Here is a 57671-nt window from a genome sequence, read left to right on the forward strand (position 1 = left end):
CGCGTCCAGGTGGGCGAAGGTGGTGGCCGGGGCCGGGTCGGTCAGGTCGTCCGCGGGGACGTAGATCGCCTGCATCGAGGTGATCGAGTGACCGCGGGTCGAGGTGATGCGCTCCTGGAGGAGGCCCATCTCGTCGGCCAGGTTCGGCTGGTAGCCCACCGCGGAGGGCATGCGGCCGAGCAGGGTCGACACCTCGGAACCGGCCTGGGTGAACCGGAAGATGTTGTCGATGAAGAGGAGCACGTCCTGCTTCTCGACGTCACGGAAGTACTCCGCCATGGTCAGCGCGGACAGCGCGACGCGCAGACGGGTGCCCGGCGGCTCGTCCATCTGGCCGAAGACCAGCGCGGTCTTGTCCAGAACGCCCGAGTCGACCATCTCGTCGATGAGGTCGTTGCCCTCACGGGTGCGCTCGCCGACGCCAGCGAACACCGACACACCACCGAAGTTCTCGGCGACGCGGTAGATCATCTCCTGGATCAGAACGGTCTTGCCGACACCGGCGCCACCGAACAGACCGATCTTGCCACCCTGGACGTACGGGGTGAGCAGGTCGATGACCTTGATGCCGGTCTCGAACATCTCGGTCTTGGACTCGAGGTCCTTGAAGTCGGGGGCCTTGCGGTGGATCGGCCACCGGACCTCGACCTGGGAGTCGAACTCCGCCTGGTCGACGTTCAGCACGTCACCGAGGGCGTTGAAGACCTTGCCCTTGGTGATCTGGCCGACCGGCACGGAGATCGCGGCACCGGTGTCGGTGACCTGCGAACCGCGGACCAGACCGTCGGTCGGCTGCATCGAGATGCCGCGGACCAGGCCGTCGCCGAGGTGCTGGGCGACCTCGAGGGTCAGGGTCTTCTTGCCCGAGCCGTCGGGGTTGTCCACCTCGACGTGCAGGGCGTTGTACATGTCCGGGATCGCGTCGACGGGGAACTCCACGTCGACGACCGGGCCGATGACCCGCGCGACGCGGCCCGTCGCCGTGGTCGGCTCAACAGTGGTGGTCATACTCATTCGCTCCCGCGGCTGGCGTCAGCGAGCGCGTTGGCCCCACCGACGATCTCGCTGATTTCCTGGGTGATCTCGGCCTGACGGGCCGAGTTGGCAAGCCGCGTGAGCGACTTGATGAGCTCGCCGGCGTTGTCCGTCGCGCTCTTCATCGCGCGGCGGCGGGCGGCGTGCTCGGAAGCGGCCGACTGCAGCAGCGCGTTGTAGATCCTGCTCTCGACGTACCGCGGCAGCAGCGCGTCGAGGACGCCCTCCGCCGACGGCTCGAAGTCGTACAGCGGGAAGATCTCCGACTTGGCCGGCGTCTGGTCGCTGAGCTGGACCTCGTCCAGCTTCAGCGGCAGCAGCCGCGCCTCCACCGCGTCCTGCGTCAGCATGGACACGAACTCGGTCGAGACCACGTGGAGTTCGTCCACGCCGCCGTCCTCGGCCGTGAAGGCCTCGATCAGCTCGGCCGCCACCGTCTTCGCGTCACCGTAGGTCGGCTTGTCCGAGAAGCCCGTCCACGAGTTCCCCACCGCCAGGTTGCGGAAGGTGTAGTACGACAGACCCTTCCGACCGACGATGTAGGTCACGACGTCCTTGCCCTCGCCGCGCAGGCGCTCGGTGAGCGTCAGCGAGGCCTTGATGGCGTTGGACGAGTAACCGCCGGCCAGGCCGCGGTCCGCCGTGATCAGCAGGACGGCCGCGCGCTCGGCGTTCGGGTTCTCGGTGGTGAGCGGGTGCTTGGCGTTGGACCGGGTGGCCACCGCCGTCACCGCCCGGGTGAGCTCGTCGGCGTACGGAGCGGAGGCCGCCACCGCGCGCTGCGCCTTACCGATGCGCGCCGCGGAGATCATCTCCATCGCCTTGGTGATCTTCTTCGTCGCGGTGACAGAGCGGATCCGGCGCTTGTAGACCCGAAGCTGTGCTCCCATGGGTCGTTACGTCCTTTCCCTCGCTACCGGACTCAGGCCTGCTCGGAGAGCAGCTTGCCGTCGGCGGTCTGGTAACCCTGCTTGAAGGCCGCGATCGCCTCGGTCAGGGCGTCGACGGTGCCGTCGGCCAGCAGACCGGTCTCGACGATGCCGGCCAGCAGGTCCTTGTGCTGCAGGCGCACGAAGTCCAGGAACTCGCGCTCGAAGCGGCGGATCTCGGCGACCGGGACGTCGTCCAGCTTGCCGGTGGTGCCGGCCCAGATGGAGACGACCTGCTCCTCGACCGGGAACGGCTGGTACTGACCCTGCTTCAGCAGCTCGACCATGCGCGCACCGCGCTCCAGCTGGGCCTTGGAGGCCGCGTCCAGGTCGGAACCGAAGCCGGCGAAGGCCTCCAGCTCACGGTACTGGGCGAGGTCCAGGCGCAGACGGCCGGCGACCGAGCGCATGGCCTTGATCTGGGCGGAGCCACCGACGCGGGAGACCGAGATACCGACGTTCACGGCCGGGCGGATGCCGGCGTTGAACAGGTCGGACTCCAGGAAGCACTGGCCGTCGGTGATGGAGATGACGTTGGTCGGGATGTACGCCGAGACGTCGTTGGCCTTGGTCTCGATGATCGGCAGACCGGTCATCGAGCCGCCGCCGAGGGCGTCGTTCAGCTTGGCGCAGCGCTCCAGCAGACGGGAGTGCAGGTAGAAGACGTCACCCGGGTAGGCCTCGCGGCCCGGCGGGCGGCGCAGCAGCAGGGAGACGGAGCGGTAGGCCTCGGCCTGCTTCGACAGGTCGTCGAAGATGATCAGGACGTGCTTGCCGTCGTACATCCACTCCTGGCCGATGGCCGAACCGGTGTACGGGGCGAGGTACTTGAAGCCGGCCGGGTCGGAGGCGGGAGCGGCCACGATGGTGGTGTACTCCAGCGCGCCGGCCTCCTCCAGGGCGCCGCGGACGGACGCGATGGTGGAGCCCTTCTGGCCCACGGCGACGTAGATGCAGCGGACCTGCTTCTCCGGGTCGCCCGAGCGCCAGTTGTCGCGCTGGTTGATGATCGTGTCGACGGCCACCGCGGTCTTGCCGGTCTGGCGGTCGCCGATGATCAGCTGGCGCTGGCCGCGGCCGATCGGGGTCATCGCGTCGATGGCCTTGATGCCGGTCTGCAGCGGCTGCTTGACCGACTTGCGGGCCATGACGCCGGGGGCCTGCAGCTCAAGGGCGCGGCGGCCGGTGGCGGCGATGTCGCCCAGGCCGTCGATCGGGTTGCCCAGCGGGTCCACGACGCGGCCGAGGTAGCCGTCGCCGACCGGAACCGAGAGGACCTCGCCCGTGCGGCGCACGGTCTGACCCTCTTCGATGCCGCCGAACTCACCGAGGACGACGACACCGATCTCGCGGGTGTCGAGGTTCAGCGCGAGGCCGAGCGTGCCGTCCTCGAACTTCAGCAGCTCGTTCGCCATGACCGAGGGCAGGCCCTCGACATGCGCGATGCCGTCCGCCGCGTCAGTGACCGTACCGACCTCTTCCACAGAAGCGGCGTCCGGCTGGTACGACTGGACAAAGTCGGCCAGCGCGTCCCGGATCTCCTCCGGACGGATCGTAAGCTCCGCCATCAGGCTTCCCTGCTCTCCTAGTTTGCGATCCTCGGCCCGCCATTGAGGGCCGCAAGTACTCGACTCTCGGCCGGGTCGTATGAACCGGCCGTACGTTTTGCCGACTCCTTGGGGAGCCGGTTTCCCGACCGAGGGTCGGATGTGCTGCTGGTTGCTCAGCCTTCGAGCGACTGGCGAGCGCCTTCGAGGCGGCTCGACACGGTGCCGTCGATGATCTCGTCGCCGATCTGCACCCGGACACCACCGACGACCTCGGGGTCGACGTCGATGTTCAGGTGGACCTGGCGGCCGTACATCCGGCCCAGAGCACCGGACAGGCGCTCCTTCTGGGCGTCCGACAGCGGCACCGCGCTGGTGACCAGGGCCACCATGCGGCCGCGGCGCGCGGCGGCGAGCTTCGAGTAGGACTCGAGGCCCTGCTCCAGGCTACGGCCACGCGGCGCGTTCACGAGGGCGGTGACCAGCCGGACGGTGCCGGCGTTGGTGCGGCCGCCGAGCAGCTTCTTGACCAGCTCGGACTTCGCGGCGGCGCCGGCCTTCGGCTCGGTCAGCGCGGCGCGCAGCTCGTGCGAACCGCTCACCACCCGGCCGAAGCGGAACAGCTCGTCCTCGACGTCGTCCAGGACGCCGGCCTTGTCCGCGGCGATGATCTCGGCGTACGCGGCGAGCTCCTCGGCCGCGTCCACCAGGTCGCGCGAGCCCGACCAGCGGGAGCGGACCAGGCCGGAGACCAGGTCCACGGTCTCGCCGGAGACCTGACCGGTCAGCAGCGAGGTGATCAGCTGGGCCTTGTCCTGGCCCGACCGGGACGGGTCGGTCAGGACTCGGCGCAGCGACACCTCACGGTCCAGTACGGCCGTGACGGCGGTGAGCTCCTCGGCGAGCTTGGCCGCGTCCACCGAGGTGGAATCGGTCAGGCTGTCCAGGTTCTGCCGACCGGCGGCAAGAGCCTCGCGGCTGGCGCCGATCACTTGGCCGCACCCTGAGCAACGGCCGCCTTGGCCTCCAGCTCGTCCAGGAAGCGGTCGATCACGCCGCTCTGGCGGGCGGAGTCCTCGAGGGACTCGCCCACGATGCGGGAAGCCAGCTGGGTGGCCAGCGAACCCACGTCCTGGCGCAGGGCGGCAGTCGCCTGCTTCTTGTCGGCTTCGATCTGCGCGTGACCGGCGGCGACGATGGCCTCGCGCTGACGCTGGCCCTCCTCGCGCATCTCGGCGAGCTGGGCGGCACCCTGCTCGCGAGCCTGCTCGACGATCCGGGCAGCCTCGTGGCGCGCCTCGGCAAGCTCGGCGCGGTACTGCTCAAGCAGGGCCTGGGCCTCGGCCTGAGCGGCCTCGGCGCGCTCCATGCCGCCTTCGATGGCGTCCCGGCGCTCCGACAGCACCTTCTCGATGCTGGGGAGGAGCTTCTTGCCGAGCAGACCGAAGACGATGAAGAAGCAGAGCAGGCCGATAACGATCTCGGGCGTGTTGGGGAGAAGAGGGTTCATCTTCTCCTCAGCCGCGAGCTGAGCCACGATGCTCATTTCTGGACCTTCCTCGAAAGGGTCTGCGGCAGGATTACTTGTTGCCGAAGACGAACGGCATGACGATGCCGATGAGGGCGAGCGCCTCGGTCAGCGCGAAGCCGATGAACATGTTGGAACGGATGAGACCGGCAGCCTCGGGCTGGCGGGCCATGGCCTGGACACCGTTACCGAAGATCAGACCGACGCCGATGCCGGGGCCGATGGCGGCGAGGCCGTAGCCGATGGAGGCGACGGAACCGTAGACAGTGCCCTCAGCGAGGATGCTCATTGACGTTGTCCTTTGCAGGGTGGTGAACCGGTGGTGATTGGCCACCGGGCGATCCGGGAGGTTGGTTCTTGGGCGGGGCCGAGGGCCCCGTGGCTCAGTGCGCCTCTTCCAGGGCACCGGCGATGTAGCTGCTGGCCAGCATCACGAAGATGTAGGCCTGCAGGAACTGGACCAGCAGCTCGAAGGCGGTCAGGGCGACGGCGACGACGAACGAGGCCGAGCCGTACAGCGCGCCCAGGGTCGGGCTGAGCAGGTACCAGGAGGCGATGGAGAACATCACGATCAGCAGGTGGCCGGCGAACATGTTCGCGAAGGCTCGGACCGCGAGCGTGAACGGGCGCACGAAGATGTTCGAGAAGAACTCGATCGGCACCAGGATGAACATGACCCAGCCGGGGATGCCCGAGGGCCAGCAGAGGTTCTTGAAACCGCCGACGAAGCCGTGCTTCTTGAAGGTCAGCGTCATGTAGGTGATCCACACGACGGCCGCGAGGCCGGCCGGGAACGCGATCGTCGCCGTCACGGGGTACTGCGCGAACGGGATGATCGACATGATGTTCATCAACCAGATGAAGAAGAACATCGAGACCAGCATCGGGACGTACTTCTCGCCCTTCTTGCCGATCGTCTCCAGCACGATGGAGCGCTTGACGAAGTCGTAGCCGATCTCACCGACCAGCTGCAGCTTGCCCGGGACCAGGCGCGGCTTCGCGAAGGCGGCCCAGAAGAACACGACGACCAGGAGCGCGACGACGATCGACAGCAGCATCGGCTTGTTGAAGTCGATGCCGCCGATCGAGAAGATCGGCTTGAACTGGAACTCGTTCAGGCCCGGGGCCGGGAAGCCGCAGCCAGCGTCCCCGAAGTGGCAACTGCCTGAGGCGAGCGAGGACGTGAGTTCAGCACTCACCGCGGACTCCTTCGTCGTGACGCATGGTTACGGCAACCTCGGTGTGTCGGCGTGGCCTGCGACCACGGAGCGGCACTGGAACTTGATGGGTTTCTCGCCGACCCCGCGCGACGGCTTGCTGCGCGACCGCGGGATCATCGAAGACTGCGCGGATCCGGGGGGCGATCCGTCCACTGTCCGGACAGACCTGGCCTCTTCCCGTACTCCGTTGTTGCGACGGACGATAGCAGCCCGTCAGTGCGGCATAAACACCGCCCCCCTCGTTGGGGGGACAGTCGGACCTCGTCACTGTTGACGACCCTTGTCGGAGGGCTTGTCGCCCTTGTTTTCCGAGGCGTCGGGGTCGACGTAGAACGTCTTGGCCTTGAGTGCGCCGCGCACCTGGAAGCCCGTCCAGATCAGGGCGCAGCCGAGCAGGGTGAAGGCGAAGGCCTGCCGGTTGAACAGCTCGGTGTTCTTGAAGACCGCCAGGACGATGCCCACCAGCAGGATCTGGGTGGTGTACACCAGCAGCGCCGCAGCCATCATGATCTGCGGGTTGGACCTGGTCAGCCGGTCGAGCGCGATCTGGCCGAAGCTGAAGAAGGCCATCACGAGCAGGGCGCCGAAGAGTGCGCCGAGCAGGCCCTTCCCGCCGGCGACGGCGAAGGAGATCGCCATGGCGATGATCCCGGCGACCGCAGTGGGAATCGCGGCGCCTCGGAGGATCCGGGCGTCGGTGGACGGCATGTCGGCAGCTCCGGCGGCATGTCGATGTGGCGGGGGACGGGCACAGATGAAGGCGGGGTGTCACCGACCGAGTGACCGCCGCCGGGCCGCCCGCGAGTGCGGCGGGCCCGTCGAGGGAGACCGAGCAGGGACGGAGTCATCCACCTGTCAGGTCTTTCGGCGTGTTCTCGGTACTCGTGAACGGTATCACAAACTATTTGATGAGAGCTTTACCATGAATGTGTGGCTCCTGTCACACCGACGGCCCAGCGATTCCGCCGTACGGGTGAGCCCATTTGACTTACCGTCAACTCCCAGGTCAACGGCGGCCGGTGGCCTTGTGGTGGTCGGAGGGCACGGACGCACCCCGGCTGACTTCACCCAGAAGTTGCTTGTCCTTCGCCGACAGTTCGGCCATCGGGGCGGTGGACGCCCGCCGCCGGTACCGGGGAGGGACGAAGGACTGCACGGACCGGGGGGCCCGCGGACGGAACCGCGGGGTCAGCAACACCACCAGGCCGACCAGGCAGAGCCCGGCGAGGGTCAGCACCACCGTGCGGCCGGTGTTGGTCACCGAGAAGGCGACCGTGCCGAAGGCGATCAGCGCGGCCCAGAAGTACATGATCAGTACGGCGCGGCTGTGCGAGTGCCCGACCTGGAGCAGCCGGTGGTGCAGGTGACGCTTGTCGGCGGCGAACGGGGACTGGCCGGCCCAGGTGCGGCGCACCACCGCGAGCAGCAGGTCGGCCAGCGGCAGCGCGATGACCGTCAGCGGCAGCAGCAGCGGGATGTAGATCGGCACCAGGGTGTGCACGGTGGCGGTCTGCGAACCGGTCTCGCTGTTGATCAGGTCCGGGTCGACCCGGCCGGTGATCGAGATCGCGGCGACGGCCAGCATCAGGCCCAGCATCATCGAGCCGGAGTCGCCCATGAAGATCCGCGCGGGGTGCATGTTGTGCGCCAGGAAGCCCAGGCACATGCCGATCAGCAGCACGCTGAACAGCACTGCGGGGGCCGCGTCGGTGATCGCGTAGCCGTACCAGAGCCGGTAGCTGTACAGGAAGAACGCCATCGCGGCGATGCAGACCATGCCGCCCGCCAGGCCGTCCAGACCGTCGATGAAGTTCACCGCGTTGACCATGACGACGACCAGGGTGACCGAGATGACCATGCCCTGGGTCGGGCTCACCGCGACCGAGCCGACGCCGGGCACCGGGAGGCTGATCACCGTGACGCCCTGCCAGACCATCACGCCGGCGGCGATCATCTGGCCGCCCAGCTTCACCAGGGCGTCCACGCCCCACTTGTCGTCCAGCACGCCCAGCAGGAACATGATCCCGGCGCCGGACAGCAGCGCGCGGATGTCACTGCCGCCGTTGAACACCTTGCTCAGGTTGTCCAGCTGCGAGGCGACCAGGATGCCCGCGCACAGTCCGCCGAACATCGCGATGCCGCCGAGCCGCGGAGTGGGCTCGCGGTGCACGTCGCGGGCGCGGACCGGGGGCATCGCGCCCGCCGCGATGGCGAACTTCCGCACCGGGCCGGTCAGCAGGTAGGTGACGGCGGCGGTGCAGAACAGCACCAGCAGATACTCACGCACCACTGGCCTCCTGCATCACTGTCGAACGGGGAGGTACCGAAGGTACTCCCCTGCCTTCCCGGGGTTCGAGGTGCGTCGCCACGGCACACACCTTATTGAGTCGGACGCCCGGGGTGTGCATCGCGGTTCGCTCTCCCGGGTAAGAGATCCCGATACCCGTGGCCGTTTCCCCTCTCAGCCGCGCCGGGCGAACGCCGCCGCCAGCTCCCGGACCCGCTCCCCGACCGGCCCCGGCGCCTCCCCGGACAGCAGCCGGGCGATCAGCGCGGCGATCTCGGTCAGCTCCGGCACGCCCATCCCCTGGGTGGTCACGGTGCCGGTGCCCAGCCGGATTCCGGACGCCTCGGCGACCGGTGCCGGGTCGTACGGCAGTGCGCACTTGCCGAGCAGCAGCCCGGCCGCGGCGCAGCGCCGTTCGGCCTCCGCGCCGGTCACGCCGAGCGGGCTCACGTCGACGGTCACCAGGTGGGTGTCGGTGCCGCCCGTCAGAGGGCGCATATCGGCCTCTGCGAGCCCCCTGGCGAGCGTCCGCGCCCCGGACACCGTCCGCTCCGCGTACGCCCGGTACGCGGGCGTCCCGGCCTCCGCGAGGGCCACCGCCTTCCCGGCCACCTCGTTCATCGCCGCGCCGCCCTGGGTGAACGGGAACACCGCGCGGTCGATCCGCTCGGCCAGCTCCGCGGTGGACAGCAGCAGGCCCCCGCGCGGACCGCGCAGAAGTTTGTGGGTGGCCGCCACGGTGACGTCCGCGTACGGCACCGGTGAGGGCGCCACCCCGGCCGCCACCAGACCGGTGGTCTGCGCGACGGAGGCGATCAGGTAGGCGTCCACCTCGTCGGCGATCTCCCGGAAGGCCTCCCAGTCCGGGTGCCGGGGGTGGGAGATCGACCCCGCGACGATGGCCTTGGGGCGGTGCAGCCGGGCCAGCTCGCGCACCTGGTCGAGGTCGATCAGGCCGTCGGCCTCGCGCACGCCGTAGCCGGTGAAGTCGAACCAGCGGCCGGAGAAGTTCGCCCGCGAGCCGCAGCTGAGGTGGCCGCCGTGCTCCAGCGACATCGCCAGCACCCCGTCACCGGGCCGCAGTAGCGCCGCGTAGGCCGCCAGCATCGCCGAAGTCGCCGACCTGGGCTGGACGTTGGCGTGCGGCGCGGAGAACAGTTGGCGCGCCCGGTCGATCGCCAGCAGCTCCGCGGCGTCGGCCAGCGCGCAGCCGGTGTGGTGCCGGCGGCCGGGGTACCCCTCGGCGTACTTGTCGATCAGCGGCCCGGTCAGCGCCGCCAGGACGGCCGGGCTGGTCAGGTTCTCACCCGCCAGCAGCTGGATCGTCTCGGCGCGCCGCTCGGCCTCGGCGGCCAGCAGGTCGGCGATCTGCGGGTCCGCCCGGTGCAGCGCCTCGGACGCCCACGGGCGTCCCGTCGTCGTGGTCGGGGCGGTCGAGCCGGTCGCGGCATCGGTGACGGTCATGGCGGGGCTCCCGGGCGCTGCAGGGACGGTCCACCCAGCGTAGGACCGTCTCGGCCGCCCGGCTCGGCAGCGCAGAGCCGTTCGGCCCCCGGGGCCGGTGCCCGTACGCCCGTCAGTGCGGTGCTCGGACTCCGGTCGGACGCCGGTCGGTGCGGTGCTCGGACTCCGGTCGAACGCCGGTCAGTGCGGTGCTCGGACTCCGGTGAGCGCGGTGACCACCGGGTCGACCGCGTGGAATATCTCCTCGCCACAGTTGCGGAACATGCCGATCGGGGCCCCGTACGGGTCGTCCACCTCGTCGGACTCCGGGGTCGCGGCCAGCAGCCAGCCGCGCAGCGCGGCGGCCGCCCGGACCAGGGCGCGGGCGCGCTCGGTGACGTCGGCGCCGCGGCGCGGGTCGGGCAGGGTGCCCGGGTCGATCGTCCGCACCAGCCGGGTGAACTCCTTCATCGTGAAGGTGCGCAGCCCCGCCTCGTGGCCCATCGAGATCACCTGGGCGCGGTGGTCCAGGGTCGCGGTGAGCACCAGGTCGGCCTCGACCACGTGCTCGTCCAGCAGCTCCCGGCCGGTGAAGCCGCCGCTGTCGGCGCCGTACTCGTTGAGCACGGTCGCGGCGTGGTCCTCCATCGGCGCGCCCACGTGGCCCCAGGTGCCGGCGCTCTCGACCAGGATCCGCCCGGCCACCCGGGGGCTGAGCCGGGTGTCCAGCTCACGCCGGGTGAGCCGCTCGGCGATCGGCGAGCGGCAGATGTTCCCGGTGCAGACGAACAGGATCCGGAAGTGGTCCAGCGGCCTGGGGCCCACGCTCAGGTACGGCGCTATGCCGAGCCCGTCGTGGAGCGAGGCGGTGGGCGTCAACTTCCGGCCTCCAGGTCGGGGACGACCTCCCTCAGCTGCTCGATGCTGATCGCGCCCGCCCGCAGCAGGACCGGCACCTTGCCGGTGACGTCGACGATCGACGAGGCGGTGGCGTGGTCTGCCTTCCCGCCGTCCAGGTAGACCGAGACGGCGTCGCCGAGCTGGGCCTGCGCCTCGTCGCAGGTCGCCGGGGACGGCCCGCCGGTCTTGTTGGCGCTGGAGACGGCGAGCGGGCCGGTGGCGTTCAGCAGCTCGATGGCGACCGGGTGCAGCGGCATCCGGACCGCGACGGTGCCGCGGGTCTCGCCGAGGTCCCAGCGCAGCGAGGGCTGGTGCCGTGCGACCAGGGTGAGGCCGCCGGGCCAGAAGGCGTCGACCAGCTCCCAGGCCTGCTCGGAGAAGTCGGTGACCAGGCCGTGCAGGGTGGTCGGCGAGCCGACCAGGACGGGCGAGGGCATGTTGCGGCCGCGGCCCTTGGCGGCCAGCAGCTCGCCGACGGCCTCCGGGGAGAAGGCGTCCGCGCCGACGCCGTAGAGGGTGTCGGTGGGCAGCACGACGAGTTCGCCGCGGCGGATGGCCGAGGCGGCCTCGCGCAGGCCGGTGGCGCGGTCCCCGGCGTCGGCACAGTCGTATCGGCGGCTCATCGGTGCGGTCCCCTTCCGGAATGGCTCATGACGTTCACGGCGGTGCTCACGGCACGGCCGTGCGCGCAGCCGTGCTGTGCTCGACCGTTCGCGACCCGACCCTTCGGGCGGTCGTGCTGTGCTCGACCGTTCACAACCCGACCCTTCGGGCGGTCGTGCTGTGCTCGACCGTTCACAACCCGACCCTTCGGGCGGTCGTGAAGCGCGGCCGGTTGTTCAGGTCGCGGTGGTCGGCGGTGTCCGTCCAGCCGCGTTCCTCGTTGAAGATCCACGGCACCTGGCCGCCCTGCTGGTCGGCGTGCTCGATCACCACCGCGCCGCCCGGGCGCAGCAGCCGGGCGGCGACCCGCTCGATGCCGCGGATGGTGTCCAGGCCGTCCTCGCCGGAGAACAGGGACATCTGCGGGTCGTGGTCGCGGGCCTCGGGCGCGACGTACTCCCACTCGGTGAGCGGGATGTACGGCGGGTTGGAGATGACCAGGTCGAAGCGGCCGTCCCAGGAGCGGTCGTCCTCGAAGGCCTTGGTGGCGTCCCCGGCGTGCAGGGTGACCCTGGCCCGGTCCGGGCTGGCCTCGATGTTGCGCCGGGTGTACTCCAGCGCCCCCTCGTCGAGTTCGAAGGCGTGCACGGTGGAGCGCGGCAGTTCCTGGGCCAGGGCGAGCGCGATGGCGCCGGAGCCGGAGCACAGGTCGACCACCAGCGGCTCGGCGACGTCCATGTCGCGCACCGCGTCTATCGCCCACTCGACCACCGACTCGGTCTCCGGCCGGGGCACGAACACCCCGGGGCCGACCTCCAGTTCGAGGTAGCGGAAGAACGCCCGCCCGGTGATGTGCTGCAGCGGCTCGCGCGCCTCGCGGCGCGAGACCGCCTCCCAGTAGCGGGCGTCGAAGTCGGCGTCCTTCACCGTGTGCAGCTGGCTGCGCTTGACGTGGTGGACGTAGGCGGCGAGTTCCTCCGCGTCGAAGCGCGGCGACGGCACGCCGGCCGCGGCCAACCGCTGGGTGGCCTGGGCCACCTCGGCGAGCAGCAGGTTCATCCGTACGACCTCTTGTTTCTGCGCTCCGGCTTCAGGCTTGCGTCGGGCTGGGGCGCGCCGGTCTCAGTTCTCTTGGGCCGCGGCGAGCTTGGCCGCCGCGTCCTTGTCGACGCAGGACTGGATCACCGCGTTCAGCTCGCCGTCCAGGACCTGGTCCAGGTTGTACGCCTTGAACCCCGTGCGGTGGTCCGAGATGCGGTTCTCCGGGTAGTTGTACGTCCGGATGCGCTCCGAGCGGTCCACCGTGCGGACCTGGCTGCGGCGCGCGTCGGAGGCCTCGCGCTCGGCCTCCTCCTGCGCGGCGGCCAGCAGGCGCGAACGCAGGATGCGCATCGCCTGCTCCTTGTTCTGCAGCTGGCTCTTCTCGTTCTGGCAGGACGCCACGATACCGGTCGGCAGGTGGGTGATCCGGACCGCGGAGTCGGTGGTGTTGACCGACTGGCCGCCGGGGCCGGAGGAGCGGTAGACGTCGATCCGCAGGTCGTTGGCGAGGATCTCGACCTCGACCTCCTCCGCCTCCGGGGTGACCAGCACGCCGGCCGCGGAGGTGTGGATGCGGCCCTGGGACTCGGTGGCGGGGACGCGCTGCACGCGGTGCACGCCGCCCTCGTACTTCAGCCGGGCCCAGACGCCCTGGCCGGGCTCGGCGTTGCCCTTGGTCTTCACGGCCACCGAGACGTCCTTGTAGCCGCCGAGGTCGGACTCGTTGGAGTCGATGATCTCGGTCTTCCAGCCGACCCGCTCCGCGTAGCGCAGGTACATCCGGAGCAGGTCGCCGGCGAACAGCGCGGACTCCTCGCCGCCCTCGCCCGCCTTGATCTCCAGGATGACGTCCTTGTCGTCGCTCGGGTCGCGCGGGACCAGCAGCAGCCGCAGTTCCTCGGTCAGCTCGTCGCGGCGGGCCTCGGAGTCCTTCACCTCGGAGATGAACTCCGGGTCCTCGGCGGCGAGTTCGCGCGCGGCCTCGATGTCCTCGCCGGCCTGTCGCCACTGCCGGTAGACCCGGGTGATGGGGGTCAGTTCGGCGTACCGCTTGGCCAGCTTGCGGGCGTTGTTCTGGTCGGCGTGGACGGACGGGTCGGCCAGCCTCTTCTCGAGGTCGGCGTGCTCGACGAGGAGCTCTTCGACTGCCTCGAACATGGGGTGGCCTTCTTCCCGGGGAATCGGAACGTGTGGGGGGTTCGGAACGGTGGAGCCGTGGACCGCGCGCTGGGACGCGAACGGCGCCGGTCCCCGGCGCCCCCGACAACGAGTCCGGGGGCACCGGGAACCGGCGCCGAGGGAGCGCTAGGCCTTCGCGCTGTGCTGCTTGCCGAAGCGGGCCTCGAAGCGGGCCACGCGGCCACCGGTGTCGAGGATCTTCTGCTTGCCGGTGTAGAACGGGTGGCACTGCGAGCAGACCTCGGCGCGGATCTCGCCGCTGGTCTCGGTCGAGCGGGTGGTGAACTCGGCGCCGCAGGTGCAGGTCACGCGGGTGACCACGTACTCCGGGTGAACGTTGGACTTCAAGGGGTTCTCCTAGTTTTCGGGAGGGCACCGGGTCGGCGGCTGGGAGTGCCGCACGTGAACCGGGACCGACGGACCAGTCTGCCAGGACCGGCCGCATCTTCCCAAACCGGGTCCCGTTCCGGGATATTCCGGGCGCCGCCCGGCGGGTGGTTCAGCGGCCGGCCGAGGCCTTGGCGGTGGACTTCGGAGCGGGCTTCGGGACAGGGTGCGCCGCGGGGGCGGTGGCGGCGCCGGACTCCGCGGGGGCCGTCTGGGCGGGGTTCTCCGGCTGGGCGGACAGGACCACCTGCGGGACCGGCTGGTCGGCCCTGAGCGCCGCCCAGACGTTTCCGGCCTGCGGCTGCTGCTCGACCACCCGGTTGGCGTCGGTGGGGGGCGTCGTCACCGGCAGGGTGACCATGGTCAACTGGTCCGGCCCGATCCCCTTGAGTTCCCGCACCAGCCCCACCAGGGAGTTCACCGAGCCGAGCGCGGAGTCGGTGGTGACGCTCTTCGTCATGGTGTCGCCGATCGACCACAGCTTGACCGGGTCGGAGAACAGTCCCGTCCCGCCGGCCTGCTGGAGCAGCGACTTGACCATCTGCTTCTGCAGCTCGATCCGGCCGAGGTCGCTGCCGTCGCCGACGCCGTGCCGGGTGCGCACGAAGGCCAGCGCCTGCTGGCCGTCGAGGTGGTGCTCACCGGCGGGCAGGTCGAGCCCGCTGTCCTTGTCGTGGATGGCCACCGCGGTGGTCACGGTGGCCCCGCCTATCGCGTCCACGACCCGGGCGAAGCCGGCGAAGTCCACCTGGAGGTAGTGGTCCATCCGCAGCCCGGTGAGCTGCTCGGTGGCCTTGACCGCGCAGGCCGCGCCACCGCTCTCGAAGGCGCTGTTGTACATGGCGCGCTTGACGGCCGGAACGGCCTTGCCGGCGCTGTCCGTGCACTGCGGGCGGTCGACCAGGGTGTCGCGCGGGATCGAGACGATCGAGGCCCGGGAGTGGTCCTGGCTGATGTGCACCACCATCGCGGTGTCGGAGCGGGCGGAGTCGCCGGTGGCCCCGCCGGCCAGGTCGCCGTTCTCGCCGACCCGCGAGTCGGAGCCCAGCACCAGGATGTTGAAGGAGCCGTCGGTGGCGGCCGGGGGCCGGGCGTCGCCGAGGCGGGAGTCGATGTCGACGCTCTTGATGTTGCCGTTGAGCTTCAGGTACGCCCACCCGGCCGCTCCGCCGCCGAGGACGACGAGCGCGACGAACGCGCAGGCGGCCACCCACAGGACCTTGCGGCGGCGACTGGGGACCCTCTTGTGCTCGGCCATACGGTCCAGAGTAAATCGGACAAGAAGATCGAATAGCCCCAAGTCGTCCCAACTCTGGAACAAAGCGCCCGGAACGCACGGAACCCCGGACCGCTCGCGCGATCCGGGGTTCCGTGCTCGACCAGCCGTCCGACTACGGTCAGTCGCCGGAGCCGGGGGTGGTCTTGGCGATCTGCATCAGGAACTCGGCGTTGCTCTTGGTCTGCTTCATCTTGTCCAGGAGCAGCTCGATCGCCTGCTGCGAGTCGAGCGCGTGCAGCACCCGGCGCAGCTTCCAGACGATGGCCAACTCCTCGCTGCCGAGCAGGATCTCCTCCTTGCGGGTGCTGGAGGCGTCCACGTCGACGGCCGGGAAGATGCGCTTGTCCGAGAGCTTCCGGTCGAGCTTGAGCTCCATGTTGCCGGTGCCCTTGAACTCCTCGAAGATCACCTCGTCCATGCGCGAGCCGGTCTCGACCAGCGCGGTGGCCAGGATGGTCAGCGAGCCGCCGTTCTCGATGTTGCGCGCGGCACCGAAGAACTTCTTCGGCGGGTACAGCGCGGTCGAGTCGACACCACCGGACAGGATGCGGCCGGAGGCCGGGGCCGCCAGGTTGTAGGCGCGGCCCAGGCGGGTGATCGAGTCCAGCAGGATGACCACGTCGTGGCCCAGCTCCACCAGGCGCTTGGCGCGCTCGATGGCCAGCTCGGCGACGGTGGTGTGGTCCTCGGCCGGGCGGTCGAAGGTCGAGGAGATGACCTCGCCCTTCACCGACCGCTGCATGTCGGTGACCTCTTCCGGACGCTCGTCGACCAGGACGACCATCAGGTGGCACTCGGGGTTGTTGTGGGTGATCGCGTTGGCGACCGCCTGCAGCACCATGGTCTTGCCGGTCTTCGGCGGCGCCACGATCAGACCGCGCTGGCCCTTGCCGATCGGCGACACCAGGTCGATGATCCGGGTGGTCAGCACGCCCGGGTCGGTCTCCAGGCGCAGCCGCTCCTGCGGGTAGAGCGGGGTGAGCTTGTTGAACTCGGGGCGGCCGCGGCCGGTCTCCGGGTCCATGCCGTTGACGGAGTCCAGCCGCACCATGGCGTTGAACTTCTCGCGGCGCTCGCCCTCGCGCGGCTGGCGCACCGCACCGGTGATGGCGTCGCCCTTGCGCAGGCCGTTCTTGCGGACCTGGGCGAGCGAGACGTAGACGTCGTTCTGGCCCGGCAGGTAGCCGGAGGTACGCACGAACGCGTAGTTGTCGAGGATGTCGAGGATGCCCGCGACCGGGATCAGGACGTCGTCCTCGCCGATCTGCGGCTCGACGGCGCCGGTCTCGAAGCCCTCGCGGCCGCGACGGCCCCGGCGGTCCCGGTAGCGGCCGCGACGGCCCCGACGGCCCTCGCCGAACTCGTCGTCGTCGTAGCCGCCCTGCTGGGCCTGCGGCTGCTGGACCTGCTGGCCGCCCTCGCGGCGCTGCTGGCCGTCGCCCTGGCCCTGCTGCTGGCCCTGCTGGCCGCCCTGGCGGTCGGCGCGCTCGCGGCGGTTGCGGCGGTCGCGGCGGGACTCGCGCCCCTCGCCGTCCTGTCCGGCCTGGGCCTCGGCGCCGTCCTGGCGCTCGGTGCGCTCGGTGCGCTCGCCCGACTCGCGGCGGTCACGGCGCTCGCGGCGGTCACGACGGGTCTCACGACCCTCCTCGCGGCCCTCGAAGCCGCGGGTCTCGGCCGGACGCTCGGCCTGCTTGGGCTCGGCCACCGCGACGGTGGCGGCCTCGGCGCCGGCCTCGGCGGCCGGGGCGGTGGGGGCGCCGGCGGCCGAGGTGGCACGGCGGCGGGTGCGCTCGGCGCGGGCCGGCGCGGCGGCGGTCTCGGCGGCGGCCTGGACCGGGATCTCGATCTGGGCCTGCGCCTCGGCGGCCGGGGCCGCGGCAGCGGCGGCGGCCTTGCTGCGGCGGGCCGGCTTCTCGGCCGGGGCCTCGGCCTCCGCCTTGGCGGCGGTGCGCTTGGCGGCCGGGGCGCCACCGGCGGCGAGCAGCGGGTCCCCGCCGCTCTTCTCCTTGATGGTCTCGATCAGCTGGCTCTTGCGCATGCGCCCGGTACCGGTGATGCCCAGGTCCGCGGCGAGCTTCTGCAGCTCGGCGAGAACCATGCCGTCCAGGCCCGCGGCGGCATTGCGGCGGCGGCGCGGGGCGGCGGGGGCGGCGGCCGCGTCCGACGCTTCGGCGTCCGGGCGCGCGCCCATCAGATCGGTGGAGTCGCTCACTAAGGGTCCTTCCCTGGAGCGGACGTCGGCCTGTCTGGCTCGGCGACCGGTTGTGCTGTCCTGACCAACGCTCGACTGCGTCGGTCCGAGGCGGTGGTCCCTCGAATGGCGGGAGCCCGTCGAGGGAGAGCTGCGAGGTGCGGTGCATGAAGCACGGTGGTGCTGAGTGGCGCGTGGGCCGGCCGTGTGTCGACCTCCCCAGAGGGCGTTGCCCCCACGCTGCCTGCGAATCCCGGGCCCCCGTCGCGTGACGGTGACCCGCGCTCCGCCCGTCCTGGCCTTCAGGTGGAAGGCCGCGGGTGGGAGTCAGGTGCCGTCACGGCTTCGGGATGCGGCCGCATGTCGCGCAGGCAGGCTGCGTACGCGCTGCGGTGGGCTCCCGGAGAATCGTCGCCCCGGACATCGCGGCGGCTCCACGGCAGTGGAGCGCTGGGATCGGGACGCGGCGCACCGAGCCCCGGAGGGCACATGGTGCAGCAATGAGATTAACACTACCGACCCCCTCAGACATTCCCCGACCTCGGGCCTGCCAATCGTGTCCGGACGGCCCGGCTCGCCGCAGGGCCAAACCAGCTGCTCAGACGTCCAGCGGGAGCACGGTGGCCCCGGTGCGGTCGACGCCCAGCCGGTGCGCGGCGAACGCCGGGTCGCCGCCGTGGCCGTGGTGCCCGGCGAAGGACAGCACCTTGTCGACACCCGCCTCGTCGGTGAGCGCCAGCACGGTCGGGCCGGCCCCGGAGATGACCGCGGGGACGCCCTCCGCGCGCAGCGCGCCGACCAACGCGGCGCTGTCCGGCATCGCGGAGGCGCGGTAGTCCTGGTGCAGCCGGTCCTCGGTGGCCGCGAGCAGCAGTTCGGGCCGCCGGGTCAACGCCTCCACCAGCAGCGCGGAGCGGCCGGCGTTGACGGCCGCGTCGGCCAGCGGGACGGTCTTCGGCAGCAGGCCGCGGGCGGTCTCGGTGAGCACCTCGCCGGCCGGGACGAACACCACCGGGACGACCTGCTCGGACGGCTCCAGGGCGACCGCCTTCGCCGACTCCTCGTCGGTCCAGGCGATGGTGAAGTTGCCGCGCAGGCAGGCCGCGACGTTGTCGGGGTGGCCCTCCAGCTCGGAGGCGAGGGCCAGCAGCGCGTCGTCGTCCAGCGCGGACGGGCCACCGATGGTGACCGCGCGGGCGGCCACGATGCCGGCGCAGATGGCGGCCGAGGAGGAGCCCAGGCCACGGCCGTGCGGTATCCGGTTGGCGCAGACCACTTCGAGGCCGCGCGGCTGGCCGCCGAGCCGGTCGAACGCGGCCCGCATCGAGCGGACCAGCAGGTGCCGCTCGTCCCGGGGCAGTGTCCCGGCCCCCTCCCCGGCGATGTCGACGGCGAGCCCGGAGTCGGCGACCCGGACGACCACGTCGTCGTACAGACCCAGCGCGAGCCCGAAGGCGTCGAAGCCCGGGCCGAGGTTGGCGCTGGTCGCGGGAACCCTGACCCGGACGGCGGCGGCACGGAACGCAGGACCGGCCATGCGGTGGACTCTCCTGGGGAAATCGGGCGGCGCGGAGCGCGTCGTCGGTGCGAGGGTGGGGGAAAGGGCCGCGGGCCCCTCGGGCCGGGCGGTCACAGTCGTCGGCGCGGCCCGCGCAGGACGGGCCCGGGGCATGTGCCACACGGCCGGACCCAGAGTATCGAAGAGAGGTTCCCCAGTGGTACACCCCGTGGGCCTTCGATCTGGTGTGTTGCCGGTTCTGGCCGGAATGCACACCCCTCCCGGTCAAAGGGAGGGGCGGAATCGGATCGGAATGCGCAGCGGAATTGACACAAAGGAGTCACCGGAGAACTTCGACGGGCCGACCCCCGAAAGTGGGTCGGCCCGTCGAAGTGTCAGACCCCTGCGTCAGTCGAGCAGTCCGAGTCGCCGGGCCGCCGCCTCCGGGTCGATCGGGACGACCTGCGGCTGCGGCGCGCCGGCCACCGCCCAGTCCGGGTCCTTGAGGCCGTTGCCGGTCACCGTGCAGACGATCCGCTGGCCCGGGTCGACCAGGCCGGCCTCCGCCTTGGCCAGCAGGCCGGCCACCGAGGCAGCCGAGGCGGGCTCCACGAAGACGCCCTCCTGCGCGGCCAACAGCCGGTACGCGGCGAGGATCTGACGGTCAGTCACCTTGTCGATGAGGCCGCCGGACTCGTCCCGCGCGGCGAGCGCGAAGTCCCAGGAGGCCGGGTTGCCGATCCGGATCGCGGTGGCGATGGTCTGCGGCTTGAGGACGGGCGCGCCGTCCACGATCGGGGCCGAGCCGGAGGCCTGGAAGCCCCACACCCGCGGGGTGCGCGCGGCCATCCCGTCGGTCGCGTACTCCCGGTAGCCCTTCCAGTACGCGGTGATGTTACCCGCGTTGCCGACCGGCAGGACGTGGATGTCCGGGGCGTCGCCGAGCATGTCGACGATCTCGAAGGCGGCGGTCTTCTGGCCCTCGATCCGCACCGGGTTCACCGAGTTGACCAGGGCGACCGGGTACTTCTCGGACAGCTCGCGGGCCAGCGTCAGGCAGTCGTCGAAGTTGCCGTCGACCTGCAGGATCTTCGCGCCGTGCACCAGCGCCTGGCCCATCTTGCCCAGGGCGATCTTGCCCTGGGGCACGAGCACCGCGGAGACCATCCCGGCGCGCACCGCGTACGCGGCGGCGGAGGCCGAGGTGTTGCCGGTGGACGCGCAGATGACGGCCTGCGCGCCCGCCTCCTTGGCCTTGGAGATGGCCATCGTCATCCCGCGGTCCTTGAAGGAGCCGGTCGGGTTGGCGCCCTCGACCTTGAGGTAGACCTCGCAGCCCGTGCGCTCGGAGAGCACCTGGGCGGGTACCAGGGGCGTGCCGCCCTCCAGCAGGGTGACCACCGGGGTGGTCGCGGTGACCGGCAGGCGGTCCCGGTACTCCTCGATCAGGCCGCGCCACTGGTGGGTGTGCGCGCCTCGGACGACGTTCTCGGCAACGGCGTTCATGGCTGGTTCCTTATTCCCCTTCGACCCGCATGATGCTGGCCACGTCCCGCACGCTGTCCAGCGCGCGGAGCTTGTCGACCGTCGCCGACAGCGCGGCGTCGGTGGCACGGTGGGTGACCACGACGAGCGAGGCGTCGCCGTCGCGGCCCTGCTGGCGCACGGTGTCGATGGAGACGCCGTGCTCGGCGAAGACGGACGCGACCTGGGCGAGCACGCCCGCCCGGTCGTCCACGTCCAGGCTGACGTGGTAGCGCGTGACGACCTCGTCCATCGGCTTGGCGGGCAGCCGGGTGTACAGGGAGTCACCGGGACCGGTGGCCCCGGCCAGCTTGTTGCGGCAGACCGCGACCAGGTCGCCCAGCACCGCGGAGGCGGTCGGCGAGCCGCCCGCGCCCGGGCCGTAGAACATCAGCCGACCGGCCGCCTCGGCCTCGACGAACACCGCGTTGTACGCCTCGCGGACGGAGGCCAGCGGGTGCGACAGCGGGATCATCGCCGGGTGGACGCGCGCGGTGACGGACTCGCCGTCGGCGGCCCGCTCGCAGATCGCGAGCAGCTTGACCACGCAGCCCATCGCCTTCGCGGAGGCGATGTCGGCGGCGGTGACCTCGGTGATGCCCTCGCGGTAGACGTCCGCCGCGGTGACCTTGGTGTGGAAGGCGATGCCGGCGAGGATCGCGGCCTTGGCGGCAGCGTCGAAGCCCTCCACGTCCGCGGTCGGGTCGGCCTCGGCGTAGCCGAGCGCGGTGGCCTCCTCCAGCGCCTCCGAGTAGCCGGCGCCGGTGGTGTCCATCTTGTCGAGGATGAAGTTGGTGGTGCCGTTGACGATGCCCAGCACCCGGTTGACCTTGTCCCCGGCGAGGGACTCGCGCAGCGGGCGCAGCAGCGGGATCGCGCCCGCGACCGCGGCCTCGTAGTACAGGTCCACACCGGCCGCGGCGGCCGCCGCGTGCAGCTCGGTGCCGTCCTGGGCGAGCAGCGCCTTGTTGGCGCTGACCACCGAGGCGCCCTGCTCGAAGGCCGACAGCAGCAGCGATTTGGAGGGCTCGATCCCGCCCACCACCTCGACCACGACGTCGATGTCGCCCCGGTTGACCAGGGCCTCGGCGTCGGTGGTGATCAGGTGCTCGGGCACCCCGGGGCGCACCCGGCCGGCCCGGCGGACCGCGATCCCGGCGAGCTCGACCGGGGCACCGATGCGAGCGGCGAGGTCGTCGGCCGTCGTCGTCATGATGCGCGCCACCTCGGAGCCCACCACACCACAACCCAGCAACGCCACCTTCAGCGGGCGCGTACGCATCATCCGACTCCGCTCTGCCATTCTTCGTGCTTCGGTATTTCCGGCGGTTTTCCGGTGCCGCCGGGAACTTCGGTCCGTACCAGTCTCGGGGACTTTCCGCACGGATCTACGGTCGTTCCATGATCTGAGACGAGAATTTCGTCATCCGATATCCAGGCGCAGGAGATCCTCCTCCGTCTCGCGCCGGACGATCACCCGCGCCGCACCGTCCCTGACGGCGAGCACGGGGGGCCTGAGGGCGTGGTTGTAGTTGCTCGCCATCGAGCGGCAGTAGGCGCCGGTGGCGGGCACCGCGATCAGGTCGCCCGGGACCAGGTCGGAGGGCAGGAAGGCGTCCCGGACGACGATGTCGCCGGACTCGCAGTGCTTGCCGACCACCCGGACCAGCATCGGCGCGGCCTCGCTGGTGCGGGACACCAGGGCCACCGAGTACTCGGCGTCGTACAGCGCGGTGCGGATGTTGTCGGACATCCCGCCGTCCACGCTGACGTAGGTGCGCAGGCCCTCCAGCGGCTTGACCGTGCCGACCTCGTACAGCGTGAACGCGGTCGGGCCGACGATCGCCCGGCCCGGCTCCACGCTCAGCCGGGGGGCGTTCAGGTTCGCGGCGGCGCACTCGCGGCGGACGATCTCGGCCAGGGCGGCGGCGATCTCGGCGGGCTCGCGCGGGTCGTCCTCGCTGGTGTAGGCGATGCCGAGGCCGCCGCCGAGGTCGATCTCGGGCAGCTCGACGCCGTGCTCGTCCCGGATCCCGGCCAGCAGGCCGACCACCCGGCGGGCGGCCACCTCGAAGCCGGCCATGTCGAAGATCTGCGAGCCGATGTGCGAGTGGATGCCGCGCAGTTCCAGGCTGTCGTGGCCGAGCACCCGGCGCACCGCCTCGGCGGCGGCCCCGCCGTTCAGCGAGAGGCCGAACTTCTGGTCCTCGTGCGCCGTCGCGATGAACTCGTGGGTGTGCGCCTCGACGCCGACGGTGACCCGGATCAGCACCTGCTGGCGCACGCCGTGGCGGGCGGCGATCGCGGCCAGCCGCTCGATCTCCTCGTAGGAGTCGACCACGATGTGCCCGACACCGGTCTTCACCGCGTGTTCCAGCTCGTCGGCCGACTTGTTGTTGCCGTGCAGCGCGATCCGCTCCGGCGGCATCCCGGCGGCCAGCGCCACCGCGAGCTCGCCGACGCTGCACACGTCGAGGTTGAGGCCCTCCTCGTGCAGCCAGCGCACGATCGCCTTGGAGAGGAAGGCCTTTCCGGCGTAGTAGACGTCCGCGCCGGCGCCGAAGGCGTCCCGCCAGGCGCGGGCCCGGGCGCGGAAGTCCTCCTCGTCCAGCACGTAGGCCGGGGTGCCGAACTCGGCCGCCAGTCGCCTCACGTCGATCCCGCCGACGGTGGCCGCGCCCTCGGCGTTGCGGGCGACGGTGCACGACCAGACCTTGGGATCGAGCGCGTTCAGGTCGGCCGGCGGGGCCTGGTAGTGGCCCTCGGGCAGGACGTCGCCGTGGCGGGGCCCGGCGGGATGTGCGGAGCGACTCATCGTTGTGCCAGTCCTTCGAGACCTATGGCGAGGGGCGGCGACGGTCCCCGTTGACCGTCAGCCGCCCCCCCGCTGTGCGCTTGGGGGTGGTGTCTACATCCGCTCGGGCGTCGAGACGCCCAGCAGCGTCAGGCCGTTGGCGAGCACGGTGCGCGTCGCCTCGACCAGCCAGAGACGGGCGTGCGTGAGGTCCGTGACCTCGTCGTCGCCCTTGGGCAGGACCGGGCAGTTGTCCCAGAAGCGGTGGTACGCGCCGGCCAGGTCCTCCAGGTAGCGGGCGACCCGGTGCGGCTCGCGCAGCTCGCCGGCGGCGGCGATGACGCGCGGGAACTCACCGAGCTGACCGAGCAGGTCGGTCTCCCACTCCGTGCTCAGCAGCTCCGGTTTGAAGTCCGCCGAGCGCGTGATGCCCATGTCGGCGGCCTTGCGCTGGAGCGAGGACATCCGGGCGTGCGCGTACTGGACGTAGAAGACGCGGTTCTCGTTGGTCTGGCTGGTCAGGATGTTGATGTCCAGCGTGATCGTCGAGTCCGTGGAGGAACGCGCCAGGGTGTAGCGGGCGGCGTCGACGCCGATCCACTCGACCACGTCGTCGATCGTGATGATGTTGCCGGCCCGCTTGGACATGCGGACCTCTTCGCCGTCGCGAAGCATCTTCACGAACTGGCCGATCTTCACCTCGATGTTGCGGTTCAAGTCGTCGCCCGCGCAGGCCGCGATGGCCTTGAGGCGGTTGACGTAGCCGTGGTGGTCCGCGCCCAGCATGTAGAGCGCGACCTCGGCGCCGCGGTCCCGCTTGGACAGGTAGTACGCGGCGTCGGCGGCGAAGTAGGTCTTGTCGCCGTCGGCCTTGATCAGGACGCGGTCCTTGTCGTCGCCGAAGTCGGTGGTGCGCAGGAAGACCGCGCCGTCCTGCTCGAAGACGTGGCCCTGCTCGCGCAGCCGGTCGATGGCCTTCTCGACGGCGCCGGAGTCGTGCAGCGTCCTCTCCGAGAACCACACGTCGAAGTGGGTGCCGAACTCGTCCATGGAGCGCTTGATCTCGGCGACCATGAGCTTGAGGCCCTCGGTGCGGAAGACCTCCAGCTGCTCGGCCTCGGACAGGTCGAGCACGCCCGGGATCGCGTCGGTGAGCGTCTTGGCGATGTCGACGATGTACTCGCCGACGTAACCGCCCTCGGGCACCTCGCGGCCGTTCGCGGCGGCCTGGAGGGAGGCGGCGAACTTGGTGATCTGCACGCCGGCGTCGTTGAGGTAGTACTCGGTGGTGACGTCGGCGCCGGAGGCCCGCAGCACGCGCGCCAGCGAGTCGCCGACGGCGGCCCAGCGGACGCCGCCGATGTGGATCGGGCCGGTCGGGTTGGCGGAGACGAACTCCAGGTTGATGCGCAGGCCCTTGAGGGCCTCGTTGCGGCCGTACGCCTCGCCCGCCTCGACGATGGTGCGGGCGAGCGCACCGGCGGTGGCGGTGTCCAGGGTGATGTTCAGGAAGCCCGGACCGGCGATGTCGACCTCGGAGACGCCGGTGATCCCTCGCAGGCGCTCGGCCAGGACCTCGGCAACGGCTCGCGGCGGCTTGCCGGCCGCCTTGGCGAGCTGGAGGGCCACGTTCGTCGCGTAGTCGCCGTGGTCCCGGTTCTTGGGCCGCTCGACCGTCACGTGCTCGGGCACGGCGACGGCCAGCTCGCCCGCCTCGACGGCGGAACTCACTGCGGCCTGGATTGCCTGGGAAAGGTCTGCGGGGGTCACGACGCCAAGCGTAGGCGAGACGGGGTGCCCGCCCGCCACCCGGTTTGCCGGTTGAGACGCCCGGAGGGGCCCCGGCGCCGCCTGCCCAGGGATGTCAGCCGCGATCCGTGCGCTCTGTTCGCTCAGGGCGAAACCCGGCGGGCCGTTCCTCCGCGCGCATCAGGCGCCGGACCAGGGCCACCAGGTCGGCGGGGTCGAAGGGCTTGCCGAGGTAACCGTCCACACCGACCGCCTCCCCCAGGTCGAGGTCCGCCGGGGTGCAGGCGCTCACGATCGCGATCGGCAGTCCACTGGTGTCCGGGGTCGCGCGCAGCCGGGCCGCCGTCCGCAGGCCGTCCAGCCGCGGCATCACCACGTCCAGCGTCACCACGTCGGGCTTCACCCGGCGGATGACCTCCAGGCACTCGGCGCCGTCGGCGGCGGTCACCACCTCGAAGCCTTCGAGCTCCAGGTTGACCCTGATCAGCTGGCGGATCACCTCGCTGTCGTCCACCACGAGGACCCGCCCGGACACTCCCGACACCTCACCGAGGGTATCGGCGGCCCCGCCGCCCCGTCCGGCCTTTGGGCACTTCCGCCCGCCGGGCCACCGGGGGCCGACCCGACGATCTTTCCGGAAACCCGTGCACGGACCGCCCGGGAAGCCTGGTAGTGTTCATCACGTCGGAACGCCGCAGGCGGCCGGCAGGCCAGTAGGCCCCCGTAGCTCAGGGGATAGAGCACCGCCCTCCGGAGGCGGGTGCGTAGGTTCGAATCCTACCGGGGGCACTTCGCAGGAAGTGCAACTGAGGCCCAGATCAGTGGAGTTGATCCACGGATCTGGGCCTTCGTCATGTCCGGACGTGCTTCGGGCTCCGTCCGGGCGCGGTCCGGGCCCGGTTCGGCGGACCCCGCTCGGGGAGAGCGGGGTCCGGGCGGTTCAGGAGGCGGCGGCCTCGGCCTGGTCGTAGAGCTCGGCGACGGTGTGGTCGAAGTAGGCGCTGTACGAGGTGTCGTCGGTGTCGCCGCCCTGCTGGTAGCCGCCGATGGCGCCGACCACGTCACCGGTGGCGGTGTTGATCCACGGGCCGCCGCTGGTGCCGCTCGGGTACGACGGGCACTGGATGACGCGCTGGTACGCGCTCTGCTGGGCCGTGGTGTTGGTGCAGAGGTTGGGCACCTCGGCGTCGGCCGGGTAGCCGTAGAGCCGGACGGTGGCGCCGAAGGGCTCGTCGGTGCCCAGCTTGTTGCCGCCGACCACGTCCTCGACCTTGCGGCCGTTGCTGGGGGCGGTCTCCAGGATCGCGAAGTCCTCGTCCACGTCGCCCTTCTCGGACCAGCCGGACGCGGTGTGGATCGCCGTCACCCGCCAGGTGCCGTACGGGGCGGAGCCGTCCCGGTAGCCGGGGGCGAAGGTCACGCCGTCGGTGCTGGTGAGGCAGTGCGCGGCGGTCAGCAGCAGGTTGCCGGTGGCGCTGTGCAGCACGCTGGCGGTGCAGAAGTGGTTGCCGGGCGCGACCGAACCGCTGAACAGGGCACCGACGGTGGCGGTTTCCCGGTTGTCGGCGGGGGCGGGGCCGGTCGCACCCAGGACGACGCTGTGCGCGTCGGGGGTGGCCGGGGCGGTGGACGAGGGGCTGTCGGTGGGGGTCGGCGTGGCGCTCGGGGCCGGGGTCGGGGTGCGGCTCGGGGTGGTGTCCGCGGCCGGGGCCGGCGAGGCGGGCGCCGCCGTGGTGGCGGCCGGGGAGGTCGCCGGGGCGACCGCGACCGCCCGGGGGCTGCGGGCCTCCTTCCCGGCGGCGGTGGCGTCCGACAGGTCGAACCCGTGCGTGCCCGCCACGACCGTGGCCACCACGACCGCGGACAGCGCGGTGAACAGCGAAGGGGCCAGCAGGCGGTGGCGGCGCGAACCCCGTCGGCGGTGCTGACCCATGCCCGTGTCTCCTGCCGTGGTCGATGGCGTCTCGTTAGGTCAATGACTATGACGCCTCAGCCTGGAAACGTCGTTACCGCAGGCTTGGAGCTCGATGAGAAAAGGTCACCGGGTCAGACGTACCGAGAGGCGGGTCCGACAGTTCCCGCCGGGCGCGAATCGTCAGAGATGCCCCAGGAGCCTATCCAGAACGGACGCCTCGACGAAGGAGGTGTGCGTCCCGGCGGCGGTGCAGGCGAACGCCCCGGCGGCCGAACCGGCCCGGGCGCAGTCCAGCGGCGGGTGGCCGCGGAACCAGGCGTACAGGAATCCGGTGACGAAGGCGTCCCCGGCGCCGTTGCTGTCCACAACCGGGCGGCCCGGGTCGACGGCGGGCAGGTGGCGCAGCACACCGTCCTCGCGGGTGAGCAGGTGGCAGCCCTCGGCGCCCGCGGTGGCGACCACCACGGCGGCCCGGCCCTCGGCGAGGATCGCGCGCATCACCTGCTCGTGCCGGCCGCGGCAGCCGGCCACCGAGAGGAACACCAGGTCGGAGCCGAGCGCGTAGTCGCGGTGGTGGGGGTTCTCGCCGTCCCAGTCGTGCAGGTCGGTGGAGGTGGTGCGGCCGAGCCGGTGGAGGTCGGCGTACATGTCCCGGTTGACGCCGGTGATGGACAGGTGGACGTGCCGGCTGCGCTCGACGTACGGGAGGTGGAACTCGCGCGGCAGCCGCAGGTCGGCGGGGTGGCGGCCGTCGAAGAAGGAGAACCGGCGGCCGGCCGCGTCCACCAGGTTGACCCCGCGGGGGGTCCCGTACGGACTGGTCACGTGTGCGAAGTGCAGGCCGTCACGACGGTGGGCGGCGCGGACGAGGTCCCCCTGCGGGTCGTTGCCGAGGAAGTCCAGGAGGGCGGTGCGCAGACCGAGGCGGTGGGCGCCGAGGGCGACGCCGTAGCCGGTGTGGCCGACGTAGTCGCGCACCGGCTCGACGAACCCGGAGTCGCCGGGCGGGATCTCCAGCCGCTCGACCCGGACGACGGTGTCCACGCCCACACCGCCCACCACGAGCAGGTCGAACTCCACTGACTCGGACTGCCGCACGACGGCGCCTCCTTGATCGCTGGACGGTGGCCAGGAGTCAAGCAGGGGCCGGAGGTTGACTGCAAGAGCTTGCTGCAAACTTTCAGTCGCTCGCCGTCGGTCAGGCCGGGGCCGCCCCCTTCCCGCCTCCGCGCGGGCCGCGCCGAACAGCCCCTAGCGGACAAGAGGACCAGGACTCCGGGACTCACCACCGAGTCGCGGAGCCCTGGTCCCGCACCGACCGCCGGTCAGAGCGCCGACAACTCCGCGACCAGGTCGTCCAGCCCCAGCGAACCCTGCGAGAGCGCCGCCATGTGCCAGGCCTTGGCGTCGAACTCCTCGCCGCGCGCCTCGTGCGCCGCCCGCGCCGCCGCCCGGCCGCGCAGCCAGGCGCGCTCGCCCAGCTTGTAGCCGATCGCCTGGCCGGGCATGCCCAGGTAGCGGACCAGCTCGCTGTCCAGGAAGTCGGCGGACAGACCGCAGTAGCGGCCGAAGAAGTCCCGCGCGTGCTCCGGGGTCACCGGCTCGCCCGGCCGGTACGGGGAGTCCGCCGGGAAGTCCAGGCCGACGTGCATGCCGATGTCGACGATGACCCGCAGCGCCCGCATCATCTGGGCGTTGAGGAAGCCCAGGCGGTGGCCGGGGTCGGTGAGGTAGCCGAGCTCGTCCATCAGGCGCTCGGCGTACAGCGCCCACCCCTCCATGTTGGCGCTCACCCCGCCCAGGCTGACCTGGTAGGTGGACAGCTCGTCGGCGACGTACACCCACTGCGCGAGCTGGAGGTGGTGGCCCGGGACGCCCTCGTGGTACCAGGTCGAGACCAGGTCCCAGACCGGGAAGCGCTCCTCGCCGAGCACCGGCAGCCAGGTCCGGCCCGGGCGACTGAAGTCCAGCGAGGGCTGGGTGTAGTACGGCGCGGCGGCGCTGCCGGGCGGGGCGAGCCGCGACTCGACCCGGGTGACCGGCTCGGCCAGGTCGAAGTGGGTGCCCTGGAGGTCCCGGACGGCCTGGTCCATCAGGCCCTGGAGGTACTCCCGGGCCGCCTCGGCGCCCTCGATCGCCGGGCCGTCCGACTCCAGCCACTTCATCGCCGCCATCGGACCGACGCCCGGGCGGACCTTCTCGGCCTCGGCCTCCATCTGCGCGTACAGGTCGTGGAACTCGCTCCAGGCCCACGCGTACGCCTCGTCAAGGTCCAGGTCGGCACCCGTCCAGTAGCGCACCCAGCGGCCGTAGCGCTCCCGCCCGACGGTGTCGGGGGTGCCGGCCGCGGCCGGGCCGTACACGTCGCGCATCCAGTCGCGCAGCGCGGCCAGCGCCTCGGCGGCGGCCACCGCGTGCCCGGACAGCTCGGCGCGCACGCCCTCCGGGGCGCCCTGGACGAACTCGCCGAACCATCCGCCGGGGGTGTCCCCCGCCAGCCACTCGCCGAACTGGCCGACCACCGTCTCCACCTGGCGCGGGCCGGACAGCAGACCGCGCTCGACGCCCTCGGCCAGGGTCTGCCGGTACTGCTCCAGCGCCAGCGGGAACCGGGCCAGCCGACGGCCGATCAGCTGCCAGTCCTCCTCGGTGGCGGTGGCCATCAGGGTGAAGGCCTCGCGGGTGTTGTGCACCGGGGACCCCAGGTTGCGCACCGCGCGGTAGTCCTCTCCCGCGTCGTGGACGGCGAGTTCGGCGGTCAGCCGCTCGCGCAGCAGCCGGGCGCAGCGGCGCTCGGCCTCGTCCCCGGCGGCGCCGGCCCGTTCGGCCTCGTCCAGCCGGGCCAGGGTGCGGCGGGCGAGGTCGGCGATCGCCTCGGACCCGGCCGGGGACAGGTCGGGCAGCCGGTCGTCCTCCGGGTTGAGGCCGAGGTAGACCGCGGTCAGCGGGTCGAGGTCGGCCAGGGCCTGGACGTAGCCGTCGGCGATGCGGCGGGGGGTGTCGCTGCCGGAGTTGATCAGTTCTTCAGCCATCCGGACATCATCGCGTTGCCCGGGGCGATTGCAAGCCCCCGGCGCCGACCGTTGACCTGCCGCGGTCCGCGGTCTGACGGCCGGTGAGCGGTGCGGTCGCGGCTACGCGGCGGCACAAACGCCCGTTCGGAAGGATCCGCCGCCCGACAGGTCCCGATCGGCCCGACGCCCATTACGCTGAGGCTCCATGGAAGCCCGCCCCACCACGGCAACCGACCCGACCACGGCGACCGACCCGGCCCCCGCACAGCGCCCGCGCCGTTCCGGCTACCGGCGGCTGCCCGTCGAACAGCGGCGCGAGCAGCTGATCGCGGTCGCCCTGGAGCTGTTCGCCTCCCGGCCGCCCGAGGAGGTCGGCCTGGACGACGTCGCCGAGGCCGCCGGCGCCTCCCGCCCCCTGGTCTACCGTTACTTCGCCGGCGGCAAGCAGCAGTTGTACGAGGCCGCGCTGCGCACCGCGGCCGACGAGCTGACCAGCCGGTTCGCCGTACCGCTGACCGGGACGCCGTCAGAACAGCTGGCGGCCGTGCTGGACGGCTACTTCGCCTTCGTGGCCGAGCACGACACGGGCTACTCGGCGCTGCTGCGCGGCGGTTCGGTGGTGGAGACGGCCCGGACCTCGGCGATCGTGGACGACGTCCGGCGGGCCGCGCTCAGGCGGACCCTGCGGCACCTGGGAGTGCGGGAGGCCGGGCCGCGGCTGACGCTGCTGGTGCGCTCGTGGATCGCGGTGGTCGAGGGAGCCTCGCTCAGCTGGCTGGACGAGGGGCGCACGCTGCCGGTGGACGGGCTGCGCGACTGGCTGGTGGACCAGTTCACGGCGATGGCGGCCGCGACGGCGCTGCACGATCCGCAGACGGCGGAGGTGCTGGCGGCACTGCTCGCGCTGGAGGGGCCGCGCGCGGACCGGGCCGAGCGGCTGCGGGCGGTGCTGGAGGCGCGCTGACGGCTTCCCCGCGTGCTGACGGCCTTCCCGACCCCCGTGCCAAGGGTCGGGGCGGCCCGGCGGCCGGGGCCCGCGCCCTACGCCTTGCCGAGCACCTGGCGCTGGCGGCCGAGCCCGTCGATCTCGATCTCGACGACGTCGCCCGGGGCGAGGAACGGCGTGCCGGGGCGGCCCAGGGTGACCCCCGCCGGGGTGCCGGTGATGATCACGTCACCGGGCTCCAGCACCATGAACTGGCTGGCGTAGCGGACGAGTTCGAGCACCGGGAAGATCATCTCCGCGGTGTTCCCGTTCTGCCGCTGCTCGCCGTTGACCCAGAGCCGCAGCGCCAGCGCCTGCGGGTCGGCCACCTCGTCGGCGGTGACCAGCCAGGGCCCGAGCGGGGTGAAGGTCTCCGCCGACTTGCCCTTGTCCCACTGGCCGCCCCGCTCGAACTGGAAGGCCCGCTCGGTGACGTCGTTGGCGATCGTGTAGCCGGCGATCACCCCGGCCGCCTCGGCGTGCGAGTCCAGGTAGCGGGCGGTGCGGCCGATCACGACCGCCAGCTCGGCCTCGTAGTCGGTCTTCTCGCCGCCGCGCGGCACCAGCACCTCGTCGTACGGGCCGACCACCGTGGAGCTCGGCTTGAGGAAGATCACCGGCTCGGCCGGGATCGCGGCCCCGGCCTCGGCCGCGTGGTCGCGGTAGTTGAGCCCGATGCCGACCACCTTGCCAGGCCGGGCCACCGGCGCAGCCACCCGCCGGCCGTCCAGGTCCACCACCGGCAGCACCCCGGCGGCCACCTCGCGCGCCAGCGCGGCGGTGTCCAGCCCGGCCAGGAAGGCCCCGTCGAGGTCGCGGGCCCGCCCGGAGAGGTCGTACGCGGTGCCGTCCTCGCCCAGCACGACCGGGCGCTCGGCGCCCGGGGGTCCGACGCGGAGGAGCTTCATCGATCCGTCACCAGCCTTTCGTCGCAGCTCACCGGGGCGGCGCGGACACCGCTCCCGAGTCTGGCAACGAGGTATATCAACGGCCCGGGCCGGTGGACCAGACCGTCCCGATGGGCGGATTTCCATCAAATCGCACAGCGGCGCGGGGCCCCGAATCGGTGGCCCGTACGGTTGACACGCACGCCGGCGAGACCGGTCTGCCAGGAGCGAAGTCCGCACGCCCAGGGCGAACGCCCGTGTGGCGGGGCGCCGCAGGGCACAGGATCGGGGGCATGGAGATCACCCGGGTACGCGACGAATTGCACATGATCACTCTGGAGTTCGGCACCGCCTACCTCTGGCGGGACGACCACGGACCGACCCTGGTCGACACCGGTGTCGCCGGATCGGCGGACGGAATCGAGGAGGCCGTCCGCACCATCGGGCTGGAGCCGGCCGCCGTGCGCCGGATCGTGCTCACCCACCACCACGAGGACCACACCGGCTCCGCCGCCGAGCTGGCCCGCCGCTGGGGCGCGGAGGTGGTCGCGCACCGGCTGGAGGCGCCGGTGATCCGGCGCGAGCAGCCGGCCGCGCCGCCCGTGCTCAGCCCCTTCGAGCAGCAGCTGTGGGACGCGCTGCCGCCGATCCCGCCCGCCGAGCCCTGCCCGGTGCACCGCGAGGTCGAGGACGGGGACGTGCTGGACATCGGCGGCGGCGCGGTGGTGGTGCACGTCCCCGGCCACACCGACGGCAGCATCGCGCTCCACCTGCCCGGGCCCGGGGTGCTGTTCACCGGGGACATCGCGTCCAACGTCCAGGGGCGGACCCGGCCCGGGGTGTTCCACACCGACCCGGCCCGGGCCCTCGCCTCCTTCCACCGGCTGGCCGCGCTGCCGGTGGAGACGGCCGTCTTCGGGCACGGCGACCCGATCGCCGCAGGCGCCTCAGCCGCCCTGCGCGCCGCCGCCGCTGCCGCCCCGGCCGCCACCGCCGCCCCCGGGGCCGCCACCGAGCAGCGGCCGGGAACCTGAGGCGTGTCCGACGATTCCCGCCGGGCCCGGGCCGAGCCGGTCGGCCTCCCGCCGCCAGTGCGCGAGGTCGCGCCGCAGGTCGGCCCAGGCCTCCCCGGCCGTGCCGGGCTCATCGGCCAACTCCTCCAGCAGCGCCACGGCGGCGCCCCGGCTGCCGTCCCGGGCCAGCCAGAGGGCCAGGTCGTGGCGGGTGCGCAGGGTGCGCGGGTCGGCCGGCCCGCAGATCCGGGCGAAGTCCGGGACCAGCTGCTCCAGGATCTCCACGGCCTGCCCGGCCCGGCCCTCGACGCCGTGCTGCCAGGCCAGGTCGGCCCGGCGGCGCAGCTGCTCCGGGCTGGGGTCGTCCGGCCGCAGCATCCCCGGACGGATCCGGCGCAGCCGCTCCAGCACCTCGGCGGCGTCGGCCGGCCGGTCCTCGGGCCGCTTGGCGAGCAGCTGGGCGACCAGCTCGGCCAGCTCCGGGTCCTTGCCGCGCAGCCGGGGCGGGATCTCCTCCATGTGCTTGTGCAGGTACTCGTACGGCGAGTCGGCGCGGAACGGCCGTCGGCCGGTGCTGACCTCGTACAGCATCACGCCGAAGGCGTAGAGGTCGGCCCGGCCGTCCACGGTGCCGCCGGACCAGCACTCGGGCGCCAGGTACGGGACGGTGCCGACCACACTGCCGGTCGAGGTGAGCCCGGTGGACTGGGTGAGCAGCCGGGCGATGCCGAAGTCCAGCACCTTGGCGCGGTCCCCGTCGTCCGCGATCATCACGTTCTCGGGCTTGATGTCCCGGTGCACGACCCCGCTGCGGTGCGCGGCGTCCAGTGCCTCGCAGACCTGCGCCATCCAGGCCAGCGCCCGCCCGTGGTCCGGCAGGCCGTCCTTGAGGACCGCGGACAGCGGCCGGCCGCGGACCAGCTCCATCACCAGGTAGTGGATGTCCCCGGTGGCGTCGGCGACCCGGCCGTAGTCGTGCACCGTGACGATGTGCGGATTGGACAGGTTGCCGGCCAGCTTGGCCTCGCGGACGAACCGCCCGACCGCCTCCCGGTCGGCGGCGTGCTCGGCCAGCAGCAGCTTCACCGCGACCGGCCGGTCCAGCACGGTGTCGATCGCCCGCCAGACCACGCCGAAGCCGCCCCTGCCCAGCCACTCGTCCAGCCGGAAGCGGCCGCCGAGCACCTCACCCTTGTGCATGCCCTCCCCCAACTCGACCGCGCCCGAGCGGCGTTCGCCGCCGGAGGATCGGAGGGGCCACCATAGCGGCGGGCGGGGACGAACGGGTGAACGAAGCCTACGGCTTCGGCTTGGGCAGGCCGACGGGGTTGATCTCGGAGGTCTGCACCGCCTCGGTCTCCAGGCCCCAGCGCTTCAGCACCTGCCCGTAGGTCCCGTTCCTGATCACCTCGTTGAGCGCCTCGTTGAGCGCCTTGACCAGCCCGTTGTCCTTGTGGGTGGTCGCCGCGATCTTGCCGAGGACGTCCGCGCCGCCGCCCGAGTAGGTGCCGACCACCTCGGTCTCGCCGGTCTGCACGGCGTGGAAGGCCAGGCTGGGATTGGGACCGGTGTAGACGTCGATCCGGCCGGAGGACAGCGCCAGGTAGTACTCGGTGCCGGAGAAGTACTTGATGTCGATCGGCTTGAGGCCGTTGCGGACGTCCTCCTCGCTCCAGGCGATCAGCAGCTTCTCCTGGTTGGTGCCGGTGGCCACGCCGACCGACCGGCCGGCCAGGTCCTTGGGGCCGGTGACCTTGATCCCGCTGCCCTTCTTCGCCTCGAAGCCGAGGACGTCCAGCCGGTAGGTGGCGAAGTCGTACTTCTCCTTGCGCTCCTCGGTCACGGTGATGTTGGACAGGCCGGCGTCGTACTTGCCGCTGTCCAGGCCGACGAAGATGTTCTCCCAGGAGACCGGGTTGAACTCGACCTTGAGGCCGAGCACGTTGCCGATCAGCGAAGCGATGTCCGGCTCCACGCCGATGATGGTCTTGTCGTCGTCGGCGTAGAAGTCCAGCGGCGGGGTGGTGCCGATGGAGTCGACGACCTTCAGGGTGCCTCTCTTCCTGATCTCCTCCGGCACCAGCGCGGCGATCGCGTCGACCTTGGGCGTGGTCACCCGGTTCTGCTGGGGCGACAGGTTCACCACGGTGCCGTTCGGCGCGGTGCTGCCCTTGGCCGGGGCGAGGTACGCCGAGGCGCCCGTGGCCCCGCTGCCGCAGCCGGCCAGGACGAGGGCGGCGGCGAGCGCGCCGACGGCGGTCACGAGGGCGCGACGGGGTAGGGACATTGCGGAACTCCGGTTCGGTGTAGGGGTGCTGGGACTAGAGGACCTTGGCCAGGAAGGCCCGGGTGCGCTCGTGCTGGGGGCGGTCCAGGACCTCTGCGGGCGGGCCCTGCTCGACGACCACGCCGCCGTCCATGAAGACCACGGTGTCGGCGACCTCGCGGGCGAAGCCGATTTCGTGGGTCACCACGATCATCGTGGTGCCGGTGCGGGCGAGGTCCTTGATGACGTCCAGCACCTCCCCGACCAGTTCGGGGTCGAGCGCCGAGGTCGGCTCGTCGAAGAGCAGCACCTTGGGCTCCAGGGCCAGCGCCCGGGCGATCGCCACCCGCTGCTGCTGCCCGCCGGACAGCTGCCGGGGGTAGGCGGCGGCCTTGTCGGCCAGCCCGACCCGCTCCAGCAGTGCCAGCGCCGTCGCCCTGGTCTCGGCCCGGGGGCGGCCGAGGGCGGCGATCGGCGCCTCGACCAGGTTCTCCAGCACGGTCAGGTGCGGGAAGAGGTTGAAGTTCTGGAACACGAAGCCGATGCCGGTGCGCTGGCGCAGCACCTCGCGCTCCTTGAGTTCGTACAGCCGGTCGCCGGAGCGCCGGTAGCCGATCAGCTCGCCGTCGATGGCGACGTAGCCGCGGTCGAGCTTCTCCAGGTGGTTGATCGCCCGCAGCAGGGTGGACTTGCCGGAGCCGGACGGGCCGAGCACCACGGTGACCGAGCCGGACGGCACGTCCAGGTCGACCCCGCGCAGCACGTCCAGTGGGCCGAAGCTCTTGTGCAGGCCGCGGACCTGCACCATCGGGGCGGTCCGCGGCTCGGTGGCCTGCGGTTCGGTGAGCGTCGTCACGGGGTTCCTCCGGAGGTACGGGCAGGCAGGCTCCGCAGGAACGCCCGGAGGCGCTGCAGCGGAGTGGGCGGCGGGGTGCGCCGGGCGCCGCGGGAGAAGTAGCGCTCGACGTAGTACTGGCCGATCGACAGCACGGTGGTCAGCACCACGTACCAGACCGTGGCGACCATCAGCAGCGGCACCACCCGGCCGGTCCTGCCGTAGATCACCTGTGCCTGGTAGAAGAGCTCGCCGATGGCCATCACGTAGACCACCGAGGTGCCCTTGAGCAGCGAGATCACCTCGTTGGCGGCGGCCGGCAGGATGCTCCGCATCGCCTGCGGCAGCACGATCCGCCAGGCCTGCCGCCCGCGCGGGATGCCCAGCGCGGCGGCGGCCTCGCGCTGGCCGGCGTCCACCGCGATGACGCCGCCGCGGATGATCTCGGCGGCGAACGCGGCCTGGTGCAGCCCGAGGCCGAGCACCGCCGCGCCGAGCGCGCCGAGCACCCCGACCGTCTCGAAGTCGCCGAAGGTCGGGCCGAACGGGATGCCGAAGCCGAACCGCTTGTAGAGGTAGGAGAGGTTGAACCAGAACACCAGCTGGACGATCAGCGGGATCGAGCGGAACACCCAGACGTACGCCCAGGCGAGGGTCCGCAGGATCGCGCTGCGGGACAGCCGCATCGCGGCCACCACGGCGCCGAGCGCGAAGCCCAGCACCGTGCCGTAGGCGGTGAGTTCGAGGGTGCGGCCGATCGCCTGGAGGATGGTGTCGGCGGTGAAGTAGAGCCGGAAGGTGGCCCAGTCCCAGGCCGGGTTGGTGGCCAGGCCGTGGAGGAACTGGACCAGGACGACGAGGGCGGCGGCGCCGGCCGCCCAGCGCCACGGGTGCCGGGCGCGGACGGTCCGCAGGCCGTCCAGCTCTCCGGGGTCGAGGCCGGTGCCGGGACCGCTGGCCGCGCCGGGGCCGGGGTCGCCGGCCGGTCTCGCCGGGGCCGGCGGTGCTTGCGTACTGACGGTCATCGGAGGACTCCTTCGACAGGCCCGGCGCTCACGGGTGCTCGGGCGGACTGATCTGCGACTCCTTGATCGCCGAGTCGGTGAGCCCCCACTTCCGGAGGATCCGCTCGTACGTCCCGTCCTTGATCAGCTGGTTGACCGCCGCCTGGAAGGCCGGGGTGAGCGGGGAGCCCTTCTTGAAGGCGAAGCCGACGTCCAGCCGGTGGAACTCGTTGAGGAAGCGCACCCCGGCGGCCTCCTGCGAGGCCTGGTGGCGCAGGCCGTTGATGGTGGACATCTCGACGTCCACCCGGCCCTGCTGGAGACCGGTCAGCAGCGCGCCGCCCTCGCTGAACGCCTTGACCTCGTACGGCTTCTTCCCCGCGTCGGTGCAGACGGCCCTCTTGCTGTTGAGGGTGGTCTCGAAGGTGGTGCCGGCGCCGGTGCCGATGGTCAGCCCGCAGAGCTGGGCCAGGTCGGTGACCGGCTGGACGGCCGTGTTGTCCTTCCTCACCGCGAAGCCCTGGCCGTCGTCGATGTAGGTGACGAAGTCGACGGTTTTCAGGCGGGCGGTGGTGACCCCGAAGTTGCCGGTGCCGACGTCGTACTTGCCGCTGCCCAGGGCGGGCAGGATGGTCTCGAAGGCGGCGTCCTCGCGCTGCACGGTCAGGCCGAGCAGCTTGGCGACGGCATCGGTGAAGTCGATGTCCACCCCGACCGCCTTCTTGCTCGCCTGGTCGGCGTAGAAGGCGCTGGGCGGGGCGCCGACGGACGAACCGAACTTCAGCACACCGGACTTGCGGACCTCCTCGGGCAGCAGCGCGGCCGCCGCCTCCGACCGGCCCAGGCCGGAGACGACGTCCTCGGTGGCGGTGGCGGCGGGCCCGCTCGCCCCGGCCGCGCCCGCGATCTTCGGGTCCGAGCCGCACGCGGCCAGCGCCAGGACCGGCAGCAGGGCGGTGGCCGCGAGGAGGCGGCGGGCGGTGGTGGTTCTCACGGGGGGCCTTTCAGTGGAGGAGCGGTCGGCGGGAGGGGGACCGGTCAGTGGAGGGGAACCGGTCGGTGGAGGGGGACCAGCGCCGGCAGGGGCTTCTCGAAGGGGAGCGGGCCGATGGTCAGCGGATCGGCGGTGACGTCGAACAGCGGGGTGTAGCCGGCGGACAGGTAGAGGCCCTTGGCCTCGGGCTGGCGCGGGCCGGTGGTGAGGAAGATCCGGTGGTAGCCGGCGGCCGCGGCGGTGCGCTCCAACTCGGCCAGCACCCGACGGGCCAGGCCTCGGCGGCGGTGCGCGGAGTGCGTCCACATCCGCTTCACCTCGGCGGTGTGCGCGTCGTGGCGCATGTACGCGCCGCCGGCCACCGGTTCGCCGTCCTCCAGCAGGAGCAGCAGCACGCCGTGCGGCTCGGCGAAGGCCTCGGCCGGGTAGCGGGCCATCTCCTGGTGGGCGCCGGGGCCGTAGCGGCTGACGTACTCGTGGGTGAGCTCGCGCAGCAGCGGTTCGACCAGCGGGTCGGCCAGGGTGACCCGGCGGAACCCTCCGGCCGGGCTCCCAGTGCTCACGCCTGGACCGCGATCAGCTGGTGCCGGTCCCGCTCGGCCTGCTCGGCGGCCTTGGCGGCGTCCCGCTTGGCGACCTCCTCGCGGACGATCGGAATGACGTACCGGCCGAAGTCGATCGCGTCGCCCAGCAGGTCGTAGCCGCGCGCGGAGAGGATGTCCACGCCGAGGTCGTAGTAGTCCAGCAGCGCCTGGGCGACCGTCTCCGGGGTGCCGACCAGCGCGTTGGAGTTGCCCGCCCCGCCGGTCGCCGCGGCGGTCGGGGTCCACAGCGCGCGGTCGTAGCGCTCGCCGGCCTCGGCGATCTCGATCAGCCGCTGGGAGCCGGTGTTCTCAGGGGTGGACGTCACCGGGCGGCGCCGGGGTGCGAGCGCCCCGCTCTCCCGGCGGGACCGGATGGTGGCCACCGTGCGGTGCGCCTTCTCCCAGGCCAGCTCCTCGGTCGGCGCGATGATCGGCCGGAACGCCACCTGGATGCGCGGCAGGTCGGTCCGTCCGGCGGCCCGCGCCGCCTCCTTCACCCGCTCGATCTGCTCGGCGGTGCGGGCCAGCGGCTCGCCCCACAGGCAGTAGATGTCGGCCTCGGCGCCGCCGGCCGCGTAGGCGGCGTCCGAGGAGCCGCCGAAGGAGACCGCCGGGCGCGGCTGCTGGACGGGGAAGACGTCGGAGACGAAGTCGTTGAAGCGGTAGTGCGGGCCCTCGTGGTCGAAGGGCTCCCGGCTGGTCCAGGCCTTCTTCACGATGCCGATGTACTCGCGGGTGCGCTCGTAGCGCTGGTCCTTGGTGAGGAAGTCGCCCTCGCGCTGCTGCTCGTGGTCGGTTCCGCCGGTGATGAAGTGGACGGTCAGCCGGCCGTCGCTGATCCGGTCGAGGGTGGCGAAGGTCTTGGCGGCGAAGGTCGGGTAGGAGACGTTCGGCCGGTGCGCGAGCAGGACCTGCAGCCTGTCGAGGTGCGAGGCGAGGAAGGCGGCCGCGGCGGCGGGTTCCGGGGAGCCGGAGCCGTACGCGAAGAGCACCCGGTCCCAGCCGTGGTCCTCGTGCGCCCGGGCCAGCCGCAGGGTGTAGTCGCGGTCGAAGGCGGCGGTGGTGCGCGGGTGGGTCTCCGAACCGTCGGCGGTGGCGGCGATGCCGAGGAATTCGACGGGCATGGCGGAACCTTTCGGGGTGGGCTGGGTCCGGCGGGCTGCGGGCGGGCACGCCGGAGACGGCCGCGGCGGCGGGTGGCCGTCGGGCACGGGGCGGTACGGGACGCGGGCGGTACGGGCACGAGGGAGGCGAGTGCCGGAGGGCAGTGCGAAGTCGGCTTCGACAGCGGGGCACTGACGCATCGCCGGGGGCGATGCCGGGCCGTGGCGGGGCACACCGAGGGAAGGCTTCCCGCTGGGAGATCAGGCCGGACGGGCGGCCCGCTGCCGGGTCAGCCGCGACACGCCGCGGACCACACCCGACCGAAGTCGATGTGGTCGCGGGTGACCAGGGGCTGCTCGGCGTACATGGCTCCAAGTTGAGCAGTCGGCCGAGCAGTACGTCAACCGTGCATCATTACCGCACTGTTGCGATCTCCTGTCGCTTTTCCGACGCGCCGCGACCGGCCCCGATCGGGCCCCGGGCGCACCCCGGCCGCCCTTGACAGCCGTCGATCGCGCATGCGTACGATCGACGCGGAGTGCAGTGCATCGCACCGGCCGCGTTGAGGGACGCGGGCCGGGCGCCCGAGGGCCCGTACGTGATCACCCCCGTACCTCTCCCCCGCCCGCACTCCGCCCAGGAGCCGCCGCCATGGCCACCCCGCAGGACGTCCTGCCCGCCCCCGCCCCCAGCAAGGCCCCGCCGCCGGCCCCGGCCCCCGAGGCCCGGATCGTCGCCCGCCGCAGGCCCGGCCAGTGGATCGCCGCCGCCGTCGCCCTGCTGCTGGCCGCGATGGCGGTCAGCTCGGTGATCCGCAACAGGGCCTTCCAGTGGGGCGTGGTCGCCGACTGGTTCACCGCCCGGTCCGTCCTCGACGGCCTGGCCCTGACCCTGTGGCTGACCGCCGCCACCCTCGCCCTCGGCTTCGTCCTCGGCACCGTCCTCGCCACCATGCGGCTGTCCACCAACCCCGTTCTGCGCACGATCAGTTGGGTCTACATCTGGATCTTCCGCTCCACCCCGCCGCTGGTGCAGCTGCTGTTCTTCTTCAACATCGGCGCGCTCTACCCGACCCTCGGCCTGGGCATCCCCTTCGGACCCGAGTTCCTCACGGTGAAGACCGTCAACCTGATCGGCCCCACCCTGACCGCCGTCATCGGGCTCACCCTGCTGGAGACCGCGTACGCCGCCGAGGTGATCCGCGGCGGCATCCTCTCCGTCGACCGCGGGCAGCTGGAGGCGGCCGCCGCGCTCGGACTCGGCCGGTGGCGGGTGCTGCGCCGGATCGTGGTACCGCAGGCGATGCGCGCGATCGTGCCGACCGCCGGGAACATGCTGATCGGCGCGCTCAAGGGCACCAGCATCGTCAGCGTGCTGGCCGTCTCCGACCTGCTCTACTCGGTGCAGCTGGTCTACCTGCAGTCCTACCAGGTCATCCCGATGCTGATGGTCGCCACCCTCTGGTACCTGGTGGTCACCACCGTGCTGTCCGTCGGCCAGTACTACGTCGAGCGCCACTTCGCCAGGGGCGCCACCCGGGACGGCCTGCCGCCCACCCCGCTGCAGCGCGCCCGGGCGGCCCTGATCAAGGTGGTGCGGGCATGACGACGCTCGTGATCGTCGGCGCCGGCCCGCGCGGCACCGGACTGCTGGAACGGATCGCCGCCAACGCCGCGGAACTGCTTCCCGCCGACCGGCCGTTGGAGATCCACCTGGTCGACCCCCACCCGCCCGGCGGGGGCCGGATCTGGCGCCACGACCAGTCCCCGCTGCTGCGGATGAACTCGATGGCCGAGGACGTCACCATGTTCACCGACGAGTTCGCCACCATCGCCGGACCGGTCCGCCCCGGCCCCTCGCTGGCCGAATGGGCCCGGCGGCAGCGGGAGTTCGCCCCCTACCAGGAGGTCGCAGACCCGGCCGTACGGGCCGAGCTGCGCGATCTGGCCCCCACCGACTTCCCCACCCGGCGCGCCCAGTCCGCCTACCTGGACTGGGTGTTCCGCCGCGCCGTCGCCGACCTGCCGGACCACGTCACGGTCACCGTCCACCGGGACACCGTGCGGCGGATCGACGGACCGGCCGACGGCCCGCAGACCGTCCACCTCGGCGACACCGCGCTCACCGCCGACCACGTCGCCCTCACCCTCGGCCACCTCGACTCCGCCCCGCACCCCCGGCACGCGGCCGACGCCGCCTTCGCCGCCCGGCACGGCCGCTTCCACCTCCCGCCCGCCTACTCCGCCGACGTCGAGGCAGAGTTGGCCCGGATCGCCCCCGGCGAGCAGGTGGTGCTGCGCGGCCTCGGCCTGGCCGCCGTCGACCTGATCGCCATGCTCACCGAGGGGCGCAGCGGCCGCTTCGAGCCCACCGGCGACGGGCCCGCCCTGCGCTACCGCCCATCCGGCCGCGAACCGGTGCTGCACCTCGGCTCCCGGCGCGGCGTCCCGTACCACTCCAAGACCGACTACCGCCTCCAGGGGCCGCCCGCCCCGCTCCCCCGCTACTTCGACGCGGCCGCCGTGGACGCCCTGCTCGCCACCGACGGGCCGCTCGAACTGCTGCGCGACATATGGCCGTTGATGGCCAAGGAGATCGGCTTCGGGCACTACCACGAGCTGTTCCACGCCCACCCCGAGCGCACCGCACTGCCCTGGCCCGAGTTCCTGGCCCGCTACGACCGGCACGGCTGGTACTCCCCCGAACTCGCCGCCCTGGTCACCGAGGCCGTCCCCGACCCGGCCAACCGGATCGACTTCGAGCGGCTGGACCACCCGCTGGCCGGGGTCGAACTCGGATCCGCCGAGGAACTCCAGGCCCACCTGCGCGAGTACGTCACCGCCGACGCCGACCGCCGCGCCGACCCGGCCCACAGCGCCGACCTGGGCGCCTTCCTCGCACTGCTCTCGCTGTTCGGCCAGCTCCCCCGGCTGGTCGCCGGCGGCCGGCTCACCGCCCGCTCGGTCGCCGAAGAGGTGGACGAGTGGTTCTTCGGCTACTTCAACTTCCTCGCCTCCGGCCCGCCCGGCTTCCGGCTGCGCCAACTGCTCGCGCTCTCCGAGGCCGGGGTGGTGCGCTTCCTCGGCGCGGGCGTACGGATCGAGCGGGACGAGACCAGCGGCACCTGGCGGGCCTCCGGCACCACCGTGCCCGGCCACTCCGTGACCGCCACGGCGCTGGTCGAGGCGTACCTGCCCAAGCACGCGCTGGCCCGCACCCTCGACCCGCTGCTGGGCGAACTGCACCGCGCCGGAAGGGTGGTGGAGGAGGTGGTGAGCGACCCGGAGCACACCCACCGCACCGGCCTGGTCACCATCGACCCCGCCGACAGCCGGCTGATCGACCCGGCCCTGGGCGGCGCCCCGCACCCGCGCCGCACCGCGCTCGGCCCGCACACCAGCCTGCGCTCGGCCGCCGCCTTCGCCCGCCCGCGCACCAACGCCCCCGCCTTCCGCCAGAACGACGCCGCCGCCCGGGCACTGCTCCGGGCCCTGGCGGCGCTCCCGGCGGCGGCACTGGTGGGGTGAGGCCCGCACCCTGGGCGTTACGGCCCGAAGATCTCCTCCACCAGGTCCTCGTCCGAGACGTGGTCCGGCGCCTCGAAGACCACGTCGGCGACCCCCTTCAGACCGAGCCCCCGCTCCAGCGCCTCGACGCAGGCCCCGGCCTCCTGGTCGGTGGCGAAGTCCCACACCCGCAGGCGCCGGACCAGCACCAGCACCTCCGTCCGGCTGATCCTGGGCGCCCAGCGGCGGTCGGCACCCTTGCGGCCCGCCCGGGCGAGCCGCTGCTGGTAGCCGACCAGGTCCTGCCAGGCCTGGACGGTGCTCGGGTGGTGCTCGCCGAGCGTCCGGGCGAGGTCGGGCAGCAGTCCGTGCAGCCGCATCACCGCGCCCTGGAGGTCGCCCCGGTTGGCCTGGTGGACGGCGAGGTCGTGCCGGGCCTTCAGGACCCGGCTGTCCTGCGGGCCCCAGACGGCGTGCAGGTCCGGCAGCAGCTCGTTCAGGAGCCGGATCGCGGTGACGGCCGAGCCGCTCTCGCCGACACACCACGCCAGGTGGTAGCGGGCCCCCAGGGTGTCCGGGTCGGCCGGGCCGAGCGCCGGGCGCATGTCGTCCACGAGGGTGGACAGCAGCCCGATCGCGCCGTCCAGGTTCCCGGCCCGGCTGAGGTACCAGGCGAGGTCCCGCCAGGTGCACAGGGTGTCCCGGTCGGTCGCGCCGAGCGCGGTGACGCACTCCTGGGCGGCCGCCTGGAGCAGGATCGCCGACTCGCCCGCCGTCGCCGCCCGGTAGGCGGCCGACCGGCGCTCGCGCAGCCCGGCCCGTACGGCGTCCTCGGGCGACGCGGCGGCCACCACGGGCGGGGTGGTCAGCGGGGACAGCACCGGCGGGAGCGTCGGCGCGGGCGGCGGGACGGCCGGACGCGCGGGAGGTGCGGGAGGTGCGGGAGGTGCGGGAGGTGCGGCAGGTACCGGCGGCGGCGCCACCGGCGCAGGTGGCACCGCCGGGCTCACCGGGCGCACCGGCCCCACCGGCACGACGGCCGGAGCAGCCGTGCCATCGCCCGACCGGCCGGCCAGCTCCGTGAGCCGCCGCTCGACCGTACGGGCGTCGGCCGGCCGCTCCTGCGGGTCCTTCGCCAGCAGCTCCGCGACCAGCCCGGCCACCTGCGGAGGCAGCCCGAACTGCGCCGGGTCCAGCGCGGGCGGCGGCTCGTTGAGGTGCTGGTACATCAGCACCGGCGTCGAGTCCCCGCCGAACGGCCGTGCCCCGGTGAAGAGTTCGACGAGCACGCAGCCCAGTGCGTAGAGGTCTGCCCGCCCGTCCACCCGGCCGCCGGTCCAGCGCTCCGGCGCCATGTACGCCGGGCTGCCGACGATCGTGCCGGTGGTGGTCAGCCCGCCCGCGCCGACGTCCAGCTGGGCGATGCCGAAGTCCAGCACCTTGAGGTGCCCGGCGTCGGTGATCATCACGTTGTCCGGCTTGATGTCCCGGTGCACCATGCCCGCGTCGTGCGCCGCCGCCAGGGCCGCGCAGATCTGCCGCCCCCAGCGCAGGCTGAGCGCGGGCTCTGGTGGTCCGTCCCGCAGCACCTCGGTCAGGGTGCGGCCGGTGAGCAGCTCCATCACCAGGAAGGTGACCTCCTGACCGGCGACCTCGCTCTGCCCGAGGTCGTGCACGGTGACGATGTGCGGGTGCGACAGGTTCCCGGCCGCGCAGGCCTCCCGGACGAAGCGCAGCGCCGCCTTCGCGTGGTCGCCGCCGTGGTGCCCGATCACCTTGACCGCCACCGGCCGGCGCATCCGGGTGTCCTGGGCCCGCCACACCACCCCGAACCCGCCCTGTCCGAGCTTGTCCTGCAGCTCGTACCGGCCGTCGAGGACGTCACCGACTCGCACGCGCCCCTCCCCCTCCCGTTGTGACGCCAGACTCTACCGACGGCCCTGCCCCCGCGACGGGCCAGGTGGAAGGATGGGCGGACGGCCCCGCAAAGGTGCGGCGGCCCGCACCACCAACGCCCGAGGAGCGCAGTCATGGCCAAGCAGGCCCCGCAGAGCGACCCGGTGCAGGACGCCCCCGAGGTGTCCGCGCCCCAGCACGCGGCCGCCGGCCTGCCCGCCGTCGGCCACAGCCTGCGGATGGCCGCCGAGCAGATGGGCGCCCGCCGCACCCTCGCCACCCTGCTCAAGGTCAACCAGCCGAACGGCTTCGACTGCCCCGGCTGCGCCTGGCCCGAGCCGGAAAGGACCCACACCGCCGAGTTCTGCGAGAACGGCGCCAAGGCCGTCGCCGAGGAGGCCACCGAGCGCCGGATCCGGGCCGAGTTCTTCGCCGCCCACCCGGTCGCCGACCTGGCCGAGCGCTCCGGCTACTGGCTGGGCCAGCAGGGCCGGCTCACCCAGCCGATGCTGCTCGACGAGGGCGCCACCCACTACACCCCGGTCTCCTGGGACGACGCCTTCGCGCTGATCGCCGAGGAGCTGCGGGCCCTGGACACCGCGGACGGCGCCGCCTTCTACACCTCCGGCCGCACCAGCAACGAGGCCGCGTTCGCGTACCAGCTGTTCGCCCGCCGGCTCGGCACCAACAACCTGCCGGACTGCTCCAACATGTGCCACGAGTCGTCCGGTTCGGCGCTCACCGAGACCCTCGGCGTCGGCAAGGGCAGCGTCGGTCTCAAGGACCTCTACCAGGCCGACCTGATCATCGTGGCCGGCCAGAACCCGGGTACCAACCACCCGCGGATGCTCTCCGCCCTGGAGCGCGCCAAGCGGGCCGGCGCCACCGTCGTCAGCGTCAACCCGCTGCCGGAGGCCGGCCTGGAGCGGTTCAAGAACCCGCAGAACGCCCGCGGCCTGGTCGGCCACGGCACCAAGCTGACCGACCTGTTCCTGCAGATCCGCCTCGGCGGGGACCTCGCCCTGTTCCGCGCGCTCAACCGGATCATCGTGGAACGGGACGGCGTCGACCACGACTTCGTCGCCGAACACTGCCACGGCTACGAGGAGTTCGAGGCGCAGGCCCGCAGGACCGAGCGGGCGGACGTGCTCGCCGCGACCGGCCTGCCCTGGGAGCAGATCGAGGAACTCGCCCGCCTGGTGCTCTCCTCCAAGAAGATCATCGTCTGCTGGGCGATGGGCCTCACCCAGCACAAGCACTCCGTGCCCACGATCCGCGAGGTGGTCAACTTCCTGCTGCTGCGCGGCAACGTCGGCCGCCCCGGCGCCGGGGTCTGCCCGGTGCGCGGGCACAGCAACGTCCAGGGCGACCGCACCATGGGCATCTTCGAGCGGCCGTCGACGGCCTTCCTCGACGCGCTGGGCAAGGAGTTCGGCTTCGAGCCGCCGCGCGAGCACGGCCACGACGCGGTGGACACCGTCCGCGCGATGCGCGACGGCAAGGTCCGGGTGTTCTTCGCGATGGGCGGCAACTTCGTCGCGGCCACCCCGGACACCGACGTCACCGAGGCCGCGATGCGGCGCTGCCGGCTGACCGTCCACGTCTCCACCAAGCTCAACCGCTCGCACGTGGTCACCGGCGCCCGCGCCCTGATCCTGCCCACCCTGGGCCGTACCGACCGGGACGTCACCCCCTCCGGCGCCCAGTTCGTCAGCGTCGAGGACTCGATGGGCCAGGTCCACGCCTCCCGCGGCGGCCTGCGCCCGCCCGCGCCCGGTCTGCTCTCCGAGACCGCGATCGTCTGCCGCCTCGCCCGCGCCGTCCTCGGTCCGCAGGACACCGTGCCGTGGGAGGACTTCGCGCGCGACTACGACACCCTGCGGGACCGGATCGCCCGGGTCGTGCCCGGCTTCGAGGACTACAACGAGAAGGTCCGCCGCCCCGGCGGCTTCACCCTCCCGCACGGCCCCCGCGACTCCCGCACCTTCCCCACCGCCACCGGCAGGGCCAACTTCACGGTCAACGAGCTCACCGCCCCCGAAGTCCCGCCGGGCCGCCTGCTGCTGCAGACCCTGCGCTCCCACGACCAGTACAACACCACGATCTACGGCCTCGACGACCGCTACCGCGGCATCAAGGGCGGCCGCCGCGTGGTGCTGGTCAACCCGGCCGACGCCGCCGAACTCGACCTCCCCGAGGGCCGGTACGTCGACCTGGTCAGCGAGTGGACGGACGGCACCGAACGGCGTGCCCCGCACTTCCGGGTCGTCCACTACCCCGTCGCCCGCGGCGGCGCCGCGGCCTACTACCCGGAGACCAACGTCCTGGTCCCCCTCGACTCCACCGCCGACATCAGCAACACCCCCACCTCCAAGGCCGTCGTCATCCGCTTCGAGCCCGACTCGACGCCCGCCGGCTGACCCGCCGCCCCGGCTGCCCGGAGAGCACGGAGAGCACGGAGGCCGCCCCACGTCCGTGGACGTGGGGCGGCCTCCTCCCACCGGATCAGTGCAGCAGGCCGCCGAGCGGCAGCGTCGCCGTGGGGCTGCCGGGCGCGGAGGCGCTGGACGAACCGGTGGTGCTCGGGGTGCCGGTGCCCGTCGGCGTGCCGGTCGGGGTGTTCGTCGGGGTCTGCGTCGGACTCTGGGTCGGAGTCTGGGTCGGCGCGCCGGTGGGCTTGTCCGTCGGCGTGCCGGTGCCGGACGGCGTGCCCGTGCCGGATGGGTTGCTCGGCGTGCCGGTGCCGGACGGCGTGCCGCTCGGGGTCGCCGGGGTGCCGGTGGGCTGCTGGGTCGCCGGCGGGGCCGGGGGCCGGCTGGGGGTGATCGGGGTGACGGAGTCCCAGCCCTTGGGCAGGTCCGGCACCTTCCAGGCACCTCCCGCGTCGTCCGCCGCGCCGTCCGGGTCGGGCCGGACGGCGCCGAGGATCGCCATCGAGCCGATCGGCGACACCTTGATGAAGGCGCCGGGCCGCGGGGCCTGGACGATCAGTCCGCCACCGATGTACATCGCGACGTGCGAGGCGTCCTGGAAGTAGATGACCAGGTCGCCGGGCCGCAGCTGGTTCAGCGGGACGTGCGGCAGCTGGGCCCACTGCTCCTGGCTGGTGCGCGGGATGGGCTTGCCGGCGTGCAGCCAGGCCTGCGAGGTGAGGCCGGAGCAGTCGTAGGAGTCGGGCCCGGTGCCGCCCCACAGGTACGGCTTGCCGAGCTGGGCGAGCGCGAAGGCGACGGCGGCGCGGCCGGAGAGCGAGGGGGTGCGCTCGCCCTTGCCGAGGGCGCCGGAGGCGAGGAAGGCGAGCTGGGCCTCGTCGGCCTTGGCCTTCTCCAGCTGTTCGAGTTCGGTCCGCTGGGCGCCGGTGAGCGAGGAGACCAGCTGCTCGACCGAGGCGAGGTCGGCGGCGACCTTGGCCTTGGCCGCGTCCTGCTGGACGACCAGCGCCTGCGAAGTCCTGAGGGCGTCCTCGGTCTGCTTCTTCAGCGCGTCGAGCGCCTCCCGGTCGGCCTTCAGCCGGTCCAGGAACTCGGACTGGGAGCGGCTGGCCGCCTGGAGCAGCTCGGCGATGGTGACGGCCTCGTACGGGTCCTTGGAGAGCAGCAGTTCGGCGTAGGCGGAGGCGGCGCCGTTGCGGTACTGGGCGGCGGCGAGCTGGGAGGCGATGTCCGTCCCGGCGTCGACCTGCTTCTGCTGCCGGTCGAGCCTGCCCTGGAGGTCGGTGAGCGCGGCCTGCTGCTCGGTGACCTTGGCGACCGCACCGTTGTACTGCTCGGTGGCGGCCTCGGCGCTCTGGTAGAGCCCGTGGAGCTGGTCGAGGAGCGGGCCGAGGGTGGCCTTGGCGGCGGCCAGCGGGTCGGCTCCGGGCGCGACGGCGGTCCCGGCGCCGGGGTCCGGCGCGGCGTAGGCGGCCTGGGTGGCCAGCGGGAGGGCGAGTGCGGCGGCCGCGAGGACGGCTCCGCATCTCAGGGCCGCCCGTACCCAGGGCCGTACGCCCGACGTCTCCGTGCGCTGTGCAGCCCCGCCCATGCGATGGTCCTCCCCGCCCTTGCCTGCCCCGGTGGCGCCGTCCCGATGACCCGGGAACGATCCCGCAGATCCTCCCACGGGTTACTCGCCGGAAACAGAGCGCATGCGGACCGGGAGGTGAATTTCCCATTGATCCGTCGATCTGTGAGACAGCTCTCACCAAAAGCTGGTGAATCAGGACTTACTGGGGCAATCTCCTGCTCAGCGCGCCACGGGACACCCCTCCGAAAGCTCCCGGCCACCCCTGAGACACCGCCAGAACCACGATTCCCGGCCCAGTTCACCTTCCGTTTACCCAACAGACCTACGGTCGCGACGACACCAACGTCCGTGCGACAACTACGACGATTGTTTGGGTATGGAACACATCTCGTTCCTGGTGGCCGTTGTGATCATCACGGCGCTCGCCTTCGACTTCACCAACGGGTTCCACGACACCGCCAACGCGTCCGCCACCGCGATCGCGACCGGGGCCCTTCGTCCGAAGGTCGCGGTCACCATCGCGGCCCTCCTCAACTTCGCGGGCGCGTTCCTGTCCGTGAAGGTCGCCACCACCATCTCCGGCGGCATCGTCAACGAGAAGGCGGGGGTCCACCCCGAGATCATCTTCGCCGCACTGGCCGGCGCGATCCTGTGGAACCTGCTGACCTGGCTGCGCGGCCTGCCGTCCAGCTCCTCGCACGCCCTGTACGGCGGCCTGATCGGCGCCACGATCGTCGGCGTCGGCATGAACGGCGTCAACTTCGACACCGTGGCCACCAAGATCATCATCCCGGCGGTCGCCTCCCCCTTCGTCGCCGGCCTGGCCTCCTGGGGCGCCACCAAGCTGGCGTACGCGATCACCCGCAAGGGCGGCTCCGCGGTCAGCGACAAGGGCTTCAAGACCGGCCAGATCTTCTCCTCCTCGCTGATCTCGCTCGCGCACGGCACCAACGACGCCCAGAAGACGATGGGCATCATCACCCTGACCCTGGTCTCGGTCGGCGCCCTGCCGCACGGCGCGCTGCCCCCCACCTGGGTCATCGTCTCGGCCGGCGCCGCGATCGCGCTCGGCACCTACATGGGCGGCTGGCGGATCATCCGCTCGATGGGCAAGGGCCTGGCGGACATCAAGCCGCTGCAGGGCTTCGCCTCCGAGTCGGCCGTCTCGACCGTCATCCTGACCTCCTCGCACATGGGCTTCGGCCTCTCCACCACCCAGGTCTGCACCGGCGGCATCATGGGCGCCGGTCTCGGCGGCCCGAAGCCGGAGCTGCGCTGGAGCCTGGTCCGCCGCATGGTCTACACCTGGGGCCTGACCCTGCCGGCCGCCGGCCTGGTCTCCGGCGGCGCCGCCGCGCTGGCCCGGCAGGGCGCCTGGGGCGTCGCCCTGGTCGGCGCCGCGCTGGTGACCGGTTCGGCCGCGATGTGGGTGCTCTCCCGCCGCGAGCGGGTCGGCGCGGACAACGTGAACGACGTCGCCGAGGTCACCCCGATCGAGGTCACGCCGATCGACGTCGTCGAGGTCGCCCCCGTCGAGGTCGTCCCCGTCGAGGTCACCGCGGCCGCCCCGGCGACCGCCGCCCCCACCCCCGCCTCGACCACGGTCGCGGCCTGAGCGCCGACGACCGAGGAGCACTCACCATGCACATCAAGTGGAACGCCCTGGCCCAGACCGCCGGCATCAGCTTCGGCGTCACCGTCGCCGTGGTCGCCGTCTTCGCCCTGGGCATCCTGGCGCTGTCCCGCCGTGAGGCCGCGCTGGGCGCGCGCCAGGCGGCGGACGGGCAGGCCTCCGGCGGCCGTCCGGCCCTGCTTGCCGGCGCGTACGCCTGCTTCGCGCTCTGCGCCGCCGCGGTGGCCTACGGCCTGGTGCTGATCGCCGCGCCGTAGTCCCGTCCGTACGGAGGAACCGCAACGAAGGAACCCCAGCGGAGGAACCGCAACGGGCCGGGGAGTGTTCGACACTCCCCGGCCCGTTCCGCGTGCCCCGCGCCCGGTCAGCCCTGCTGGCTCGTCCTCAGCGCGGTCTCGCGGATGAACAGCACGGTGACGAAGGCCAGCGCCGCGAAGGGCGCGGCCCACAGGAAGACGGTGCCGACGCCGTGGCCGAAGGCGTCCGTGACCAGCGGCAGGATCGGGGCGGGCAGCTTCGCCAGGTCCGGGATGCCGCCACCGGCCGCCGCGTGCCCGGCCGGGATGTGCGCCGCGGCCAGGTTCTCGGCCAGGTAGTGGCCGACCTTGTTGGTCATCAGCGCGCCGAGCGCGGAGACGCCCATCGCGCCGCCCATGGTGCGGAAGAAGGTGACGACGGAGCTGGCCGCGCCGAGCTCGTGCCGGGGCACCGTGTTCTGCACCGCGAGCACCAGGTTCTGGCTGGTCAGGCCGAGGCCGATGCCGGTGATCGCCATGTAGAGGGAGAGCAGCCCGTAGTTGGTGTCGACCCGGGCGGTGCCGAGCAGGGCGAAGCCGATCGCGAGCAGCGCGGTGCCGGAGACCAGGTAGGCCTTCCACTTGCCGTACTTGGTGATCAGCCGGCCGGCCACCGCCGAGGAGAGCGCCAGCCCGATGATCATCGGCAGGGTCATCAGACCGGCCATGGTCGGGGACTTGTCCTTGGCCAGCTGGAAGTACTGGCTGAGGAAGGTGGTCGCGCCGTACATCCCGACGCCGACCAGCACACTGGCGATCGCGGCCAGGGTGACGGTGCGGTGCTTGAACAGGGACGGCGGGATGACCGGCTCGGCGGCGCGGCGCTCGACCACGACGGCCAGCGCGGCCAGCAGCAGGCCGCCGCCGACCATCACCGCGGTCTGCCAGGACAGCCAGGCGTAGTTGGTGCCGGCCAGCGTGATCCAGATCATCAGCAGGCTGACGGCGGCCGTGATGACCAGCGCGCCCAGGTAGTCGATCTTCACCGGGCGCTTGACCACCGGCAGCTTGAGCGTGCGCTGCACCACCAGGATCGCGGCCAGCGCGAACGGGATGCCGACGTAGAAGCACCAGCGCCAGCCGAGCCAGGAGGTGTCCACGATGACGCCGCCGATCAGCGGGCCGCCGATGGTGGCGAGGGCGAAGACCGCGCCGAAGTAGCCGCTGTACCGGCCGCGCTCGCGCGGCGGGACCATGGCGGCCAGGCAGATCTGGCCGAGCGCGACCACACCGCCGGCGCCGATGCCCTGCAGCGCGCGGCAGGCGATCAGCTCGCCGGTGTTCTGCGACAGGCCGGCCAGCGCGGAGGTGCCGATGTAGATCAGCAGGGCGATCTGGAGCAGCAGCTTCTTGCTGGCCAGGTCGGAGAGCTTGCCCCAGATCGGGGTGGAGGCGGTCAGCGTGAGCAGGGCCGCGGTGATCACCCAGGTGTAGGCGGACTGGCCGCCGTGCAGGTCGGTGAGGATGTGCGGCAGGGCGTTGGAGACGACGGTCGAGGAGAGCACGGCCACGAACAGGCCGAGCAGCAGGCCGGACAGTGCCTCCATCACCTGCCGGTGGGTCATCGGTCGGTCGTCGACGGCGGCTGCGGTGCCGGTCGAGGCCTCGGTGGTCGCGGTCATCTGGGTCCTTCGGCGAGGCGGGCGGAGTGCGGGGCGGGTGCGCCGTGCGGGGACGCGCGGGCATCAGGATTCGTGCGCGCGGGCACGAAAATTCGTTGCCTTAAGCAACCATACGACCAATGGTTGACTAAGGCAACTTTCTTTGTGCTGCAGCAGGCACCCGCCCGGGCCCCGGCTCACTCCGCGGGCGGCTCCCCCAGCACCTCGTTGAAACGGTGCAGCAGGTCGGCGAAGCGGTCCACGTCCTCGCGCGACCATCCGCCCATCACCTCGCGCACCCGCCGCATCCGGACGTCCCTGGCGGACTCGAACCGCCGCCGCCCGTCGTCGGTCAGCGAGACCAGCGCCGCCCGGCGGTCCAGCGGGTCCGCCTCGCGGGCGACCAGGCCGAGCTCCTCCAGCGCACGGATCTGCCGGCTCACCGTGCCCTTGCCGACCGCGAAGTGCACCCCGACGTCCGTCACCCGCACCCGCCCGGCCTGCTCGATGTAACCGAGCATGCTGTACGCCATGCCGTCCAGCTCGGGGTGCACCCGGCGTGAGAGTTCGGCCACTCTCGCGCGGCCCCGCCGGAACATCAGTCCGACCTCGCGCTCCACCGCCACCAGGGCTTCCTCGTCCGTCACCGCGCCAGTATCGCCCAGCGGCAGTGGCCGGTAACCGGCGCGGGAGGTAGGACAACCCAACTAGTTCATGGTATTAAGTATCCGTTTTCCGCCGATACGCAAGGAGATGTGAATGGCCGTCCCCGGGCAGGGTTTCGTCGCTGAACTGAAGAGTGCGGTCACACCGCGTGCGGCCATGCTCGTGATCGGGGTGCTGCTGCTGCAGCTCGGCTTCATCACCTCGTACGTCGGGGCGCTGCACCACCCGACCCCGCACAAGCTGTCGATCGCGGTGGTCGCCCCGCCGCAGGTCACGCCCAAGCTGGTCCAGGCCCTGGAGTCGGTGCCGGACGAGGCCGTCGAGCCCGTCACCGCGCCGAACGCCGGGACGGCGACCCAGCAGATCAAGGACCAGAAGATCTACGCCGCGCTGGTGGTGAACCCCAACGGCACCGAGGACACCCTGCTCACCGGCAGCGCCCGCGGCACCTCCGCCGCCAAGGCCGCCGAGAGCATCACCACCGCGCTGGACAAGTCCCAGGGCCGAACCGTCAAGGTCGAGGACGTCGTCCCGCTGGCCAAGGGCGACACCAACGGTCTGACCGCCTTCTACCTGGTCATCGGCTGGTGCGTCGGCGGCTACCTGGTCGCCTCGATCCTCGGCATCAGCGCCGGGTCCAAGCCGGCCAACGTCCACCGCCTGCTGGTCCGCCTCGGCGTCCTGGCGCTGTACTCGGTCGGCGCCGGCCTCGGCGGCACGATCATCGCCGGGCCGGTGCTGGACGCGATGCCCGGCTCGATCCTGGCCCTGACGGCCATCGGCGCCCTGGTGGTGTTCACGGTCGGCGCGTTCACCATGGCGCTGCAGTGCCTGTTCGGGATCATCGGCATCGGCCTCGCCGTGCTGGTCTTCGTGGTGCTGGGCAACCCGAGCGCCGGAGGCGTCTACCCCGCCCCGATGATGCCGCCGTTCTGGCGGGCGATCGGCTCGCTGATCCCCAACGGCGCCGGCACCAGCGCCACCAAGTCGATCGCCTACTTCGGCTCCACCAACCTGGGCATGCCGCTCCTGGTCCTGGTGGTCTGGGCGGTCATCGGCACCGGGGTCGCCTTCCTGGCCGTTCTGCGCGGCCCGCGCGTCGACGACGGCGCGATCGGCGCCGGCAGGCCCGTGGAGGTCCCCGCCGAGGCCTGAGCCCCACGCGCGACCGAGCCCCCGGCCCCGGCGGCCGGGGGCTCGGTCGCGTTCCGGCACGGAACGGGCACAGCGGGTAGGCGGCTCAGCCGCCCGTGAGCGGCCCCGGGTCGGCGACGATGGCCCGCACCACGCCCACCGCCGCGCCCAGCAGCGGCCCGCGCCGGCCGAGCCGGGAGACCGTCAGCCGGTCCTCCGCCCAGGGCCGCACCGTGACCCGGGAGGCCAGTTCGCGCCGCATCGCCGGCAGCAGCCAGGGCGCCAGCCGGGCGTAGCCGCCGCCGAGCACAACCCCGGCCGGGTCCAGCAGGTTGACCGCCCCGGCGGCGGCGATGCCGAGCGCCGAGCCGGCGCCGGCCAGCGCCGCCCGGGCCGGCTCGTCCCCGGCGCCGGCGCGTTCGGCGAGCAGGGTGACCCAGTCGCCGCGCAGGCCGGACAGCCCGGCCGCCCGCAGCACGGCCGTCTCGCCCGCGTACTGCTCCAGGCAGCCGTGCGCCCCGCAGGCGCAGCGCGGCCCCTCCGGGTGGACGGGGACATGGCCGAGCTCGCCCGCGTAGCCGCGCGCGCCGCGCAGCAGCCGGCCGCCGACCACGACGGCCGCGCCGACCCCGGCCTCGGCGGAGACGTAGAGGAAGTCCTCGGGGCTCCCGCCGAGCCAGCGTTCGGCCAGTCCGCCGAGGTTGGCCTCGTTGTCCGCCTCGACCGGCAGTTCGGCCAGGCCGTCCCCGGCGAGGCGCAGCGCCGGACGCAGTTCGGCGGCGAGCGGGATGTCCTGCCAGCCGAGATTGGCGGCCCGCTGGAGCACCCCGCTGCCGCCGACCAGCCCGGGTACGGCCAGGGTCAGCCCGGCGGGGCGCAGGCCGGACTCGGCGACGGCCGAGCGCACCAGCTGGGCGAGGTCGGCCATCACGGCGGCGGGCGGGCGGCCGCGGTTGGCGCTCTCCTTGCGCCGCCAGGCGCGGACCTCCCCGCGCAGGTCGACCACGCAGACGCCGAGGTGCCGGACGCCGATCTCGGCGCCGAGGCCGCCGGGCCCGAGCGGGTTGAGCCCGAGCGCGGTGCCGGGGCGGCCGACCTTGCCGCTGGGGGCGGCGGGGCCCTCCTCGACGACCAGGCCGGCCGAGATCAGCTGTTCGGCGAGCGAGGAGACCGCTGCCCTGGTCAGCCCGGTCTCGGCGGCCACCTCGGCGCGTGAGCGGGGGCCGCGCGCGATCACGCCGAGCACCAGGGCCAGGTTGGCCCGGCGCATCCCCTGCTGGCTGGCCGGCCCGGTCCGGACGCCGTCCGGCTCCGCGCTCATATGGGTCACCTCATGTCTTACGGCACATCCCGTGGCATCTCGGGTGCAGCGTAACCGGGTTCCGGTCCGGTGTGCGTCCCCGCGAGGGGGCTGGTGAAGACCCAGCGCCGCATCGCCCAGTAGCGGAACAGCATGGAGACGAAGGTGCCCAGGACCATCCCGCTGAGGAAGTCCGCGATCTCCTGCTGGAAGGGGGTGACGTACGGCTCGCGCAGCCGGAAGGCGTACCGGGCGAGCGCCAGTGGAACGACGTTGACGCCGACGGCCACCACGCTGACCAGGAAGAACAGCAGGGCCTCGGGGCGTCGCCCGTGCGTCCGGAAGGCCCAGCGGCGGTTGAGGACGTAGGAGGCGGCCGTGGCGATCACCGTCGCCACGGTCAGCGCCACCACCGGCTTGTGTTCCAGGACGGTGAGCTTGAGTTCGAGGTCGATCACCGTGGTGAGCACGAAGCAGCCGCTGCCGACCAGCAGGAACTTCACCGGCCGGCGGTGCCGGACCAGGAACGGTCGCAGCCGCGCCGGCACCCGGGCCAGGACGCGCTGCGTGGGGGACGGCATGTCCGCAGTGTGGCACGCGGGCAGGCCGTCCCCCCGTCGATCATCGTCAGGCCGCGGCGGCCAGCACCCCGGCCGGCTCCAGGGCCAGCTCGAGCACCTCGCGCACGTCGGCCACCGGGTGGACGGTGAGCCGTTCCAGCACCTCGGCCGGGACGTCGTCCAGGTCGGCCTCGTTGCGCTTGGGGATGATCACCGTGGTGATGCCGGCCCGGTCGGCGGCGAGCAGCTTCTGCTTCACCCCGCCGATCGGCAGCACCCGCCCGGTCAGCGACACCTCGCCCGTCATCGCCACGTCGGTGCGCACCTTGCGGCCGGAGAGCAGCGAGGCCAGCGCCGTGGTCATGGTGATGCCGGCGCTCGGCCCGTCCTTGGGGACGGCCCCGGCCGGGACGTGCAGGTGCACGCCGCGGTCGCGCAGCGAGGTGACGGGCAGTTCCAGTTCGGCCCCGCGCGAGCGCAGGAAGGAGAGCGCGATGTGCGCGGACTCCTTCATCACGTCGCCCAGCTGCCCGGTCAGGGTGAGCCCGGTGCCGCCGGTCTCGGCGTCGGCGAGCGAGGCCTCGATGTAGAGGACGTCGCCGCCGGCGCCGGTGACCGCGAGGCCGGTGGCCACGCCGGGGACGGCGGTGCGCCGTTCGGCGGGCTCCTGGGCGGACTCCGGCACGTGGTGCGGTCGGCCGATCAGGGCGCGCAGGTCCTCCGGACCGACCGCGGCGGGCAGCTCGCGCTCGCCCAGCTCGGCCTGTGCGGCGATCTTGCGCAGCACCCGGGCGATAGAGCGCTCCAGGGTGCGCACGCCCGCCTCGCGGGTGTACTCCCCGGCGAGCCGGCGCAGCGCCTCCTCGTCGACGCTGACCTGCCCGTCGCCGAGGCCGGCCTTCTCCAGCTGGCGCGGGAGCAGGTGGTCGCGGGCGATGACGACCTTCTCGTCCTCGGTGTAGCCGTCGAGCCGGACCAGTTCCATCCGGTCGAGCAGCGGCTCGGGGATGGCCTCCAGCACGTTGGCGGTGGCGAGGAAGACGACGTCGGAGAGGTCCAGCTCGACCTCCAGGTAGTGGTCCCGGAAGGTGTGGTTCTGGGCCGGGTCGAGCACCTCCAGCAGAGCGGCGGCCGGGTCGCCCCGGTAGTCGGAGCCGACCTTGTCGATCTCGTCGAGCAGGACGACCGGGTTCATCGAGCCGGCCTCCTTGATCGCCCGCACCAGGCGGCCGGGCAGCGCACCGACGTAGGTGCGCCGGTGGCCGCGGATCTCCGCCTCGTCCCGGACGCCGCCGAGCGCGACCCGGACGAACTTGCGGCCCATGGCGCGGGCCACCGA

Annotated in this window: 49 protein-coding genes and 1 tRNA gene (2 of these 50 cut by a window edge); 9 read left to right on the forward strand and 41 right to left on the reverse strand. The window is 72.4% G+C overall.

Translation table 11 applies throughout. The features are described from left to right. The 23 genes from atpD to BOQ63_RS18940 all read right to left on the reverse strand — a co-directional run. A protein-coding gene (gene atpD, locus BOQ63_RS18830; RefSeq protein WP_030282048.1) for a F0F1 ATP synthase subunit beta crosses the window boundary here: on the reverse strand, window positions 1-1008 show its 5' portion. It extends 438 nt beyond the left edge of the window; the window shows 1008 of its 1446 coding nt (coding positions 1-1008); the start codon lies at window positions 1006-1008; its stop codon lies beyond the left edge, outside the window. A gap of 2 nt (window positions 1009-1010) precedes the next feature. Then, on the reverse strand, window positions 1011-1925 hold the full coding sequence (locus tag BOQ63_RS18835; RefSeq protein WP_030282051.1) for a F0F1 ATP synthase subunit gamma: 915 nt from the start codon (window positions 1923-1925) through the stop codon (window positions 1011-1013). Between the two features lie 32 nt (window positions 1926-1957). Next, on the reverse strand, window positions 1958-3532 hold the full coding sequence (gene atpA, locus BOQ63_RS18840; protein WP_030282052.1) for a F0F1 ATP synthase subunit alpha: 1575 nt from the start codon (window positions 3530-3532) through the stop codon (window positions 1958-1960). A gap of 155 nt (window positions 3533-3687) precedes the next feature. Next, window positions 3688-4503 (reverse strand): F0F1 ATP synthase subunit delta, encoded by an 816-nt coding sequence (locus tag BOQ63_RS18845; protein ID WP_030282055.1) that lies wholly within the window; start codon window positions 4501-4503, stop codon window positions 3688-3690. Beyond that, on the reverse strand, window positions 4500-5057 hold the full coding sequence (locus BOQ63_RS18850; RefSeq protein ID WP_030282057.1) for a F0F1 ATP synthase subunit B: 558 nt from the start codon (window positions 5055-5057) through the stop codon (window positions 4500-4502). Before BOQ63_RS18850 ends, BOQ63_RS18845 begins: the two co-directional genes overlap by 4 nt. A gap of 34 nt (window positions 5058-5091) precedes the next feature. Beyond that, complete coding sequence (gene atpE, locus BOQ63_RS18855; RefSeq protein ID WP_030282059.1) at window positions 5092-5328, reverse strand: ATP synthase F0 subunit C; 237 nt, start codon at window positions 5326-5328, stop codon at window positions 5092-5094. A gap of 94 nt (window positions 5329-5422) precedes the next feature. Continuing rightward, window positions 5423-6238 (reverse strand): F0F1 ATP synthase subunit A, encoded by an 816-nt coding sequence (gene atpB / locus BOQ63_RS18860; protein ID WP_030282062.1) that lies wholly within the window; start codon window positions 6236-6238, stop codon window positions 5423-5425. A 285-nt stretch (window positions 6239-6523) separates the two neighbouring features. After that, window positions 6524-6967 carry a Cg1360 family ATP-synthase-associated protein gene (locus BOQ63_RS18865; RefSeq protein WP_030282065.1) on the reverse strand — a complete coding sequence of 148 codons (444 nt, stop codon included), beginning with the start codon at window positions 6965-6967 and terminating at the stop codon, window positions 6524-6526. A 298-nt stretch (window positions 6968-7265) separates the two neighbouring features. Beyond that, window positions 7266-8546, reverse strand: a complete 1281-nt coding sequence (locus tag BOQ63_RS18870; protein WP_046386195.1) for an MraY family glycosyltransferase — start codon at window positions 8544-8546, stop codon at window positions 7266-7268. A gap of 174 nt (window positions 8547-8720) precedes the next feature. After that, window positions 8721-10010, reverse strand: coding sequence for a serine hydroxymethyltransferase (gene glyA, locus BOQ63_RS18875; protein ID WP_030282069.1), 1290 nt, complete (start codon window positions 10008-10010; stop codon window positions 8721-8723). A gap of 180 nt (window positions 10011-10190) precedes the next feature. Continuing rightward, window positions 10191-10832 carry an arsenate reductase/protein-tyrosine-phosphatase family protein gene (locus tag BOQ63_RS18880; protein ID WP_046386196.1) on the reverse strand — a complete coding sequence of 214 codons (642 nt, stop codon included), beginning with the start codon at window positions 10830-10832 and terminating at the stop codon, window positions 10191-10193. A gap of 32 nt (window positions 10833-10864) precedes the next feature. After that, on the reverse strand, window positions 10865-11512 hold the full coding sequence (locus BOQ63_RS18885; RefSeq protein ID WP_072654660.1) for an L-threonylcarbamoyladenylate synthase: 648 nt from the start codon (window positions 11510-11512) through the stop codon (window positions 10865-10867). 172 nt (window positions 11513-11684) lie between these two features. Next, entirely contained in the window at window positions 11685-12551 is an 867-nt protein-coding gene (gene prmC, locus BOQ63_RS18890) for a peptide chain release factor N(5)-glutamine methyltransferase (protein WP_030282077.1), read from the reverse strand. A 63-nt stretch (window positions 12552-12614) separates the two neighbouring features. After that, complete coding sequence (prfA, locus tag BOQ63_RS18895) at window positions 12615-13691, reverse strand: peptide chain release factor 1 (RefSeq protein WP_072654661.1); 1077 nt, start codon at window positions 13689-13691, stop codon at window positions 12615-12617. 147 nt (window positions 13692-13838) lie between these two features. Next, a complete protein-coding gene (rpmE, locus tag BOQ63_RS18900) occupies window positions 13839-14060 on the reverse strand; it encodes a 50S ribosomal protein L31 (RefSeq protein WP_030235761.1) in 222 nt (73 codons plus the stop codon). A 151-nt stretch (window positions 14061-14211) separates the two neighbouring features. Further along, window positions 14212-15357, reverse strand: coding sequence for an LCP family protein (locus BOQ63_RS18905; RefSeq protein WP_072654662.1), 1146 nt, complete (start codon window positions 15355-15357; stop codon window positions 14212-14214). Window positions 15358-15496: 139 nt separating this feature from the next. Further along, the gene (gene rho / locus BOQ63_RS18910; RefSeq protein ID WP_030282085.1) at window positions 15497-17590 is read right to left on the reverse strand and encodes a transcription termination factor Rho; all 2094 of its coding nucleotides are present in this window, start codon (window positions 17588-17590) and stop codon (window positions 15497-15499) included. 577 nt (window positions 17591-18167) lie between these two features. Then, window positions 18168-19106 carry a homoserine kinase gene (thrB, locus tag BOQ63_RS18915; RefSeq protein WP_030551362.1) on the reverse strand — a complete coding sequence of 313 codons (939 nt, stop codon included), beginning with the start codon at window positions 19104-19106 and terminating at the stop codon, window positions 18168-18170. Window positions 19107-19475: 369 nt separating this feature from the next. After that, window positions 19476-20573 carry a threonine synthase gene (gene thrC / locus BOQ63_RS18920; RefSeq protein ID WP_072654663.1) on the reverse strand — a complete coding sequence of 366 codons (1098 nt, stop codon included), beginning with the start codon at window positions 20571-20573 and terminating at the stop codon, window positions 19476-19478. 10 nt (window positions 20574-20583) lie between these two features. After that, window positions 20584-21876, reverse strand: coding sequence for a homoserine dehydrogenase (locus tag BOQ63_RS18925; RefSeq protein WP_030282091.1), 1293 nt, complete (start codon window positions 21874-21876; stop codon window positions 20584-20586). A 138-nt stretch (window positions 21877-22014) separates the two neighbouring features. After that, a complete protein-coding gene (gene lysA / locus BOQ63_RS18930; protein WP_072654664.1) occupies window positions 22015-23406 on the reverse strand; it encodes a diaminopimelate decarboxylase in 1392 nt (463 codons plus the stop codon). Window positions 23407-23499: 93 nt separating this feature from the next. Further along, on the reverse strand, window positions 23500-25155 hold the full coding sequence (gene argS, locus BOQ63_RS18935; protein ID WP_030282096.1) for an arginine--tRNA ligase: 1656 nt from the start codon (window positions 25153-25155) through the stop codon (window positions 23500-23502). 94 nt (window positions 25156-25249) lie between these two features. Continuing rightward, a complete protein-coding gene (locus BOQ63_RS18940; protein WP_046386192.1) occupies window positions 25250-25669 on the reverse strand; it encodes a response regulator in 420 nt (139 codons plus the stop codon). Window positions 25670-25851: 182 nt separating this feature from the next. On the opposite strand from BOQ63_RS18940, the gene BOQ63_RS18945 reads away from it, so the two are divergent. Next, window positions 25852-25923 (forward strand) — tRNA-Arg (locus BOQ63_RS18945). Window positions 25924-26074: 151 nt separating this feature from the next. Here BOQ63_RS18945 and BOQ63_RS18950 read toward each other — a convergent pair. From BOQ63_RS18950 to BOQ63_RS18960, 3 genes are all read right to left on the reverse strand, one after another. After that, complete coding sequence (locus BOQ63_RS18950; RefSeq protein WP_051746752.1) at window positions 26075-27067, reverse strand: S1 family peptidase; 993 nt, start codon at window positions 27065-27067, stop codon at window positions 26075-26077. A gap of 162 nt (window positions 27068-27229) precedes the next feature. Next, a complete protein-coding gene (locus tag BOQ63_RS18955) occupies window positions 27230-28147 on the reverse strand; it encodes a carbohydrate kinase family protein (protein ID WP_197697973.1) in 918 nt (305 codons plus the stop codon). 227 nt (window positions 28148-28374) lie between these two features. Continuing rightward, window positions 28375-30081, reverse strand: a complete 1707-nt coding sequence (locus BOQ63_RS18960) for a DUF885 domain-containing protein (RefSeq protein WP_030282105.1) — start codon at window positions 30079-30081, stop codon at window positions 28375-28377. Between the two features lie 187 nt (window positions 30082-30268). Between BOQ63_RS18960 and BOQ63_RS18965 the strand changes: the two genes are divergently transcribed. After that, a complete protein-coding gene (locus BOQ63_RS18965) occupies window positions 30269-31027 on the forward strand; it encodes a TetR/AcrR family transcriptional regulator (RefSeq protein ID WP_051746753.1) in 759 nt (252 codons plus the stop codon). Between the two features lie 77 nt (window positions 31028-31104). On the opposite strand, the gene BOQ63_RS18970 is transcribed toward BOQ63_RS18965, so the two are convergent. Next, window positions 31105-31956: a fumarylacetoacetate hydrolase family protein gene (locus tag BOQ63_RS18970; protein ID WP_030282109.1), complete on the reverse strand. Its 852-nt coding sequence runs from the start codon at window positions 31954-31956 to the stop codon at window positions 31105-31107. Window positions 31957-32228: 272 nt separating this feature from the next. Between BOQ63_RS18970 and BOQ63_RS18975 the strand changes: the two genes are divergently transcribed. Then, on the forward strand, window positions 32229-32969 hold the full coding sequence (locus tag BOQ63_RS18975; RefSeq protein ID WP_030551349.1) for an MBL fold metallo-hydrolase: 741 nt from the start codon (window positions 32229-32231) through the stop codon (window positions 32967-32969). On the opposite strand, the gene BOQ63_RS18980 is transcribed toward BOQ63_RS18975, so the two are convergent. The 7 genes from BOQ63_RS18980 to BOQ63_RS19010 all read right to left on the reverse strand — a co-directional run bounded on the left by BOQ63_RS18980 (window position 32883) and on the right by BOQ63_RS19010 (window position 39755). Then, a complete protein-coding gene (locus BOQ63_RS18980) occupies window positions 32883-34148 on the reverse strand; it encodes a serine/threonine-protein kinase (RefSeq protein ID WP_051746754.1) in 1266 nt (421 codons plus the stop codon). The two genes, BOQ63_RS18975 and BOQ63_RS18980, sit on opposite strands and share 87 nt — an antisense overlap. A gap of 97 nt (window positions 34149-34245) precedes the next feature. Continuing rightward, window positions 34246-35235, reverse strand: a complete 990-nt coding sequence (locus BOQ63_RS18985; RefSeq protein WP_030282115.1) for an ABC transporter substrate-binding protein — start codon at window positions 35233-35235, stop codon at window positions 34246-34248. A 34-nt stretch (window positions 35236-35269) separates the two neighbouring features. After that, on the reverse strand, window positions 35270-36022 hold the full coding sequence (locus tag BOQ63_RS18990) for an amino acid ABC transporter ATP-binding protein (RefSeq protein ID WP_030282117.1): 753 nt from the start codon (window positions 36020-36022) through the stop codon (window positions 35270-35272). A 44-nt stretch (window positions 36023-36066) separates the two neighbouring features. Further along, complete coding sequence (locus BOQ63_RS18995) at window positions 36067-37074, reverse strand: amino acid ABC transporter permease (protein WP_046386957.1); 1008 nt, start codon at window positions 37072-37074, stop codon at window positions 36067-36069. 28 nt (window positions 37075-37102) lie between these two features. Continuing rightward, the gene (locus tag BOQ63_RS19000; RefSeq protein ID WP_030551341.1) at window positions 37103-38047 is read right to left on the reverse strand and encodes an ABC transporter substrate-binding protein; all 945 of its coding nucleotides are present in this window, start codon (window positions 38045-38047) and stop codon (window positions 37103-37105) included. Between the two features lie 44 nt (window positions 38048-38091). Next, complete coding sequence (locus tag BOQ63_RS19005; protein WP_030551338.1) at window positions 38092-38610, reverse strand: GNAT family N-acetyltransferase; 519 nt, start codon at window positions 38608-38610, stop codon at window positions 38092-38094. Beyond that, complete coding sequence (locus tag BOQ63_RS19010; RefSeq protein ID WP_030551337.1) at window positions 38607-39755, reverse strand: LLM class flavin-dependent oxidoreductase; 1149 nt, start codon at window positions 39753-39755, stop codon at window positions 38607-38609. Before BOQ63_RS19010 ends, BOQ63_RS19005 begins: the two co-directional genes overlap by 4 nt. 631 nt (window positions 39756-40386) lie before the next feature. Here BOQ63_RS19010 and BOQ63_RS19015 point away from each other — a divergent pair. Beyond that, on the forward strand, window positions 40387-41340 hold the full coding sequence (locus BOQ63_RS19015; RefSeq protein WP_030551335.1) for an amino acid ABC transporter permease: 954 nt from the start codon (window positions 40387-40389) through the stop codon (window positions 41338-41340). Continuing rightward, window positions 41337-43262: an FAD/NAD(P)-binding protein gene (locus BOQ63_RS19020; RefSeq protein ID WP_072654667.1), complete on the forward strand. Its 1926-nt coding sequence runs from the start codon at window positions 41337-41339 to the stop codon at window positions 43260-43262. Before BOQ63_RS19015 ends, BOQ63_RS19020 begins: the two co-directional genes overlap by 4 nt. A gap of 17 nt (window positions 43263-43279) precedes the next feature. Here the strand turns inward: BOQ63_RS19020 and BOQ63_RS19025 are convergent, their stop codons facing one another. Then, window positions 43280-45136, reverse strand: a complete 1857-nt coding sequence (locus BOQ63_RS19025; protein ID WP_150475988.1) for a serine/threonine-protein kinase — start codon at window positions 45134-45136, stop codon at window positions 43280-43282. 135 nt (window positions 45137-45271) lie between these two features. Between BOQ63_RS19025 and BOQ63_RS19030 the strand changes: the two genes are divergently transcribed. Beyond that, window positions 45272-47557: an FdhF/YdeP family oxidoreductase gene (locus tag BOQ63_RS19030; protein WP_072654670.1), complete on the forward strand. Its 2286-nt coding sequence runs from the start codon at window positions 45272-45274 to the stop codon at window positions 47555-47557. An 85-nt stretch (window positions 47558-47642) separates the two neighbouring features. Here BOQ63_RS19030 and BOQ63_RS19035 read toward each other — a convergent pair whose 3' ends face one another. Continuing rightward, window positions 47643-49160: a C40 family peptidase gene (locus BOQ63_RS19035; RefSeq protein WP_072654671.1), complete on the reverse strand. Its 1518-nt coding sequence runs from the start codon at window positions 49158-49160 to the stop codon at window positions 47643-47645. 358 nt (window positions 49161-49518) lie between these two features. Between BOQ63_RS19035 and BOQ63_RS19040 the strand changes: the two genes are divergently transcribed. Further along, window positions 49519-50757, forward strand: coding sequence for an inorganic phosphate transporter (locus BOQ63_RS19040; RefSeq protein WP_150475989.1), 1239 nt, complete (start codon window positions 49519-49521; stop codon window positions 50755-50757). 26 nt (window positions 50758-50783) lie between these two features. Then, entirely contained in the window at window positions 50784-51032 is a 249-nt protein-coding gene (locus BOQ63_RS19045; RefSeq protein ID WP_030282134.1) for a hypothetical protein, read from the forward strand. A gap of 107 nt (window positions 51033-51139) precedes the next feature. On the opposite strand, the gene BOQ63_RS19050 is transcribed toward BOQ63_RS19045, so the two are convergent. After that, on the reverse strand, window positions 51140-52636 hold the full coding sequence (locus BOQ63_RS19050) for an MDR family MFS transporter (RefSeq protein ID WP_078867229.1): 1497 nt from the start codon (window positions 52634-52636) through the stop codon (window positions 51140-51142). 233 nt (window positions 52637-52869) lie between these two features. After that, window positions 52870-53319: a MarR family winged helix-turn-helix transcriptional regulator gene (locus BOQ63_RS19055; protein WP_223885977.1), complete on the reverse strand. Its 450-nt coding sequence runs from the start codon at window positions 53317-53319 to the stop codon at window positions 52870-52872. Between the two features lie 112 nt (window positions 53320-53431). On the opposite strand from BOQ63_RS19055, the gene BOQ63_RS19060 reads away from it, so the two are divergent. After that, window positions 53432-54493 (forward strand): ABC transporter permease, encoded by a 1062-nt coding sequence (locus tag BOQ63_RS19060; protein WP_150475991.1) that lies wholly within the window; start codon window positions 53432-53434, stop codon window positions 54491-54493. A gap of 85 nt (window positions 54494-54578) precedes the next feature. Here BOQ63_RS19060 and BOQ63_RS19065 read toward each other — a convergent pair whose 3' ends face one another. The 3 genes in view from BOQ63_RS19065 to lon are tightly spaced (at most 46 nt apart) and all read right to left on the reverse strand, a layout consistent with a single transcriptional unit that may run on beyond the window. Beyond that, the gene (locus BOQ63_RS19065) at window positions 54579-55793 is read right to left on the reverse strand and encodes an ROK family transcriptional regulator (protein WP_030282142.1); all 1215 of its coding nucleotides are present in this window, start codon (window positions 55791-55793) and stop codon (window positions 54579-54581) included. A 17-nt stretch (window positions 55794-55810) separates the two neighbouring features. Next, window positions 55811-56353, reverse strand: a complete 543-nt coding sequence (locus BOQ63_RS19070; protein ID WP_072654672.1) for a GtrA family protein — start codon at window positions 56351-56353, stop codon at window positions 55811-55813. Between the two features lie 46 nt (window positions 56354-56399). Further along, a protein-coding gene (gene lon / locus BOQ63_RS19075) for an endopeptidase La (RefSeq protein WP_030282145.1) crosses the window boundary here: on the reverse strand, window positions 56400-57671 show its 3' portion. The gene runs 1125 nt beyond the window's last position; only the last 1272 of its 2397 coding nucleotides appear in the window; the start codon falls outside the window, past its right edge; the stop codon is at window positions 56400-56402.

The sequence above is a fragment of the Streptomyces viridifaciens genome, from assembly GCF_001888885.2.
In the GTDB taxonomy this organism is placed as follows: domain Bacteria; phylum Actinomycetota; class Actinomycetes; order Streptomycetales; family Streptomycetaceae; genus Kitasatospora; species Kitasatospora aureofaciens.

Coding starts and splice junctions, on each gene's coding strand:
- BOQ63_RS19035 (WP_072654671.1), bottom strand. CDS start 49,160: ATGGGCGGGGCTGCACAGCGCACGGAGACGTCGGGCGTACGGCCCTGG.
- BOQ63_RS19040 (WP_150475989.1), top strand. CDS start 49,519: ATGGAACACATCTCGTTCCTGGTGGCCGTTGTGATCATCACGGCGCTC.
- BOQ63_RS19020 (WP_072654667.1), top strand. CDS start 41,337: ATGACGACGCTCGTGATCGTCGGCGCCGGCCCGCGCGGCACCGGACTG.
- BOQ63_RS18850 (WP_030282057.1), bottom strand. CDS start 5,057: ATGAGCATCGTGGCTCAGCTCGCGGCTGAGGAGAAGATGAACCCTCTT.
- BOQ63_RS18960 (WP_030282105.1), bottom strand. CDS start 30,081: ATGGCTGAAGAACTGATCAACTCCGGCAGCGACACCCCCCGCCGCATC.
- prfA (WP_072654661.1), bottom strand. CDS start 13,691: ATGTTCGAGGCAGTCGAAGAGCTCCTCGTCGAGCACGCCGACCTCGAG.
- glyA (WP_030282069.1), bottom strand. CDS start 10,010: ATGACCGTCACCGATGCCGCGACCGGCTCGACCGCCCCGACCACGACG.
- BOQ63_RS18835 (WP_030282051.1), bottom strand. CDS start 1,925: ATGGGAGCACAGCTTCGGGTCTACAAGCGCCGGATCCGCTCTGTCACC.
- BOQ63_RS19065 (WP_030282142.1), bottom strand. CDS start 55,793: ATGAGCGCGGAGCCGGACGGCGTCCGGACCGGGCCGGCCAGCCAGCAG.
- BOQ63_RS19070 (WP_072654672.1), bottom strand. CDS start 56,353: ATGCCGTCCCCCACGCAGCGCGTCCTGGCCCGGGTGCCGGCGCGGCTG.
- BOQ63_RS18995 (WP_046386957.1), bottom strand. CDS start 37,074: ATGACCGTCAGTACGCAAGCACCGCCGGCCCCGGCGAGACCGGCCGGC.
- BOQ63_RS18985 (WP_030282115.1), bottom strand. CDS start 35,235: ATGTCCCTACCCCGTCGCGCCCTCGTGACCGCCGTCGGCGCGCTCGCC.
- thrC (WP_072654663.1), bottom strand. CDS start 20,573: ATGAACGCCGTTGCCGAGAACGTCGTCCGAGGCGCGCACACCCACCAG.
- BOQ63_RS18990 (WP_030282117.1), bottom strand. CDS start 36,022: ATGGTGCAGGTCCGCGGCCTGCACAAGAGCTTCGGCCCACTGGACGTG.
- thrB (WP_030551362.1), bottom strand. CDS start 19,106: ATGGCCGGTCCTGCGTTCCGTGCCGCCGCCGTCCGGGTCAGGGTTCCC.
- lysA (WP_072654664.1), bottom strand. CDS start 23,406: ATGAGTCGCTCCGCACATCCCGCCGGGCCCCGCCACGGCGACGTCCTG.
- atpE (WP_030282059.1), bottom strand. CDS start 5,328: ATGAGCATCCTCGCTGAGGGCACTGTCTACGGTTCCGTCGCCTCCATC.
- BOQ63_RS18950 (WP_051746752.1), bottom strand. CDS start 27,067: ATGGGTCAGCACCGCCGACGGGGTTCGCGCCGCCACCGCCTGCTGGCC.
- BOQ63_RS18885 (WP_072654660.1), bottom strand. CDS start 11,512: ATGAGCCGCCGATACGACTGTGCCGACGCCGGGGACCGCGCCACCGGC.
- BOQ63_RS18980 (WP_051746754.1), bottom strand. CDS start 34,148: ATGCACAAGGGTGAGGTGCTCGGCGGCCGCTTCCGGCTGGACGAGTGG.
- BOQ63_RS18905 (WP_072654662.1), bottom strand. CDS start 15,357: ATGGCCGAGCACAAGAGGGTCCCCAGTCGCCGCCGCAAGGTCCTGTGG.
- BOQ63_RS19060 (WP_150475991.1), top strand. CDS start 53,432: ATGGCCGTCCCCGGGCAGGGTTTCGTCGCTGAACTGAAGAGTGCGGTC.
- BOQ63_RS18925 (WP_030282091.1), bottom strand. CDS start 21,876: ATGATGCGTACGCGCCCGCTGAAGGTGGCGTTGCTGGGTTGTGGTGTG.
- prmC (WP_030282077.1), bottom strand. CDS start 12,551: ATGAACCTGCTGCTCGCCGAGGTGGCCCAGGCCACCCAGCGGTTGGCC.
- atpA (WP_030282052.1), bottom strand. CDS start 3,532: ATGGCGGAGCTTACGATCCGTCCGGAGGAGATCCGGGACGCGCTGGCC.
- BOQ63_RS18965 (WP_051746753.1), top strand. CDS start 30,269: ATGGAAGCCCGCCCCACCACGGCAACCGACCCGACCACGGCGACCGAC.
- BOQ63_RS19045 (WP_030282134.1), top strand. CDS start 50,784: ATGCACATCAAGTGGAACGCCCTGGCCCAGACCGCCGGCATCAGCTTC.
- BOQ63_RS18970 (WP_030282109.1), bottom strand. CDS start 31,956: ATGAAGCTCCTCCGCGTCGGACCCCCGGGCGCCGAGCGCCCGGTCGTG.
- BOQ63_RS18865 (WP_030282065.1), bottom strand. CDS start 6,967: ATGCCGTCCACCGACGCCCGGATCCTCCGAGGCGCCGCGATTCCCACT.
- BOQ63_RS19030 (WP_072654670.1), top strand. CDS start 45,272: ATGGCCAAGCAGGCCCCGCAGAGCGACCCGGTGCAGGACGCCCCCGAG.
- BOQ63_RS19010 (WP_030551337.1), bottom strand. CDS start 39,755: ATGCCCGTCGAATTCCTCGGCATCGCCGCCACCGCCGACGGTTCGGAG.
- BOQ63_RS19050 (WP_078867229.1), bottom strand. CDS start 52,636: ATGACCCACCGGCAGGTGATGGAGGCACTGTCCGGCCTGCTGCTCGGC.
- BOQ63_RS18975 (WP_030551349.1), top strand. CDS start 32,229: ATGGAGATCACCCGGGTACGCGACGAATTGCACATGATCACTCTGGAG.
- BOQ63_RS19015 (WP_030551335.1), top strand. CDS start 40,387: ATGGCCACCCCGCAGGACGTCCTGCCCGCCCCCGCCCCCAGCAAGGCC.